We start from the raw sequence: 56,740 nt of genomic DNA on the forward strand, positions 1-56,740 counted from the left end.
ACGGCACCATCGACATGATCGCCACCGATCATGCCCCGCACACGCCGGAGGAGAAGACCCGCGCCGACATCTGGGCCGTCGACTGCGGCTTCCCGGGCGTCGAGACACAGATGCCGCTCATGCTGACCGAAGTGGCGGCAGGCCGCTATTCCATCTGCGATTATGTGCGCTGGAGCGCGGTCAATCCGGCCAAGGTGTGGGGTCTCTATCCCCGCAAGGGCGTGATCCAGCCCGGCGCCGATGCCGATTTCGCCTTCGTCGATCTCGACCACGCCTGGACGCTGCGCGACGCCGATCTCCAGTCGCGCTCGAAGATCTCTCCCTGGGACGGCAGGCCCGTGGTCGGGCTGCCACGCCACACCATGGTGCGCGGCCGCTTCGTGATGAAGGACCGCGCGCTGGTGGCGGACACCAAGGGCTACGGCCGCTCCGTCCATGTCATCCAGCAGATGCCCGAGCCGCGCCCCCTCCACACGGACGAGACACTGGCCGCCGTCATCGCCGCCCGTCCGGAGGCGGCGGCATGAACGAGGATGCGCCCACCTTCGTCCAGCTTGAGGACGTGCGGCTCACGTATGGCCGCGGCGAGCGCATGGTGGAGGCCCTCGGCACCACCAATCTCAAGATCGGGCAGGGCGATTTCGTCGCCCTCGTCGGCCCCTCCGGGTGCGGCAAGTCCACCATCCTCAAGCTGGTGACGGGGCTCATTCCGGCCTCCGTCGGCTATGTCTTCGTCGCCGGCCGCGAGGTGGGCGCCGAGCCGGTGCGTGTGGGCATGGCCTTCCAGAACCCGACGCTGCTGCCCTGGCTCACCATCCGGCAGAACGTCATGCTGCCGCTGAAGATCGTGCCGCCCTTCCGCCAGCAGTACCGGGCCAAGAAGAAGACCGAGTTCCGCGACCGGGCCGAGGCGTTGCTGGCACAGGTGGGGCTCTCGGGCTTCGGCGACAAGTTCCCCTGGCAGCTCTCCGGCGGCATGCTCCAGCGCGCCTCCCTGTGCCGCGCGCTGATCCATGATCCGCAGTTGCTGATGCTGGACGAGCCCTTCGGCGCCCTCGACCAGTTCACCCGCGAGGAACTGTGGGCGATCCTTCAGGATCTCTGGCTGACCCGCCGGCCCACGGTGCTGCTGGTCACGCATGATCTGAAGGAGGCGGGCTATCTCGCCAACCGCGTCTGCGTCATGCGGGCCCGTCCCGGCCGCATCGTCGAGGACTGCCATGTGGACTTCGCCCGCCCGCGCACCATCGAGATGACCTACGAGCCCGGCTTCGTCTCGCTGACCCAGCGCCTGCGTGGCCTGATCGTTTCCGCCCGCAGCCCTGCCGCCGTGGAGGCCTCCGCATGAGCTACGCCTTGCGCCGCCGGCTCTCCTCGGCCGCCGTCATCATCGGCTTCTTCGTCCTGTGGGAAGCCGCCTGCGTGATCTTCCACATCAAGGAGATCGTGCTGCCGCGTCCCTCGCAGGTGCTGGCCACGCTCTGGCTTCAGGCCCCGGCCATCTGGCCGCACACGGTGCAGACCCTTTACACGACGCTGGTCGGCTTTGCGCTTGGCATTGTCAGCGGCGTGCTTCTCGGTGTCGTCATCGGCTCCTCGCGCCTTGCCTATGACACGGGTTATCCGCTGCTCATCGGCTTCTCCTCCATCCCGAAGGTGGCGGTGGTGCCGATCTTCGTCCTGTGGTTCGGGGCTGGCACGGTGCCGGCGGTGCTCACGGCCATGATCATGAGCCTCTTCCCCATCGTGGTGAACGTGGCCACCGGCCTTGCCACCACAGAGCCGGAGCTGGAGGACGTGATGAAGGCGCTGCGCGCCACCAAGCTCGACATCCTGTTCAATGTCGGCCTGCCGCGCGCCATGCCCTATTTCTTCGCCTCGCTGAAGGTGTCCGTCACGCTCGCCTTCGTCGGCACGGTGATCGCCGAGACGGTGGCCTCCAATCGCGGCATCGGCAATCTGATGATGATCGCCTCTTCCTCCTTCGACGTGCCCCTCGTCTTCGCCGGGCTGCTCGTGCTCGCGCTGCTCGGTGTCGGGCTCTACGCCATCTTCTCCCTCATCGAGGGCCGGGTGATCGGCTGGGCGCGGCGCAAGGACGACTACGCCATGGGCTGAAGCCCAACCGACGCGATGCCCAACTTGCGGGAGTGACCGATGAAACGATTGCTTGTGGCCATCCTTGGCGCGCTCCTGCTCACGGCGGGAGCGGCCCGCGCCGAGCCGGTGAAGATCCGCTTCACGCTGGACTGGAAGCTCCAGGGCCTCCACGCCTGGTATTACTGGGCCCAGGAGAAGGGATACTTCAAGGCCGAGAATCTGGACGTCACCATCGATCAGGGCGAAGGTTCGGCCGCGACCGTCACCCGTATCATGTCCGGCGTTTATGATGCCGGTTTCGGCGACATCAATGCCGTGATCCAGAACGCCGCCGTGCGCCCGGCAGAGACGCCGGTCATGGTCTACATGATCTACAGCAAGGCGCCCTTCGCCCTCCTCACCAAAGCGGACAGCCCGGTGAAGAGCGTGAAGGATCTCGCCGGCACCAAGCTCGGCACGCCTGCGGGCGGCGCCGCCTTCAAGCTGCTGCCCCTTCTGGCGAAGGCCAACGGGCTTGAGTACGGCAGCATCGCCATCACGCAGGTGGCGCCCAATCTTCAGGAGCAGATGCTGCTTCAGGGCCAGGTGAATTCCATCGCGGTCTTCTCCGCCACCAGCTACATGAACCTCGTCGCCCTGAAGCTCGATCCGGACAAGGACTTCCGCTGGATCTTCTATTCGGATGCCGGCATCGATCTTTATTCCAACGGCATCATGGTGTCCCGGAAGCTGGCGAACGACAGCCCGGAGGCGGTGAAGGGGCTGCTGCGCGCCATCAACCGCTCCATCAGGGAGACGGTTGAGAACCCGGATGCCGCTATCGCACTGCTGGCGGCCAAGGAGCCGCTCATCAACAAGGACATCGAGAAACGCCGGCTGATCTATGTGTACAAGTCGCTCATCGACACGCCCGAAGCCCGCCAGCTCGGCCTTGGCGACATCAGCGACGCGCGGTTGGACACAGCCATCAATCTGATCTCCGAAGCCTTCGAACTGCCGAAGAAGCCCGCGCCGGCCCAGGTCTTCGACCGCGCCTTCCTGCCGCCCAAGGCTGACCGCGTGCCGCCGCAGGTGGGCCCGTGAGCGAGCCCCGCACGCTCTCCTGTGCCCATCTGCTGGCCGACCCGCGGGGGGCGGCCGCTGGGCCGACGCGCCTGACGCTTCGGGACGGACGCATCGAGGCCCTCTTGGCAGCGCAGGGGCCGGTGGACGATCTCTTCGTCATGCCGACGCCTGTCAACGCCCACGATCACGGCCGGCCGGTGCGGACGAGTTCCATCGGTGCCGGCGGCAAGCCGCTGGAAGCGTGGATTCCGTATCTGGCCCTCTTCCCGTCCGTTGATCCCTATCTAGCCGCGGCGCTCTCCCTTTCGCACAGCGCGCTGGGCGGCGCGGGCGTGGTGATGATGCACTACACCCGCGCGCAGGGCTTCACCGATCTTCCGGGCGAGGTGCGTGAGGTGGCGCGCGCGGCCCGCGACGTGGGCGTGCGGGTCGGCTTCGCTGTCGCGATGAAGGATCGCAACCCGCTCGTCTATGGACCGAGTGCCTCCGTCCTTGGCGGCATTGCTGAGCCGGCGCGCAGCCGGCTCGAACGACAGTTCCTGCGTCCGTCGCTCGAGCCGAAGGCTTTCATCGAACTGGCCGATGCGGTGGCGGAAGCGGCGGGCGGGCCGGACTTCGATGTCCAGTATGGGCCGAACGGCCCCCAATGGTGCTCGGATGCGCTGCTGGAAGCGGTGGCCGAGGCGTCGGCCCGCACCGGACGCCGGGTGCATATGCACCTGCTTGAAAGCCGCTACCAGCGCACCTGGGCGGATGAGGCCCATCCCGGCGGCATCGTCCGGCATCTCGACGCCCTCGGCCTCCTGTCCGAGCGCCTGACGCTTGCCCATTGCGTCTGGGCACGACCTGACGAACTCGCTCTGCTGGCCGAGCGGGGCGTCACCATCGTCAGCAACCCGTCCTCCAATCTCCATCTGCGCTCGGGCATCGGTCCGGTGGCCCAGATGAGGGTGCGGGGTTGCCGGGTGGCCTTCGGCGTCGATGGCCGGGCCATGGATGAGGACGACGACATGCTGCGGGAAATCCGCCTCGCACATCTCCTGCACCTCGGCACCGGCTTCAAGGCGGCGGTGACACAGAACGCCATTCTGGAGATGGCGCTGGTGAACGGCCGCCGCTCCGTCCTCAACGGCGCGGACGGCGGTCGCCTCGCGCCAGGTGAACCGGCGGACCTGCTGGTGCTGGACTGGGCCCGGCTGGAGGATGACCGGCTGCGGGACGATCTCGATGCCGTCGAACTGGTCGTGACCCGCGCGACTGCCCGCCACATCCGGGAACTGATCGTGGGTGGCCGTACCATCGTGCGCGACGGTGTCATCACCGGCATCGATATGCGGGCGGTGCGGGCCGAGCTTCTTGCCCAGATGCGTGCCGGCATGGCCGGCATGGCGGACCTCGCCGCGGCCCTGCCATCGCTGGAGGCCGCCATGGCCGCTCATTTCGAACCCGGGTGCTGCTGACATGCCCATCGCCAAGGTCCACCGCATTGCCGCCGCGAGCCCTGACGACGTGTCGGGTCTTGCCGCTGCCATCGCCACGGGGGCCATCGCGCCTGCAGGCATCCTCGCCATCTTCGGAAAGACCGAGGGCAATGGCTGCGTGAACGATTTCTCCCGCGGCTTTGCCGTCCAATCGCTCCAGATGCTGCTGCGCGGTCACATGGGAGCTGCGGCAGACGAAGTGTGCCTCGTCATGTCCGGCGGCACCGAAGGCGGCATGTCCCCCCATTTCCTCGTGTTCGAACGGGCGGAGGGAAACGCTCCCGAAGCGGCCCCGGCGCTTGCCATCGGCCGCGCGCACACGCCGGATCTGCCCTTCGAGGCGCTGGGGCGCATGGGGCAGGTGCGGATGGTGGCACAGGCCGTACGGCGGGCCATGGCGGCGGCGGGCATCACCGATCCGGAGGACGTGCATTTCGTGCAGGTGAAATGCCCGCTTCTCACTGCCATGCGCGTGAAGGAGGCTGAGGCGCGCGGCGCCACCACGGCCACGTCGGACACGCTCAAATCCATGGGCCTCTCACGCGGGGCGAGCGCGCTCGGCATTGCGCTGGCGCTGGGGGAGGTGGCGGAAGACGCGCTTTCCGACGCCGTCATCTGCGCCGACTACGGGCTATGGTCGGCGCGGGCGAGCTGTTCCAGCGGCATCGAGCTTCTGGGCCACGAGATCGTCGTGCTCGGCATGTCGGAGGGCTGGAGCGGCCCGCTCGCCATCGCCCATGGCGTGATGGCGGACGCCATCGATGTGACGCCGGTGAAAGCGGCTCTGTCGGCTCTGGGCGCTGAAGGCGGTGAGGCCACCATCGTGCTCGCCAAGGCGGAGCCCAGCCGCAGTGGGCGCATCCGCGGCAAGCGCCACACCATGCTGGACGACAGCGACATCTCTCCCACGCGGCATGCCCGCGCGTTCGTGGCTGGTGCGCTGGCGGGCGTCGTCGGGCACACGGAGATCTATGTCTCCGGCGGCGGCGAGCATCAGGGGCCCGATGGCGGCGGACCGGTGGCCGTCATCGCCGCGCGGACGACGGGTTAGGGAAGCTCTCCTGAAGCACGCAAGGGTTGAGTTCTGCGTCGTCGAGCAGGTATCGAAAGGTGCTTGACAGGTGGGGCAAAGCTCCTCAATCTAAAAATCAAGCAATAGGCAGTGTTGCCTAATTTTGCGTCACATCGAAGCTCTTTTCCAACGCGCGCGTTGCATTCGCAGGCGCTTCGGTTGGTGGCGACGGCGCCCGCGGCTTTCCAGCCGACGGGCGTTTTTGTTTTTGTGGGGATCCGCATGGCGCACTACCGCATCGGCGTGATGTTCTCGGCCAACGGCCCCTATGGGGTCGTCGCCCGCACGCTGCTGAACGGTGCCCTGCTGGCCTTTGCCGAACTCGACGCCGCCGGCGGTCCGGTGACGCTGGAGCCGGTGATTGTGGACCCGCACGGCGACAATGCCGCCTACCGCCGGTTCAGTCTCGATCTCCTGGGCTCCGGCATCCGTAACGTCATCGGCTGCTACACGTCTTCAAGCCGGAAGGAAGTCATTCCCTGCTTCGAGAAGCATGACGGCCTGCTCTGGTATCCCTCCCATTACGAGGGCTTCGAGAGTTGCGACAACGTCATCTATACGGGAGCCTCGCCCAACCAGCATGTGCTGCCGCTCGCCGAATACCTTGCGGCCAATGTCGGCCTGCGCGGCTTCTGCATCGGCTCCAACTATATCTGGGCCTGGGAGAACAACCGCATCTTCCGCGAGGCGTTCGGTGCCATGGGCGGCACGGTGGTGGCGGAACGTTACTTCCCCGTGGGAGACACGGACTTCGAGCGGGTGGCCGAGACCATTGTTGAGCAGAAACCGGATTTCGTCTTCAACAACCTCATCGGCACCAGCGCCTATGCCTTCTTCCGCGCCTTCCACGCGGTCTGCGCGCGCCGGGGCATCGACCGGGCCCGCACGCTGCCCGTCGCCAGCTGCACGCTGGCCGAGCCGGAACTGGTGGAGATCGGGCGGGATGCGGCCGAGGGCAATCTGAGCTCCAGCGTCTATTTCGCCTCGCTGCAGACGCCCGCCAATCTCGCCTTCACTTCCGCCTATGCGCGCATGTTCCCGGATGCGCCCATCCCCTGTGCCGATGCGGAAGCCTCCTACATGGCGGTGAAATTGCTGGCGGGTGCCCTTGCGCGTGCGGGCACCGACGAGGCGCGCGCCGTGCGCGCGGCGGTCGCCGGCCAGCGGCTGGAGGCGCCGCAAGGGGAAGTGCGCATCGACCCCGACACGTTTCACGCCTGGCTTACGCCCCGCATCGCCCGTTCCGCCACCGATTTCCAGTTCCAGGTGCTTCTGGAGGCGCCCCATCCGGTGGCGCCCGATCCTTACCTTGTCCAGTCCTCGCCCCGGCTTTCCGTGCCGATGCGCCCCCCCAAGCTGAGAGTGGTGCAGTGATGTCTGCTCGACTGGTTCAGAACTTCAAAGGTGGCCGCGCATTCATCGTGACGGCGACCCCCGGCCTTGAGGGCGCGCTGGCGCCGACGCTCGCCCGCCTCGGGGTGGAGAGCCTCTATCCCCGCCTCGTCAACGGCCGGGCCGAGATCCCCTTCGAGACGCTCCGTCCCGAACGGGACATGCTGTTCGTGGATGGCGATCTCGAAGGCGCCGTGGGCCTTGAGCAGGAGGATGCGGAGGCGCTCCCGCCGGTGCCGGTGATCGGCCTCGTGGGCGTTGAGGCGCCAAGCCGCCTCAAGGCGCTGGTGCATGTCGGCGCCACCGCCTTCCTGCGCAAGCCCGTTCATGGCGGCGCGGTCTATGCGGCCCTCTTCATGGGCATCAACCAGTTCCAGCTGCGCAGCCAGATGTCCGCGCGCTTCGAGGCGTTGCAGGCCCGCCAGCGCGGCCGCCGCTTTGTCTTCCAGGCCACCCTTCAGGTGATGGCGCGCACCGGCCTCGACGAGGATCAGGCCTATGCCCAGCTCCGGCACGAGAGCATGCGCACCCGCCAGGCGCTGGAAGTGTATTGCGAGGACTTCGTGAAGCGGCATCCCAAGACCGCGACGGCCTCCCTCCGGTCCGAAGGCGCTCCGCCCCGGCCCGGCAAGCCAAAGGCAATGTAGGAGAACCGACCAGATGAAGAAGAGCGTTTTGCGGGGGCTGCGGGCCGCAGCCCTCTCGGGAACACTTGTGCTCGGTTCCGGGGCGGCCTTCGCGGCAGACCCGGTCAAGATCGGCGTGCTGGAGGACCAGTCGGGCGACTTCGCCGTCGCCACCATCGGCAAGGTCCATGCGATCCAGCTCGCGGCCGACGAGATCAACAAGGCAGGCGGCATCGCCGGGCGGCCTGTTGAGCTGGTGATCTACGACACCCAGTCGGACAACACCCGCTATCAGGAATTCATGCGCCGCGTGCTCCAGCGCGACAAGGTGGATGTGGTGTTCGCGGGCTTCTCTTCCGCCTCCCGCGAGGCCTATCGCCCCATCGTGGACCAGCTCAACGGCTTTGCCTTCTACAACAATCAGTATGAAGGCGGCGTCTGCGACGGCCACATGATCGTCACCGGCGCGGTGCCGGAGCAGCAGTTCTCCACCCTTATTCCCTGGATGATGGAGAAGTACGGCAAGAAGGTTTACACGCTGGCGGCGGACTACAACTTCGGCCAGATCTCGGCCGAATGGGTGCGCCAGATCGTCAAGCAGAATGGCGGCGAGATGGTGGGCGAGGACTTCATCCCCCTCGGCGTCTCCCAGTTCTCGCAGAACATCCAGAACATCCAGAAGGCGAAGCCCGATTTCGTGGTGACGCTGCTGGTGGGCACCGCGCAGGCCTCCTATTACGAGCAGGCTGCCGCCGCCAACGTGAACCTGCCCATGGCCTCCTCGGTGAACGTGGGGCAGGGCTATGAGCACAAGCGTTTCAAGCCGCCGTCGCTCAAGGACATGTATGTCACAACGAACTACATCGAGGAAATCGACAGCCCGAAGAGCAAGGAGTTCGTGGCCAAGTTCAAGGCGAAGTTCCCGAACGAGCCTTATGTGAACCAGGAGGCCGAGAATTCCTATCTCGCCGTCTATCTCTACAAGCAGATGGTGGAACGGGCGAAATCCACCAAGCGCGACGATATCCGCAAGGTGATCGCGCAGGGCGACGTGTGCATGGATGCCCCCGAGGGCAAGGTCTGCATCGACCCCAAGAGCCAGCACATGTCCCACACCATCTATCTCGCCAAGGTGGGCGCCGACCACTCCATCACGTTCCCGAAGGTGTGGGAGGACATCAAGCCCTACTGGCTGGGTGAAGCGGGCTGCGACCTGACCAAGAAGGACCCGATGGCGCAGTACACGCCCTCGAACCCGCCGCCGAAGAACTGATCGGCTCTCTCCCCGACCGATCGGTTCGCTTGCTGCCGCCCCGCCTCGCGCGGGGCGGTCCTCCGACCCGTTTCCCCTCCCGCTGCCGGTGCTGCCCGACAATGGATCTTGCAACCCTCCTTTTCTCGGCGCTCTACCAGTTCGGGGACGCCTTCGCCTTCCTGGTGCTGTCCGCCTGCGGGCTGGCCGTCATCTTCGGCATGATGGGCGTCATCAATCTCGCCCATGGCGAATTCATCATGTGCGGGGCTTATGTCTCGGTCAGCGCCGCGCGCGCCGGGCTGCCTCTGCCGCTGGCGGTGCTCGCCGGGGCGCTGGCCTCGGGCCTTGCGGGCATGGTGATCGAGCGGCTCGTCATCCGCCATCTTTATGAGCGCCCGCTCGATACCATCGTCGCCACCTGGGGCATCAGCCTCATCGCCACGCAGGGCACGCTCATTCTCCTGGGCTCGTCCCTTCAGGGCATCGGCACGCCGCTCGGCGGCTTCCAGGTGGGCGCCTATTCCTATTCGCTCTATCGCGTGGTGCTGTTCCTCTCCGCCCTCGCGGTGCTGGCGGCGCTCTATGCGCTGTTCAACTGGACCAAGTTCGGCGTCATCGCCCGCGCCACGATTCAGGTGCCGCATATGGCGGCCGCGCTGGGGGTGGACACGCGGCTCATCTACAGCCTCACCTTCGGCCTCGGCGCGGCGCTGGCGGGGCTTGCCGGCGGGCTCTATGCCCCGACCATGACGCTGGTCCCCACCATGGGCGCCACCTTCATCATGGAAGCCTTCGTCACCGTCGTGGTGGGCGGGGCGGACGTCTTCCTCGGCACCGCGCCGGCCGCCGCCATCCTCGCCATCGTGAAGGCCAGCATGACCTCCTGGCAGGGGCAGCTTTTCGGGCAGATCGGGCTCCTGGTCACGGTCATCGTCGTCATCCGCATCCTGCCGCGGGGGCTGTCCGGCTTCCTGCTGCGCGAGCGGGCGTGAGGAGGGCGCGATGGCATTCGGCATTCTCACCCGGCTCGAAGGCCCGCAGACGCTGGGGCGCGGCCCCGCCTTCTGGGGCGGCTTCCTCCTCGTGCTCGCCGCCGCCTGCGCCTATCCGCTGTTTGCGGATGGGTACACGGTGGGCAACACGGTCTATTTCTTCACCTGGGTCTTCATGGCCCTCGGTCTCAGCGTCATCTGGGGCTATTGCGGAGCGCTCAGTTTCGGTCAAACGGCCTTCTTCGGCATCGCCGGCTATGGCTATGGCATCCTCACGATCAATTTCGGCAGTGCGTATGGCTTCACGCTGATTGCGCTGGTGATTGCGGTTGCGCTCGCCTGCCTGTTCGCGGCGCTGCTCGGCTACTTCCTGTTCTACGGACGCATTGCCGGCGTGTTCCTCGGCATCGTCACCCTCTCCGTCACGCTGGTGCTGGAGCGCTTCATGGCCCAGACGGCGGGGCCGGAGTGGAGGATCGGCGCGGCCCGCCTCAACGGCTTCAACGGCATGAGCAACATGCCCCAACTCACCATCCCCTGGCCCGGCGGCGACATCGTGCTCTTTCCCGATGTGGAGCTTTATTACCTAGTGCTGGGCCTGATGGTGCTCGTCTATCTCGCTCTGCGCATCCTGCTCAATTCCAAGTTCGGCAACGTGATCGTCGCCATTCGCGAGAACCCCGAGCGGGCGGAGATGCTGGGCTATGACGTGCGGCGCTATCAACTCGTGGCCTTCGTCATCGGGGCTGCGCTCGCCGGGCTTTCGGGCGTGCTCTACACCACATGGGGTCAGTACATCACGCCCTCCAGCATGGGCATGACGGCGGCGGCCCTACCCATCGTGTGGGTGGCGGTGGGTGGCCGCTCCGACATCACCACCACGCTGGTCGGCACGCTGGCGGTACTCTCCGGTTTCCAGACGCTCACCATCTACGGTAGCCAGTATGCGCTGGTCGTGATGGGGCTCCTTCTGGTGGTCACGGTGCTGGCCGCTCCGCGCGGCCTCGTCATGGCATTGGCGGACGTTCTTGCCCGCCCGTTCCGCCGCAAGGGGGAGGGCGCGTGATGGCTTTGCTCGAAACCCGTTCCCTCAATAAGCATTTCGGCGGCCTCCACGTCACCAATTCCGTGGACCTGAGCCTTGAGGCAGGAGAGATCCACTGCCTCATCGGCCCCAACGGAGCGGGCAAGAGCACGCTGTTCCGTCTCATCCTTGGCGAGCATAGGCCGAGCAGCGGCACCATCGCCTTTGCAGGTGAGGACATCACGGGCCTGCATTCCTTCGAGCGCATCCGGCGCGGCATCTCGGTGAAATTCCAGGTGCCCGGCGTGTTCAAGGGCCTCAGCGCGCGCCAGAATCTGGAGATCGCCCTGCAACGGCGGCTCGCCGGCGCGGCGCTGGCGCGGGAGATCGCCCGCCTGCTCGATTTCCTCGGCCTCGGCGCGGCGGCGGATACGCCGGCCGGCAGCCTCAGCCACGGGCAGAAGCAGTGGCTGGAGATCGGCATGGCCATCGCGCTGGAGCCGCGCCTCCTGCTTCTGGACGAGCCAACCGCCGGCATGTCTCCAGAGGAAACCCACCTCACCGGCGAACTGGTGCGGCGGCTGAACGGGGAGGGCATGACTGTGCTCGCCGTGGAGCATGACATGGCTTTCGTGCGGCAGGTGGCGCACAAGGTCACCGTGCTCCACCTCGGCCGGGTCTTCGCCCAGGGCTCCATCGACGACATCGTGGCCGACGAGCGCGTCGCCGCCATCTATCTGGGGCAGGCCCATGCGTAAGGAAGTCATCCTCTCCACGCTGGGCCTGCGTGCGGGCTATGGCGGCAAGCCCGTGCTTCAGGGGTTGGACGTGGAGATCCGCGAAGGCGAGATCGTCGCCATCATCGGCCGCAACGGTGTCGGCAAGTCCACGCTCATGAAGAGCCTCATCGGCCTCGTGCCGGCCATGGAGGGCTCCATCCTCTACAAGGGTGCGGCCATCGAGGCGCTACCGCCGCATCGCCGCGCGCGGCTTGGCCTCGGCTATGTGCCGCAGGGCCGCGATGTCTTTCCGCGCCTCACAGTGGCGGAGAATATCGCGGTCGGGGCGGCCATTCGCGGCCGGGCGGAGCCGGAGGCGCTGGCGCCCATCCTTGAGGCCTTCCCCATCCTGAAGGAGCGCTGGGCGCAGCGGGCAGGCACCATGTCGGGCGGACAGCAGCAGCAGCTTGCCATCGCCCGCGTGCTCATTGCCCGGCCGAGCCTCATCCTGCTGGACGAGCCCTCCGAGGGCATCCAGCCCAACATCGTGCAGGACATTGCCCGCAACATGGTGGCGCTCAACGCCGCCATGGGCGTTACCGTGGTGCTGGTGGAGCAGAACATCGACATGATCCGCGCCATGGCCCAGCGCTGCTACGTGATGGACAAGGGCCGCATCGTCGCCGCCCTTGACCGCGCCGCCCTCGATGACGCGCAGGAGATGCGCCGCCATCTGGCGGTGTGACAGCCGGCCGCCCAGCGGCGTCCGGAACGGGTGCCTCCGCCGAACGACCTTCGGCGGCTTATAAATAAGCAAAAGATCAATAATTTAAACCAGGAGGCGGGTCCCACGGACACCGGCTTCCCCGGAAGAAGGATCAAGAGCATGTCGTGGCTGGAAACCTCCATCATGGCCAAGAAGGGCGTGGCGGGCGGCAAGGCGCTCTCGTCCCACGCCATCACCGAGGCGACGCAGGGCACCTACCATTATGTCTATGGCCCCTTCGCCAAGCCGGTGCTCACCGTGGAGCCGGGCGCGGTCGTCTCGGCCGAGACGCACGATGCCTTCGAGGGCAAGATCCAGCATGAGACGGACAGCCCCTCGCAGATCCTGAATTTCCCCTATCTCAACCCGCAGAACGGCCCCATCTACGTCGACGGGGCGCAGAAGGGCGATGCCCTCGCCGTCTATATAGAGAATATCGAGCCCCGTGGCCCGCAGCCGCGCGGCACCACGGTGGTGATGCCGGAATTCGGTGGCCTCGTTTCCACCGATCACACCGCCATGCTGCAGGCGCCGCTGCCGGAGGTGGTGAAGAAGCTACACATCACCAAGGAGGAGGGCACGCGCTGGAGCGACAAGATCACGCTGCCCTATGAGCCCTTCATCGGAACCATCGGCACCTCGCCGGAGATCGAGGCCATCTCCTCGCTTCAGCCGGACTATTACGGCGGCAACATGGATCTGCCGGATGTCGGCACGGGGGCTGTCGTCTACCTGCCGGTGAACACGGAAGGCGCGCTGCTCTATCTCGGCGACTGCCACGCGGCGCAGGGCGATGGGGAGCTGTGCGGCGTCGCCATCGAGCACCCCACCGTCACCACCGTGCGCATCGACCTCATCAAGGGGTGGACGCTCAAGTGGCCGCGTCTTGAGACGGCGGACTTCATCATGTCCATCGGCTCCGCCCGCCCGCTGGAGGATGCGGCGCGCATCGCCTATCGCGATCTGATCCGCTGGATGGCGGCGGACTACGGCTTCACCGAGATGGACGCCTACATGCTGCTGACGCAGGCCGGGCGCATGCGCCTCGGCAACATGGTGGATCCCAAATACACCATGGGCGCCTCCATCCGGAAAACCTTCCTCGTCTGATCCGGCGCCTGTCGCACGCCCAAAACACGGCCGACGGCGGGCGCGTCCCGCCGCTCATTCCAGTTGATCCCTGAGGCGGGCCATCATGTCCGAGACCATCACCGTCGCCACTGTCCAGTTCGAGCCGACCCTGTTCGAGAAGGAGCGCAACATCACGCGCCTTCTCGCCTTGTGCGAGCAGGCCGCGCGCGCGGGCGCAAAGCTCATCGTGACGCCCGAAATGGGTACCACCGGCTATTGCTGGTTCGACCGTGCCGAGGTGGCCGGGCAGGTGGAGAGCGTGCCCGGACCCACCACCGAGCGCTTCGCCGCCCTGACCCGCGAGCACGGCTGCTGGATCGTCATCGGAATGCCGGAGGTGGATGCGGACGACATCTATTTCAACAGCGCAGTCCTCATCGGCCCCGATGGCGTTGTGGGCACCCACCGCAAGAGCCACCCCTATATTTCCGAGCCGAAATGGTCCGCCGCCGGCGACCTCGGCCATCAGGTGTTCGAGACGCCCATCGGCCGCATCGGCCTTCTCATCTGCATGGATATCCATTTCGTGGAGACCGCCCGCCTCATGGCGGTGCAGGGCGCCGACGTCATCTGCCACATCTCCAACTGGCTGGCGGAGCGCACCCCCGCCCCCTACTGGATCAGCCGCGCCTTCGAGAACGGCTGCTACGTCATCGAGGCCAACCGGTGGGGGCTGGAGCGCACGGTGCAGTTCTCCGGCGGCAGCTGCGTCATCGAGCCGGACGGCAGCATCACGGCCGTGATCGATGGCGGTGATGGCTTCGCCCTCGCACAAATGGACCTGGGCAAGGCCCGCGCCCGGACCGTTTTGGGCGAGCCGGTCTTCACCCAGCGCCGGCCGGAACTCTATCGCGAGCTGCTCTCGGACACCTTCAGCTGGAACCCGCGCGATTTCTTCACGCTCTATGGCCACCGCCCGCTGCCGCCGGGGCGCGCGTCGCGGGTGGCCGTGGCGCAGTTCGCCCCTGGCGAGGGCATTGCGGACAATCTCTCCCGCATCTGCGCCTTCGCGGCGCAGGCGCGCACGGAGGAGGGGGCCGATCTCGTTGTCTTCCCGGAACTGGCGCTGAGCGGGCTGTCGGATCCGGCCGTCCGGTCGCTCTCAACCGACGACCCCGCTTTCATACGCCTGCTGAACCTCTCGGCCCGGCTCGGTCTCCATATGGTGGTCGGCTTCGCGGAGCGGGCGGCCGATGGTCTCTACAACAGCGCGGCACTCCTCGGGCCGGAGGGGCTTGTTGCCATCCATCGCAAGCTGCATCTGAATGCCGCCGATCGCCCGTGGGCGACGCCGGGCGCGGACTGGACGGTGGCGGATACAAGCCTTGGCCGCATCGGCCTCCTTATCGGCCACGATGCCACCTTCTGCGAGAGCGGGCGTATCCTGGCCCTGAGGGGCTGTGATGTCATCGCCTGCCCGGCCGCCATCGCCGGGCGCTTCAGCTATGGGCACGGGGGCTCCCGCGTGGCCCAGAACTGGCCCATCCCGACGGGTGCCGATCCGCACCACTGGCATCATTTCCGGGTGCGCGCGGGCGAAAACAACGTCTTCCTCGCCTTTGCCAACGTCCATGCGCCCGAGGCGGGCTTCATGGGGCTCAGCGGCGTGTTCGGGCCGGATACCTTCGCCTTCCCTCGCTCGGAGGCGCTGTTGCCGGAAGGCGAGGGGCTGGCGGTGGCAACCATGGACACGGGCAATCTCGATACGCCCTATCCGACCAATGTGGTGCGCCGCAAAGACCTGGTGGCGATGCGCCTGCCCCATCACTATCGGGACCTCGTGCGCGGCGCCAACCGGCGCCACGCATCGGCCAGCTAGGGTGCAAGGATAATGCAGCGGCGAGAGGCTTCGGTCTCTCGTCTCGCTCTGGCGTGGGCGAAGGCGCGCATTCGCTCGAACCCATCACGCGCCAAAACACATCTGGCTGTGCCGAACCAAAAAAGCAAAAACGCCCCGGAGGGCGTTTGCTCGATATTCAATTTTCGAGAAACTGGAGCGGGCGAAGGGATTCGAACCCTCGACCCCAACCTTGGCAAGGTGCCCGAGAGCCATTCGCTGCAATATCCGCGGGTTTGCTAAAGTACGATAAGATACGATAAATACACGACTATTTTTGAAGATGGGCGCGCTAAATGCCGCGCTTCATGCGCTATTTTGCGCTTCTGAGAGCTTGGAATTTGATTAGAATCCGGCTAGCCTCGTAAAATCTAAGCAGATTTTCGGTAGGGCTTTGAACTCACTATGGAAAAGCTGACGAAGCGTTTTATCGACGCGCTGGAAGTTCCGAAACCTTCGAAGGTTGGGGTCAAGGTTCGGGAGAATTTTGCCTGGGATCGAGAGCTTCGAGGGTTTGGCGTCCAGGTCATGCCCTCGGGTCTGAAGAGCTTCGTGATCCAGTATCGCTCACCCGAAGGACGGCCTCGTCGCACCGTGATTGGACGCTACGGGCTGATGACGGTCGAGGAGGCGCGCCGGATCGCCCACGAGAAGCTTGTGGTCGTCTCCAAGGGTCTCGACCCGCTGGATAGCCCGGACAGCAAGGTGAAGGGCATCACGGTTGCCGAGATATGCGACTGGTATCTGGCCGAGGCCGAGGCCGGCCGCATACTCGGCCGCAGCCGTCGCCCCATCAAGGCATCGACCCTGGCCATGGATAAGAGCCGGATCGAGGTTCACATCAAGCCATTGCTCGGCCGACGACTGATTGCCACGCTGAAGCTCGGGGATATCGAAGGGGCGCAGGCAGATATTGCCGTCGGCAGAACATCCAAACCTCGCGCGGGCAGTCGAGGCGGAGCGACCACGGGCGGGGAAGGGGTGGCCGCGCGCACCATGTCGACGCTGCATGCCATCTTTGAACACGCCGTTCGCCTTGGAAAGATCGACGCCAATCCCGCGCGTGGCGTTCGTAGGCTTGCCGGAAAGGCGCGGGAACGCCGCCTCAGCCGCAGCGAAATCGCTCGTCTTGGGAGGGCCATACGTTTCGCTGCAGAGGCTGGAGAGCATCCGACGGGGTTGGCTGCCATCCGCTTCCTGCTCCTCACGGGTTTTCGGCGAATGGAGGGCCTTGGGGTGAAGCGGCTTTGGCTCAACACGGAGGAAGGCTCGGTCCGTTTTCCAGATACAAAAAGCGGAGCCCAGACACGGGTCATAGGCCGCGCAGCTATGGACCTTTTGCTGGGGCAGCCCAACATGACATCATCGTACTTCTTCCCGGCGGATTGGGGCGAGGGCCACTTTATCGGCGTCGTTCGGGTGCTCGATCGGCTGTGTGCCAGCGCGAAGCTGGACGACGTAACGCCCCACACCTTGAGGCACACATTTGCCAGCGTCGCGGCGGACCTGGGCTTTTCGGAACTGACCATTGCCGCGCTGCTAGGTCATGCAGCTCGGGGCGTAACGCAGCGCTATATCCATATAGACGAAGCGCTCAGGCTCGCAGCCGACAGGGTTGCCGACGAGATTGATGGTATCCTGGACCAATCCGAACGCGCCGGCATTCCATCACGTTCCGAGCATTGGGCTGAGCCCATCAGGCTCGATTGAAAATCATAACTCTAAGAGCCCGTTTTGAAATTCGTGATTCGGGGATTCCTGTTGGTCCGTGCTTATGATTCAAGCTCTGGATGTGGACAGCAGAGCAGCGGGACCGGATGGCCAGGATCGCTCGGAAGACGAAACGCTATCCGTCGGACCTGACGGATGAGGAATGGGAACGGATGGCGCCGTTGATGCCGGCTCCTGGACGCCGCGGGCGGCCCCGCGAGGTGGAGTTCCGGGAAGTCATCAATGCGGTGCGCTATCTGGTGCGTTCAGGGGGGCTGGCGGATGCTGCCGATCCATTTCGGTCACTGGCGCACTGTCTACGGCTGGTTCCGCGAACTGGCGCGCCGCTTCCTGTTCCAGACCATCCACGATGTCGAACTGATGCTCGACCGCGAGCGGGCGGGGCGTGAAACGAGCCCGACGGGGCGGTGATCGACAGCCAGACGATCAAGGCGCCCCAAGCCGAAGCCAGGGGCTACGACGCCGGCAAGAAGATCGTCGGGCGCAAGCGCCACATTTCGGTCGACCCCGACGGGCGGCTCCTGATGGTCCATCTGACGACCGCAGACATCTCTGACAGCGCCGGCTCACAGATGATCCTCGATGCGATCCGCAAGCGCTGGCCGTGGGTTAAACACCTCTTCGCTGACGCAGCTTATGACCGGCTCAAGCTCATGGACAAGGCCACCTATCTCGATTTCGTCGTCGAGATCATCCGCCGCCGCGATGGCGCCCAAGATTTCGAAGTCCTGCCGCGCCGATGGGTTGTCGAGCGTACCTTCGGCTGGATGACCCGATGGCGCCGCCTCGCGCGCGACTATGAGCGCCGCATCGACGTCTCAACTGCGATGATCCTCGTCGCCATGGGCAGAAATCCTGCCCGAAGAAATGCACATCCCTGAATTTCCAAACGGGCTTTGAGGCTTGATCGCAAACGACTGGAACATCAAGTCGACGTGTCCCGGTCAACAATGGACGCTGGCACGGTATGCCGTCCCGTGCTCACCGCAATCGGGATGCCGTCCTTGTGCGCCATGATATCAGCCAAAATGAGCATACGATCATTGTTAGAAAGACATTGTGCCGCCACTGGTGTGGGGTCGCAGGGGCACGGAAGTGAAGCAGGCACCCACACGATCGAATCCGAGATTGTTGGTGCACTGTCTGGAGCTCATTCTATCACTCCTGGAAGGCCGCCTCGCGGGACTTGCGGAGGAACGGTAGCACCATCGTGCCCAGAAGCAGGGCGGCTACACATAGCAGGCCGAGGCTGATGGGACGCTGCAGGAAGATCATGGGATCGCCTCGGGAAAGCAGCATGGCACGCCGCAGGTTCTCCTCCATCATCGGTCCGAGAACGAAGCCCAGGGCGAGGGGGGCAGGCTCGCAACCGAGGCGGATCAAGGCATAACCCACGAGACCGAGCAGGGCCGCCATGCCCACGTCGAATGCACTGTTCTGGACGGTGTAGACACCAATGGCACAGAACACGACGATCGCTGGAAAGAGCAGCCGGTAAGGCACGCTGAGGAGCTTGATCCACATCCCGATGAGGGGAAGGTTGATGATCACCAGCATCAGGTTACCCACCCACATGGATGCGATCATGCCCCAGAAGAGGTGAGGGCGCTCCGTCATCACCTGCGGCCCCGGCGCGATGCCCTGGATGGTCATCGCGCCGATCATCATGGCCATGACCACGTTGGAAGGAATGCCGAGCGTCAGCATGGGAATGAACGAGGTCTGGGCGCCGGCATTGTTCGCCGCTTCAGGGCCCGCCACGCCCTCCACCGCGCCTTTCCCGAACTGTTCCGGGTGCCGGGAGATCTTCTTCTCGAGCGTGTATGCCGCGAAGGAGCTCAGCAACGCGCCGCCGCCGGGAAGGATGCCTAGAAGCGATCCCAGTCCGGTGCCGCGCAACACGGCCGGCCAGGCGCGTTTGAAGTCATTCCTTGTCGGCCAGAGGCTGTTCACCTTGCTTGTCACCACCGTGCGCTCGTCATCCGACTGCGAGAGATTCTTGATGATTTCGCTGAGGCCGAACAGGCCCATGGCCAGTGCCACGAAATCGATCCCGTCGGAGAGATCGGGTAAGCCGAAGGCGAAGCGCTGGGTGCCGGTGTTCACGTCCGTGCCAACGAGCCCGAGAAGCAGGCCGAGGCACACCATCGCGAATGCCTTCAGGATCGAACCGTGTGCGAGCACCATCGCACCGATGAGGCCCAGCAGCATGAGGGAGAAGTAGTCGGCGGGCTGGAACGCGAGGCCGACCTGGGACAGGGCAGGCGCGAACAGGGCGATGGCCACAGTGGCAACCGTGCCGGCGAAGAACGAGCCGAGGGCCGCGATCGCCAACGCCGAGCCGGCGCGCCCCTGGCGGGCCATCTGATATCCGTCGATGCAGGTGACCGCCGATGAGCTTTCGCCCGGCAGGTTCACCAGAATGGCGGTCGTGGAGCCGCCATATTGAGCGCCGTAGTAGATACCGGCGAGCATGATGAGCGCCCCTTCGGGCGGCGCATAGAAGGTCAGCGGCAGCAGCATCGCCATGGTGGCAAGCGGCCCGAGTCCCGGCAGCACGCCGATCAGCGTTCCCACGAGACAACCGGCCAGCGCGAACAGCAGGTTCGTCGGCGCGAAGGCGACGGCGAAGCCCATCGCCAGATTGGAGAACAGTTCAATCATGGTGGGCAGGGCTCACAGTGAGGGCCAGAGCGGAATGATCAGGCGTAGTCCGAACACGAACAGGGCCGCCGAGGCGACCGATATGGCCAGCGCGAGTGCGAGCATCTCCAGGACACGGGGACGCTCCATCGCTGCGCAGGCGATGAGCACTACGATGAAGGTCGTGGCGATGAGGCCCAGCCATTGCAAAGCGAAGGCGAAGAAGGCCATTGCCCCCAGCACGAAGATGATGGGCCGAAGTTTGATCGAGCCAACCAGCTCGTCCTTACCGAGCACGCCCTTGAGACAGATGGCGGCACCAATGCCCGCAATCAGCATCGCGAGGATGCTGGGCGCATAGCCAGGACCCATGCGTAGCAGCGATCCGGCTGCCAAATCCTTGCCACCATACAGAAAGAATATGGCGATCGCTATTAGTAGCAATCCACACCAGAAATCTTGGCCACGTAAGAATCGTGTGCTCATGGGCCTCCCTTCCGAGCCGCTCTTATCCTGAAGCTCCTGGGCTCTTGCGGATCGCAGACTTTCCGTAAGGTTGCCTGGGGTCAAGAATAGACGCTGCGGCGGTGCCAAAGCACACAACCGTGCTTATTTCCGATGGGGAAGGGGCGCGCGGTTTGCAGAGGAGGCGCTAAGAGATGCTTGACAGATCTCCCGATCGACGTTCACGTATGTAAATGGCGTTCAAGAAAGTGGCTTAAGCCACTCGCTGTTAGGGGAGGTCAGTCCATGCTCGTTCGTGTTTCTGCGACGGGGTCCGACCAGACGCACGTCGTCAAATCGGCCGTCAGAACTCTCGAAATCCTTGAATTCTTCGACGAATACCAAAAGCCAGCCAACGTCGTGACGGTGTCCGAAGGACTCGGCTATCCGCAATCGAGCACGGCGGCTCTTCTTCGCAGTCTCGTCACCTTGGGGTATCTCCAATATGACGCCCGCGCGCGGACTTACATACCGACCGACCGGGTGTCTCTCTTGGGAAGCTGGATCAACCCTCCGCTGTTTGAGGACGGCGCCCTCCTGCGCATGATGAGAGCGATTCAGTCTCGCACAGGTCAACTAGTGTTGATAGGGGCGCGGAATGGTGATTTCGCCCAATATGTGCACGTCCTGAAGCGTCCAGAGGCGGTCGAGCACCACATTCAGACCGGCATGAAGCGGCCGATCGCGACGTCCGGGGTGGGGCAGGTTCTGCTCTCCTCTATGACGGACACGGAGGTGAAGCGTCTCGTGCATCGCATGAATGCCTACGCAACGGAGATCGGCGATAAGGTCGACGTGGCCGAGCTGCTGACGTGCCTCACGCGCGTCCGCCGGCGCGGATATGCGTTCTCCAGGAACAGGGTCGTGGAGAATTACGGCATGATCGCCATCAAGCTCCCGTCCGAACTGACGTCGCGCCTTCTGGTGATCGGCATCGGAGGTTGCGTGAACACGCTGGAGGCGCGGGAGACGGAACTGGTGTCCATCGCCCGCGAAGAGATGGCACACTATCTCGCCAAGCAGCGCGCCGACGACGAGAACGGGTTCAAGCTCCGCGTGGTGTCGGATCAGCCCCTGGCTCAGCGGGCCTGATCACGCAGGCAGTCATGGCTAGCTTCCGCTAAACTGCGGCGTGCGCTTCTCCGAGAAGGCGCGCGCCGCTTCCGCGTGGTCGGCGGTCTGCTGCAGCGTCAGGTATCCGTTGCGCTCCAGCGCCAGCGCCGGCGCCAGCGGAAGATCGGCCCCGTTCAGTACGACATCCTTGATCCTGCGGACCGCCAGGGGAGGAAGGTCCGCGATGCGAGCCGCCAGTTCGCTCGCCCGGTCCAGGGCGCAGCCAGCGGGAACGACCTCGCTGGCGAGACCCATCGAGAGCGCCTGTTCGGCCGTGAACCTTTCGCCGGTCAGCAGATAGCGCATCGCCAGTTGCTTGCCGACGATGCGCGTGAAGCGCTGCGTGCCGCCATTCCCAGGAAGAATGCCCAGGGCGACCTCCGGGAAGCCGAATTGCGCGGAGTCTCCCGCAATGATGATATCGGCGTGCAGCGCCAGTTCGGCACCGCCCCCCAGGGCCAGCCCTTCCACTGCGGCAATGATGGGGATGGTCAGGAACGGCATCAGGCGCCAGACGCGCTGGTTCTCGAGCGTTGCCTCATAGGAGGACGAGAAGCGCCCGAATTCCTTTATGTCGCCACCCACCGAAAACACGTCACGGTCGCCGGTGATGACCACCGCGCGGGTATCGCGATCACAGTCTGCCTCCTGAAGCGCGGCGGCAATGCGCTGCCGCAGGCCGAGGCTGAGCGCATTGCGGGCGCGGGGGCGGTTGATCCGAAGGATGCGGACCAAGCCCACCGTCTCAATCAGGAGTTCTTCCTCGCTCATAGCCTCTCCTCAGCACCCCTTGAAAGCGGGGCGGCGGCGCTCGACGAAACTGATGAGGCCTTCTTTGGCGTCCTCAGTCGCGCGCAGATGGGTCCTGATGGCGTTGAATTGGCCGGCCGCGGCGTCAGCTCCGTGGTCGAGTGCGTGACGGGCATTGGCCAGCGTCGCTTGCACCGCAAGGGGCGCACCGCATTCGGCGATGCTGGTGGCCAGCTCCCTGGCGCGGGCGAGTTCCGTTCCCGCCGCCGCGATCTCCTGAATGAAGTTGAGGCGCAGGGCCGTCTGCGCATCCCATTCATCTCCGGTCAGGAGATAGCGCATGGCGTTTCCCCAGCCGGCGCGCTGGACCATGCGGATGGTGGCGCCACCGGACGCCATGATGCCGCGCCGGACTTCCAGCTGCGAGAAGCGGCAGTCATCGGCGGCGATGACGATGTCGGCGGCAAGCATCAGTTCAACGCCGACCGTAAAGCAGATGCCCTTGACCGCCATAATGAGGGGTTTCGAGCGGAACGGCTGACGCAGATTCCAGATGTCGAGCAGGTGGTGCGGATAGACCTCCTCGCCGCGGTCCCACGCCTCGGCCACCTTCGCCAGGTCTAGGCCCGCAGTGAAGTGGGGACCGGCCGCGTGCATCAGCAGCGCCCGCACCGCCGGGTCGCGATCCGCATCGGTGATGCCGCGCGCGAGTTCCCGGATCATCTTCGGCGTGAAGCCGTTCAGCTTCGCCGGTCGGTCCACCAGGATTCCGGCGACCATGCCGCTGCGCATGCTGGTGACGCGTCCATCCGGGTGGGGAGCTGCATCGGCCGCGTTTGGCACGTCAGAACCCCCGGAAGACGATCTTGCCGGCGGATCGTCTGTCGCGCAGCCGCTCAACGCCGTCAGCGAAACGGGAGAACGGCAGCACGCTGTCCACCTCGGCCGTCATGCGACCGGTCGCGAGCAGATCGAACGCCTCCAGAATGCCTTGGCGCAACGCTGGGTCGCGCTCGCGGAACAGGCGATCCAGCGACGACCCGTAGACGACGAGGTCCTTGAGGAGGAGATAGTTCGCCGGAAAGTGCGGGATCTGGCCGGACGCGAACCCGACGATGACGAAGCGACCGCCGGCGTTCAGGCTGCGCAGCAGGCCGTCGACATTCGCTCCGCCCACCATGTCGACGACCACATCGATGCCTTCGATCCCCTCCTTCTTGAGGGCATCCCGGATGTTCGTCTTGTCGGTTCCAAGGAGATCGGAGCGCAAGACGACGTTCGCGCCGAGCGTCTTGACGAGGTGCGCCTTCTCCTCGGACGACACCACCGTGACGACATTGCCGCCGAGCTGGCGCGCATATTGAACCGCGGCCGTGCCCACGCCGCCGGCTGCGCCGGTTATCAGGATCCACTGGCCCGGCTGAAGCTGCCCCCGCAGCTTGATCGCGCCGACGATGGTAGCAAGCACGATGCCGCTGGCGGCGCCCGCCACATCGTCGACCGCATCCGGAAGCGGCTGGCACAGGTGGTCTCCGGCGACGGCATATTCCGCGAACGCGCCGAAGGCGGGCTGGGCTGCGACCCGTTGGCCAATGCGCAGCGAAGACACCTCCGCGCCGACGGCGACGATCTCGCCGGCGAGATCCCGTCCAGGCACGAACGGCAGCGGCGGCTTCACCTGGTACTTGCCCTCGATCATCAGCAGGTCGAGAAAGTTAAGGGCACTGGCTCCGACCCGGATGAGAACCTCATTCGGTCCCGGCATGGGCACGGGCAATTCGGCGACCTGGGTTGCCGACGTGCCTGAATAGTCGCTCACCCGCAGGCCGCGCATGGTCTGGACCGTCACGTCGATCACTCCTCGTCATTCTTGAACTGAGGCGGCCGCTTCTCCTTGAAGCTGGCCGTGCCCTCCTTGAAATCCGCGCCGGCGTTGCTGATGACCATGTCCCTGTTCGCCATCAGCACGGCTTCGTGCAGGGTCTGGAACGGCACCTCGTAGAGCTGTTCCTTGATGACCCGCATCGAGCGCGGCGAACAGGTTTGGGCGAGTTCGCGGGCGTAGGCGTAGGTGTGCGCCTTCAGGTCCGCGGCCGGCAGAACCTTGTTGACCAATCCAAGCGCGCCGGCCTCCTCGCCGCGCACCTTGCGCGCCGACAGGAGGAGGTCGAGGGCGTTGGCGTGACCGACGACGCGGGCGAGGATCCAGGCCATTCCGTATTCGGCGGAAAGGCCGCGCTTGGCGAATGCGGTGGTGAATACGGCGGAATCGGCCGCGAAGCGCACGTCGCAGGAGAGGGCGTAGATCAGCCCGAGACCGGCAGTGGCGCCGTTCAGCATGCCGATGACGGGCTTGCGGAGCTGCGGGAAGTAGGTGTGGCGCATCTGATAGTCGGCGCGGCGATTGAGATTGAAAATGCGCGGCAGTTTCGTCAGCAGGGACTTCGGCTCAACAGAGCCGAAGCCGCCGATGTCCCCGCCCGCGCAGAAGGCCCGACCGGCTCCGGTCAGGACGATGACGCGCACGTCGGGGTCCTGGTCGGCGGCGTGCATGGCGTCGTGGAGCTCGCTGACGATTTCGTCGTTCAGCGCGTTCATCTGGTCCGGCCGGTTCAAGGTCACGGTGGCGATGCGATCTTCCACCTCGTAGATGATGTCCTTGAACTGCATTGCGCTCACCCTTCCAGCTTCATTCTTTCCTGAATAGCGGATCGCTTCCGGATGGGCATTGGCCGGCACGACGAGACCACATATGTGGCAATCTCAGTCTCGCCTTTGGGAGTCCTTGAAGCGCACTTCTGCCTCGCTCAGACCTGTCTCCCAGGGAGGTGCGAGATGCTGAGCACGCGGATCACGAAGCTTTTTGGAATTCGCCATCCTGTCATCCAAGGAGGCATGCGGTACGTCGCCAGGGCCGAGCTGGCGGCGGCCGTCGCTGAAGGCGGGGGGCTGGGGTTCATTTCCGCGCACACGCAGCCAACGCCCGCGGCACTGCTGGAAGAGGTCGCCCGCGCCCGCGCCCTAACGCGCGGCCCGATCGGGATCAATCTCACGATCCTGCAGCACTTGAAGGGCGCGAAGCCGGAAGACTATGTCTCGGCCATCATCGAGAGCGGCGTGCGTTTCGTCGAGACCGCGGGCGCCAATCCGGCTCCCTATATCGAGCGCTTCAAGACGGCGGGTTTGACGGTGCTGCACAAATGCACCTCGGTCCGCTTCGCATTGAAGGCGCAGGCGCTGGGCGCCGATGCCGTCAGCATCACCACATTCGAGGCCGGTGGGCATCCCGGCGAGGATCAGGTGCCGGCCCTGGTGCTCATTCCCCGCGTCGCGGCGGAACTGCGCATCCCCTTCATCGCCTCCGGCGGGTTCGCCACCGGCGCCCAATTGGCTGCCGCGCTCGCCCTGGGCGCTGACGGCATCAGCATGGGCAGCCGCTTCCTTCTCACGAAGGAGTCGCCCATGCATCCGAGAGTTCAGCGACTGATGCTGCGGGCCAGTGAACGCGATACCAGGATCATTCTTCGCACCATTGGCGATTCCACGCGCGTGGTCGCCAACGTCCAGGTGGAGAAGATCCTGGCGATGGAAGCCGCCGGCACCTATTCGGCGGACGCGTTGCTGGAGGAGGGCGGCGGCCCCCGTTGGATCGCGGCGGCGGAAGCGGGGGACGAGACGGCCGGAGCCTTCGCCGCCGGTCTGTCGATCGCGCTGATCGACGATCTGCCCTCGGCCAGCGATGTGATCGGGCGGATCGTCAGTGATGCTCGTGATGTGATCCGGGGCCGATTGAGCGCGCTGGTCGGGTAAGTGCTGCGAGCGGTGGCCGTCATGCTGAGCCGCCGCATGACAAGAACCGAGCCAGGAGCGTGTTGGCGCTCCTGGCTCTTCATGCCGCTGGTGTTTGCGCAGGCGGCCGGGAGACCTCAGAGCTGAAGGGCTTTGGCCTCCACGAACTCTTCGACGCCGAACTCTCCCAGCTCCCGACCGTAGCCCGATTGCTTGAAGCCGCCGAAGGGCGCCAGCGGGTTGAATCGTCCGCCGTTGATCTCGATCTGCCCCGTGCGGATGCGTTTCGCCGCGGCAATTGCGTGCTCCCGCGAAGCCCCCCAGACGGAACCCGCGAGGCCGTAACGCGAGTTGTTCGCGATAGCGATAGCGTCATCGTCGTTCGATGCGGACAAGACGGCCAGCACCGGGCCGAACACTTCGTCCTGCGCCAGGCGAGAGTTCGGGTCGACAGCAGTGAAGACCGTCGGCTTGACGTAATAGCCAGCATCCAGGTTCGGCGGCGCATCGGAGCCGCCGCATGCGAGCGTCGCGCCATCGGCCGATGCTTGATTGATCATGGTGCGGATGCCGTCTCGCTGCTTCTCCGAGATCACCGGACCCATGCGGGTCGCAGGATCGAGCGGATCGCCAAGCACGAAGGCGCTGGCGGCATTCACGGCGATCTCGGCCGCCTCTTCCACCCGTGAGGCGGGCACGATGAGGCGGGTCAAGGCCGAGCAGGTCTGCCCCGAGTTCATGAAGCACGCCCCCACGGTCGCCTTCACGGCCTTCTCGAAGTCACAGCCCTCCAGGAGAACGGCCGCCGACTTGCCGCCCAGTTCCAGCGAGACGCGCTTGATCTGTGCCGCGGCATCGCGGGCGAGGGCGGCTCCGGTGTGGGTCGATCCGGTGAAGGAAAGCATGTCCACGTCTGGATGCGTGGCAAGATGTTGCCCGATCACGGCCCCCTTGCCCGTCACGACGTTGAACACCCCTGGCGGCAGGCCGGCGGCCTCCACGATCTCCGCCAGCAGCAAGGCGTTGATCGGGGCCAAGTCGGCGGGCTTCACCACCACGGTGCAGCCGGCCAGCAGGGCGGGGGCGACCTTGGCGGCGATCTGATGGAGCGGATAGTTCCAGGGCGTCACAGCGGCGACCACCCCGACCGCCTCAAGCAGGATGCGCGAGTTGCCGATCTCCCGTTCGAACGGGAAGGTGGAAGCCAAATCCGCGGTGCTGCGGAAGGTGATGAGCGGCAGGCCGACCTGAATCATGCGGGTCAGCTTGAGGGGCATGCCAATTTCGCGCGTCATGGCATCCGCCAGGGCGCCCTGGCGTTCGTCCACCAGTTGGGCGATGCGGGCGAGGAAGCTGCCACGCTGCTGGGGCGTTAGCTCCATCCAGCCGGGGAGGGCAGCCTTCGCGGCGCTTACGGCACGATCGACGTCGGCGATGGTGCCGGAGGTGATGGTAGCGATGGTCTGGCGGGTCGCTGGGTTCTCCACATGGGATGTGGCTCCCGCTCCGGTCCACGAACCGTTCACGAAATGCCCGCGATCGGACCATATCTGCTGGGTCATGAGGGTCTTGCCTTCTTGAGCGCGGGTCAGGCGGGGACGAGTTCGGCGAACATGCGCGCGTAGTCGGCCGGCTCTGGACGGACCGGATTGGTCAAGGTGCAGACGTCCGCCGATGCGTAGCTCACCATGTCCTCGATCGCCGCCGGAGTGACGCCCATGTCCGCGAGATTTGCCGGCATGCCCAATCGCGCATTCAGTTGCTCGATGGCGCCGGGCACGTCGGCGGGGTTGGCGATATGCATCACCCGCGCGAGCGCGCCCATCCGTTGCTGGCAATGGGGGGCGTTGTAGCGCAGCACGGTGGGTAGGATGACCGCGTTGAGGGTTCCGTGGTGAAGCTTCAGCCCCTCGATGCGCGCGGCGGCATGGCTCATGGAGTGGACAGCTCCGAGGCCCTTCGAAAAGGCGAGGGCGCCCTCCAGGGCGGCCATCATCATCTCGGAGCGGGCATCGATATCTGCGACGTCCTGAACGGCGCGCTCCAGGGCGCCGTTGGCGATGGCGCGCCCCAGCCCGTCCAGCCCGATCGCGTCGGCGATGGGATTGAACATGGGCGACAGATAGGCCTCGATGCAGTGCGTGACCGCGTCCATGCCCGTGGCGGCCGTCAGGCCCTTCGGCAAGCCCAGGGTGAGGGTGGGATCGCAAATGGCGGCCGCGGGGATGAGGCTCGGACTGGCGATTGTCGACTTGCGACCATCGTCGGTCAGGATGACGGTGCCGACGCTGACTTCCGTTCCCGTTCCGGCCGTGGTCGGAATGGCGATCAGCGGACCGACCTCCTTGATGAGGGCAAAGCCTTTCCGCGCGGACTCATATTGAGCCAACGGTCCGGGATGATTGACCAGAAGGTTCACGGCCTTGCCGAGATCGATTGGCGATCCGCCCCCGATGGCGACAATGCCGTCGCAGCCCTCGCTGCGATAGAGGGCCAGGGCATCGCGCACCGCCGCCTCGGTGGGATTGGCCGGCGTCTCCTCGAACACGATCCAGGCCATGTCCGCCGGCCAATGGGTGCGCACAGCGGCTGCGATGCCGGCCGCAACAATGCCCATGTCAGTACACACCAGCGGGCGCCGGACGCCGAGCCGCTTCAACTCGCTTCCGAGGCGCTTCACCGCGCCCTGCTCGAACCAAACACGATTGACGAACTGGATCAGGGGCATGTGGGGATGCTCATTGTGCCGGGTGGGACGGGCGGTTCGGTGTGCGGAACGGCGGTGGGCTTCAGCCGATGGCGCCGAGGGTCGTCCAGGTCTGGACGTCCCGGGCGATCTGCCATCCTTCCAGCGCCTCGGTGAGCGGCGTATCGGCGGCGGCCTTCGGCGCGAACGGCGCGCCCGCCGGTGTTCGGCTGAAGCGCGGCGCCGGTGCGGGCTGCGTGACGCCATCGATGTCCAAGAAGACCTCACGCGCCTTCATGTGCGGGTGCGAGGGGGCTTCCGCCATCGTCAGCACGGGCGCGAAGCACACGTCCGTGCCTTCCAGGATTGCGCACCACTCGTCCCGGGTCTTTTCGAGCATGCGACCGGCAAACAGGCGGCGCATTTCAGGCCAGCGGGCGCGATCGTTCTGCGCGGGGAAGTTGGCTTTGTCGAAGCCCAGCTTGTCGAGCAGCAGATCGAAGAACTTGTCCTCGATGGGCGCCACGCTGACATATTGCCCGTCCGCACAGATGTAGGAGTCGTAATAGGGAGCGCCGGAGTCGGAGAAATTCGTGCCGCGTTCCAGGGACATCAGACCCGCCGCGTACATGCCGAAGAAGTTCGTCATGAGGTGGGCGGCGCAATCAGAGATGCCGGCATCCACTACCTGCCCCTTGCCGGACTGGCGAGCCTCGATGATGGCGGCCAGCATTCCGAAAGCGAGATAGAGGGCGCCACCGCCAAGGTCACCGGCCAGCGTCAGGGGGGGCGTGGGTGGCGTGTCCTTGCGGCCGATGGCGGCCAGCGCTCCGGTCAACGCGATGTAGTTGAGATCATGTCCGGCCGCCTGGGACAGGGGGCCGCTTTGGCCCCAGCCGGTCATGCGGCCATAGACGAGCCGCCCGTTGCGGCCAAGGCAGGCCTCCGGGCCAAGGCCCAGGCGCTCGGTGACCCCCGGCCGGAAGCCTTCGATCAGCGCATCGGCCTCTTCCACCATCGACAGCACGAAATCCACACCGGCCTTGGCCTTGAGGTCGACGGCGATCTGTTTGCGACCGCGCAGGAGGAGATTGTATTTGAGCGGGCGTGCGATACCCAGCTTCGCCGGTGCCTTGCGCTCGATGCGCAAGACGGTGGCCCCAAGGTCGGCCAGCAGCATGGCGCACATGGGACCTGGCCCGATGCCCGCCAGCTCCACGACCTTGATCCCCTTCAGCGGTCCCATTCCTGTCTCCGTTTCATGTATCGCCACTGCCCTCGGACACGCCGGGGGCTCAATCCGCCGCAGGGCGGAAGCAGGGGACCGGCGCACCGTCCCCGGCGGTGGGGGTGAGCACCACCTCGACCTGCTGACCGACGGCCAGGGCGTCGAAGTCGCACCCGACGAGGTTGGTGAGCATCACCGGCCCCTCGGCCAGCCGCACATAGGCAACCGCGTAGGGCGGGTCGGCCCGCCGCATGACGCTGTAGCTGTAGATCTCGCCCCGGCCCGAGGCTTCCACCCACTCGGTTTCCCCGAGCGAGAAGGGACAGAGGGCTCGGGGATACCAATGGTACCTGCCGGTCGCGATGCAGCGCCGGATGAGGAACCGCCCCTCGCGGGCCGCCTCATAGAACGGCTTGCTCTCCAGATCGATGACGGGGCTGGGAATGACGCGCTCGGTCATGTTCACTGCCTTTCCAGGATGACGGTTGCCGCTCCGTGACGTCCCCCCAGGAGACCTCCGATGCCGGTGGCGACCACCAGATCGGCGTTGGCAACCTGAACCTTTGAATGGGCCTCGCCGCGCGCCTGGCGCACGGCTTCGATCACCTTGGTGATGCCGCCGCGATTGGCGGGATGGTTGTTGCACAGCCCGCCGCCATCGGTGTTGAAGGGCAGGCTGCCCATGCCCGAGATCAAGTTGCCATCGGCCACGAACCGACCGCCCTCGCCCTTGGCGCAGAAGCCCAGATCCTCGAGCTGCATGAGGACGGTAATGGTGAAGCTGTCGTAGATGGATGCGTACTTGATATCGGACGGCTTGACCCCGGCCTCGGCGAAGGCGGTGGGACCGGACACGGCGGCCGCGGACCAGGTCAGGTCGATCTCGCCCCCCCAGCTGCCCTTCAGGCTTTCGCCGCAGCCTTTCACAGCGATGAGCGGCCGCTTCAGCGATCTGGCTATTTCGGGCCTTGCGACGATCAGGGCACCGCCACCGTCGCTCACCACGCAGCAGTCCAGGCGCCTGAGCGGATCAGCGATCATCGGCGAGCTGAGGACCTCCTCGACGGTCACGACGTCCCGGAGCATCGCATTTGCGTTGTGCTGAGCGTGATGAGAAGCGGCCACCTTGACCCAGGCCAGCTGCTCGGACGTTGTTCCGAACTCGTGCATGTGGCGCATGGCCACCATGGCGTAGCTGTTCACCGTCTGAACGCCGATGTGCGCTTCCCATGCGGTGTCAGGGTTGCTCGCGACCGCCGGACGGGCGGGAACGCTCGTCTGGCCCTCGCTCCGGGGGCGCCCCGCGAGGGTGATGAGGGCGACGTTGCACTTGCCGGCGGCGATGGCCTGTGTGGCGTGCGCCACCTGGGCGATGTAGGAGCATCCGCCGGCATCGGTGCTGTCATAGTGCTTCAGGCGCAGCCCCAGATAATCCGCCATGGTCAGCGGACCCATGCCCGGAGCGTCTCCCGAGCAGAAATAGCCGTCCACGTCTGTCAGGGACAGGCCGGCATCGGCGAGGGCACCGGCGGCGACTTCGGCGTGAAGCTGGGCAACCGTTTTATCCGGTGCCTTTCTCGTCGGATGCTCAAAAGCGCCAACGATGAACGACGGACCCTTCATGCGCGACTCCCGTGGAAGGAGGCGAACGATAGGGCCGCACCTGGCGCCCCGACAGGGGAACCACGCTTGCGAGGCCATACCCACACATACGTGTTGAACGCGCCAAATCATCCACTTGCGCTTGGTTGTTCCGGCCTGTGCCGCCACTTTCGCCCCCAATCCCGCCCCCGAAACGCGCGGGGGCGGACGGCCCGATCTGCCGCCGGCCAAGGTCGCGGCGGTTGGGCGCGGAAAGCAGCCAAGGAGAGAAACATGCGAGGACTTGAAGGTCGGCGGGTCATTCTGACTGGCGGGGCCAGCGGGATCGGTCGTGCCACCGCGCTTCGGTTGATGGAGGAGGGGTGCATCGTCGGGATCTTCGATCTCGATCTCGCCGGCGCGGTCGAGACCATCAATCAAGGGATCAATGCCAAGGGGCAGGGCTTCGCGTTCTCATGCGACATCTCGGACCACAAGGCTGTGACAGCAGCCGTGGATGCCTTCGAGACCGATGTCGGGCCGGTCGAACTGCTTGCGAACGTGGCCGGATGGGACCGGCCGATCGCTTTCACCGAGACGGATCTACAGTTCTGGGACAAGGTCATCTCGATCAATCTCTACGGCCCCCTCAATCTGCACCACGTGGTGCTTCCCCGCATGGCCCAGCGTGGGTTCGGCCGGGTCGTGAACGTCTCCTCGGACGCGGGCCGGGTCGGATCTTCGGGAGAGGCGGTCTATTCGGCCTGCAAGGGCGGCATCATCGCCTTCACCAAGACCGTCGCCCGCGAGATGGCCAGAAAGGGGATCATCCTCAACGTCATCGCTCCCGGCCCCACCGACACGCCGCTCTTCGATGAGTTCGCCAAAAGTTCCCCCAGCGGCGGCAAGATCGCGGAAGGCCTCGCGCGGGCGATTCCACTCGGGCGGCTTGGCCTTCCGGCCGACTATCCCGGCACGATTGCCTTCCTGCTGTCCGACGACGCGGCGTTCATCACCGGCCAGACCATCAGCGTCTCCGGTGGCCTGACCATGCACGGCTGAGGAGGGATCATGTCCAACGAAACAGGCATGCTCGCCGGCAAGGTGGCGATCGTTACCGGCGGCGGACGGGGGATTGGCCGCGCCATCGCGCTGGGCCTCGCGGATGAGGGCGCGGCCGTGGTTGTCAATGACATCGGCGCCACCCTGGCGGGGGCTGCGACCGATGAAGACCCGGCGCGAGACGTCGCGCAGGAGATCATCGCGCGCGGCGGCCGGGCCACCAAAAGCACGCTCTCCATCGTCGATCCCGCCAATGCCGAGGGCATCGTGGCGAAGGCGATCGAGGCGTTCGGCCGTGTCGATGTGGTCGTCAACAACGCAGGGATCCTGCGCGACGCCATGTTCCACAAGATGTCGACACAGGATTGGCGGGACGTGATCGAAGTTCACCTCATGGGGAGCTTCAATCTCAGCCGCGCCGCGGCCTCTCACTTCCGGGGGCAGAACAGCGGCGCGTTCGTCCATATGACGTCCACTTCCGGCCTCATCGGCAACTTTGGCCAAGCGAACTACATGGCCGGCAAGATGGGCATCGTCGGCCTGTCGCGCAGCATCGCTCTCGACATGCAGCGCTACAATGTCCGGTCCAACTGCATCGCACCGTTCGCCTGGAGCCGGATGATCAGTTCGCTGCAGACCGGCACCGAGGAAGAGCGTCGGCGCGTGGAGCGCATTAAGCAGATGACGCCGGAAAAGATCGCCCCTCTCGCCGTGTGGCTCGCCTCGGATCGGGCTGCCGGCGTGTCGGGGCAGATTTTCGGGGTGCGGAATAATGAGCTCTATCTGTTCAGCCAGCCGCGTCCCGTCGCCTCCGTCCATCTGGGTGACGGCTGGACGCCGGAACTGGTCGATACCATCGGCAAGGGTGCATTCGCGGGCCGCCTGACGCCGCTCGAGCGTTCCAGCGACGTCTTCACCTGGGATCCGATCTGATGGCCATCGATTACGACAAGCTCATCAGCCTGCGTATTCCGGAGGTAGAGCAGGCCTATACGGCCCGCGACACCATCCTCTACGCACTCGGCCTTGGTCTCAGCATCGATCCCGTCGACAAGGACCAGCTGAATTTCACCTACGAGAAGCACCTCGTGGCCCTTCCGAGCATGGCCGTCGTGCTCGGCAACCCCGGCTCATGGCTGCGGACGCTGGATACGGGCGTCGATTATCTGCGTGTGGTCCATGGCGAGCAGGGGTTGGTTCTGCATCGCCCCCTGCCGCCCGAGGGCACTGTGGTCGGCGCCTCGCGCGTGGTCGATGTGATCGACAAGGGCGAGGGCAAAGGGGCTCTGATCCTGTGGGAGCGGGCGTTGCGCGACAAGGCCACGGGCGAGCCTCTGGCCCACATTACGCAAACCACGTTCTGCCGGGGCGACGGGGGATTTGGCGGGCCGCAGCGTCCGACACCCAAGCCGCACCAGGTGCCTGACCGCGCGCCTGACGTGGTGTGCCGGCTGCCGACGCAGGCCAATGTCGCCCTCATCTATCGGTTGAGCGGAGACTATAATCCGCTCCACAGCGATCCGGAGGTCGCGGCCAAGGCGGGCTTTCCGAAGCCGATCCTCCACGGGCTGGCGACCTATGGCGTATCCGGGCACGCGATCCTGCGGAGCATGTGCGGCTACGATGCCACGAAGCTCCGCTCCCTCTCGGCGCGCTTCACGGCGCCGGTGTATCCGGGCGAGACATTCGAGGTGCGGATGTGGCGTGACGGCGACGTCGTCAGTTTTGAGACGCGGTCCGTGGAGCGCGACATCCTTGCGATCGGAAGCGGCCGAGCCGTTATTGGTTAGCAGGCCGTGAGGCGGCGTCCCGGTTGCGGGATCGTCGCCTCAGGCAGCGCAGGGCCACGCCCCCTCTGCGACGCGATCCACACCGCCGCCGCAGATCAATCTGGGCACCTTAACCCCGCCGTTTTTCGGCGTGCACGAGCGAGGATGCTCGCGCCCGCCGTGAACGGTCACCGCCGGGTTTGGAACAACCAGCGGCCATCGGCATCGGACATCCGATCCATCCGGCCGCATTCTTCTAAGCGCCTAAGATGAGCCAAAGCTTCGCTTAGGCCGAAGCCGATCTGGGCGATGGGAAGCGGCCGGAACAGGACCTCCAGCGTCTGCGTGACGGTCCTTGGTTCGCGGCAGAAGACCTCAAGCTTTTCCAGGCGCTCGGCGTGATGCTCTCTCAGCTCGCCAATCCGTTTGCGCAGACCGTAGAACGGCTCGCCGTGAGAGGGCAGGACCAAGGTTTCATCCGGCAGTCTGGAGAAGGGCGTAAGCGCGCGCAGGAAGGACCCCAAGGGATCATCTGAAGGATCTGAGGGGTGGCTGCCGATATGCGGGGAGATCCGCTGCAGGATATGGTCCGCGGCGATGAGGATTCTTCGCGCATAGTTGTACAGGCACACCATCTCCGGCGCATGGCCTTCGCCTATCATCACGGTCCAGTTGCTGTCGATCAGCTCGAACCTGTCGCCCTGCTGTATGCGCCGGTAGTGGCGGGGGAGGGGCGACACCCATTTGTGAAAGAGCATTCCGCGCTGCGGGATCAGCTCCAGAAACGCTGCGGGAGCGCCACACCGCCGCGCATGTTCGACAAGTTGCGGCACGACCTCCGATGGCTCCTCGTTCTGAAGGAGGCGCGCCTGCATCCATTCGATGCGGCTCATGTGGATTTCGGCCCCGGTGCGGTCATGGAGCCACCCGATCAGACCGACGTGGTCGGGATGGAAATGGGTGACCAGCAGTCGGGTCACCGGTCGGCCGCCCAGCAAGGGATGGGCGAGGACCTCCGTGTAGATGGCCCGGGTGGGCTCATCGTTGACGCCGGAGTCGATGAGGGTCCAGCCGTCCGGACCCGACATCAACCAAGCGTTCACGGCATGGGGAGGAAAGGGCAGGGGGACCTTTACGCGCAGGAGACCGGGGATCACCTCGCTGAGAGGTGTGGAGTCAGCTTCGGCTGATGTCGCGCTCATACTTCTCTCTCTGCCACGGCCGCGTCGAGGTGTTGCCTTGGCCAATATATGACGTTATCGCGCTGTTCTGTTCCGTCTTTGCCGAGGGCGCTGTGCGCAATGCGCTTACACGCCCCGGCGCCGCGCGCCAGAGCTTGCACTGAGGAAGACCAGCCGACCCGCTAAAGCTTGCCGGCGGCGGCGAGTTGTGCGGCGGCTGTCTCCCTGAGCTTGAACTTCTGCAGCTTGCCCGTCGCGGTTCGCACCAGCGGCTCGAAGATGACGTGCCGCGGGCACTTGTATGCGGCGAGCCGCTCGCGGCAGAAACGGATCACCGACGCCTCGTCGATGTCGGAGGGGGAACCTGGTTTCAACTCGACGACCGCGCAGGGCGTTTCTCCCCACTTGCGATCCGGAACGGCAACGACGGCGGCGCTGGCAATCCATGGATGCGTATAGAGCGCTTCCTCGACCTCTATGGAGGAGATGTTCTCGCCGCCGGAAATGATGACGTCCTTCGAGCGATCCTTGACCTCGATATATCCGTCCTCGTGGACCACGGCGAGATCGCCGGTGTGATACCAGCCCCCGGCAAGGGCCTCTTCCGTGGCCTTGGGATTCTTGAGGTAACCCTTCATGGTCACGCTTCCGCGCATGAGAACCTCGCCGATGGTGTGGCCGTCTCGGGCCACGGGCTCCAGCGTGGCCGGGTCGGCAACGATCATGTCATCCAACAGGATGGCCCGCACCCCCTGCCGTCCGGTGTGCTTCAGGCGATCCTCTGTGCTCAGTTCCTCCCAGGCTTCCTGATTTTCGCACAGGACGGTGACCCCGTGCATTTCGGTCATTCCGTATACGTGGACGACCGCGAAGCCGATGTCCTCAAGCCGCCGGAACACCGCTGCTGGAGGAGATGAGCCCCCGGACATCACCCGGATGGGAACGGCGGGACGCTCCCAGTCCGCAGGCGCGCCGTCGGCCAGGAAGCCCAGGACAATGGGCGCGCCGCACAGGAGGGTCACGCCATGCTGCCGGATGGCGGCATACATCCCGTCTGCGGTGATACTGCGCATGCAGATCTGCGTCCCACCCACCGCCGCCAGCGCCCAGGGGAAACACCAGCCGTTGCAATGAAAGAGAGGGAGCGTCCAGAGGTAGACCGCCCTGTCGCTGGTCATCTTGGCATTGATGATCTGGGACAGCGCGTTCAGATACGCACCCCGGTGGTGATATACGACCCCCTTCGGGTCGCCGGTCGTGCCGGAGGTGTAGTTGAGGGCGATCGCATCCCACTCGTCCTCGGGCCAACGGCAAGGGGCGGCGGGGTCGCCTCCCGCCAGGAAGGTCTCGTACTCAACCTCGCCGATCAAGTCGTTCGCGGCTCCGGCTGGGTCGTCGATATCGATGACCTGTGGTGGAGTCGCCATTCCCTCCAGGGCCGCTTTCGCGATGGGGGCCAATCCCCGGTCGACAAAGACGATGCGTGTCTGCGCATGGGTCAGGATGAAGCGCACCGATGGGGCATCAAGCCGGCTGTTGATGGCATTGATGACCGCTCCGGCCATGGGGATGCCGAACTGCGCTTCCACCATGGCTGGTATGTTCAGGGCAAATATGGAAACCGTATCGCCGCGCTGGATGCCCGCCTGCATGAGCGCAGAGGCCAGGCGGCGGCAGCGGGAGGCAAACTCCCCCCAGCTGTAGCGTCGCTCACCGTAGCGAATGGCGTCCCGCTTCGGATAGACCAAGGCCGCGCGCTCAAGGAAGCTCAAGGGTGTCAGAGCGCGAAAGTTCGCGTCGCAGCGTTCGAGGCTGTCATAGGCGTGGTGCATTCTGCCCTCCTCAGATCTCGACCGCGAGATGGGTTGCCTGGTCGATGGCGCGGAGCGCGTCCAGTTCGGCCGCGACGTCCGCGCCTCCGATCAGCCGCGCCGAGAGACCGAGGCGCTGGAGGTCGATGAACAGATCCCGTTCCGGCTCCTGCCCCGTGCAGACGATGACGTGGTCGACTTCCAGGAGTTGCTCGACACCATCGACGCTGTAGCGCAGCCCGTGATCATTCACCTCGCGATACTCGGCGCCAGCGATCATCGAAACGTTCGCCCGCTTCAGGCGAGTCTTCAGGATCCAGCCGGTCGACTTTCCGAGCTTCCGCCCCAGCGCCTCGGGCTTGCGCTGCAGCATGAAGACCTCGCGCGGCGGCTCGGAGGGGGCATGGGGCACTGCGAGCCCGCCGGCGCTGGACAGGGTCGCATCGGCCCCCCACTGCTCCAGGAATGCGTGAGCATCGAGGGCGTCCCGTTCGTCACCGACCAGATAGTCGGCGACATCGAAGCCAATGCCACCGGCGCCGATGATCGCCACACGCCGGCCGACGGGCACCACCGACTTGAGGACATCCACATAGGACAGGACCTTGGGATGGTTGAGACCGGCAAGGTCCGGCATTCGGGGGCGAACACCGGTCGCAATGACGATCTCGTCGAAGTTGCGTCGCGCCAGCTCCTCGGCCTCGACCCGCTTTCCAAGCCGGACGTCGACGCCAAGCGCCGCAATCCGGCTGCGGAAGTAGCGCAGCATTTCGTTGAACTCGTGTTTTCCGGGAACGACACGAGCCATGTTGAGCTGACCTCCCAGCTCATTCTCCGCTTCGAACAGCACCACCAAATGGCCGCGCTCGGCGGCGTTGATGGCGAATGCCATCCCTGCGGGGCCGCCGCCCACGACGGCGATGTGCCTAGCGGTGAGAGCCGGCGCATCCGCGAACTCGATCTCCCGACCGGCGCGTGGGTTCACGAGGCACGTGGCCGTGCGTTCGGTGAATATCCGATCCAGACAGGCCTGGTTGCAGGCGATGCAGGTGTTGATCTCGTCCGTCCGGCCCTCTCGGACCTTCCGCGCGAAGTCCGGGTCTGCCAGCAGCGGACGGGCCATGGAAATGAGGTCCGCCACGCCACGGGACAGGAAATCCTCGGCCACATCGGGCGTGTTGATCCGATTGGAGGCAATGACGGGAATGGAGACGGCACTCTTGACGTTCTCCACCGCATAGTCCCAAACGCCCCGCGGCACGCTTGCGGCGATGGTGGGGACGGCGGACTCGTGCCAGCCGATGCCGGTGTTGATGATGTCTGCGCCGGCAATCTCGACCCGCCGCGCCAATTCCCTGACTTCACTGCCGGACATGCCACCGTCGACCAGATCCACCGCAGAGATCCGGTAGATCACCAGGAAGCGCTCACCGGCGGCCTGCCGCACGGCCTTGATGATCTCGAGTGGGAACCGCACGCGGTTGTCGAAGCTGCCGCCGAATGCATCGGTGCGGTCGTTCGTGAACGGGGCGGTGAACTGGTTGATGAGGTAGCCTTCGGACCCCATGATTTCGACGCCGTCGTAGCCGGCTTCCTTGGCCAGGGCCGCAGTTCGCGCGAAGTCGGCGATGGTCTGCCACGTCTCATCGGTGGTGAGGGCGCGCGGCGCGATCGGATTGATGCGCGCGCGCATGGCCGAGGGGCCGACGCATTGGTCATGTTTGGCGTAGCGTCCGGAGTGCACGATCTGGAGCACGATCCGGCTGCCGCCGACATGCACAGCGTCAACGACGGCACGATGTTCATCCATCGCGGAGCGATCGTAGAAGGCGGGCGCGCCGGGCTCGAAGATGCCCGCCGGGTTCGGGGCAAAGCCGCCGGTCAGGATGAGACCGATCTCCCCTTTGGCGCGCACGCCGTAGAAGGCGGCTAGGCGCTCACTGGCGCGATCGAGGGTTTCGAGGCGTGTATGCATGGCGCCCATGACCATGCGGTTGCGCAGCGTGAAGCCCCGAACGCTCAAAGGCTCCAGTAGGTGGCGATACCGATCCATCTTTCCCCGCCCGAATGGTTTTGTCGTTATCTGGACCCGCTCTCCGGGGAGTTCAATTTCGGCATCATGGGAGATTAGGCAATCTGTCTCGCTTCTAAGGAGAGAATTCGCATGTATATGCTATCAGCAGTGGGCGCCTAGCTGACCGAATACATCAAAAACAGTGGGTTGCGCTCTGCAGTCAAAAAAAGACCCCGGAGTGCGGGATTCACCTCCGGGGCCATGTGGGCGAGTGGGACAGGACGTTCCGAGCGCTATTCCTCAAGGATCGGAGACGGACTCGATGGCAAGGCGATGCGGGGCTTGCGGCGGCGCATGGCTAAGTAGATCTGACCGCCGATCAGAAGCACGCTCAGCGTCAGGAATGCCAGGCTGATGGGTTGCGTGAGGAAGACGGTCGCATCTCCCCGCGAGAGCAAGAAGGCGCGCCGCAGATTTTCCTCAAATCGCTGGCCGAGGACAAAGCCGAGCAGGATCGGCGCGGGGTGGAAGCCGTGCCGCAGGAGCACATGGCCGAACATGCCGATGGCCAGCGTCGTGCCCACCGCGAACATGTCATTGCGAATGCTGTAGACGCCGATGCAGACGAAGAAGAGGGCGCTTGGGTAGAGGTACCGATAGGGAATGGCAAGCAGCTTCACCCAAATGCCGATCATCGGCATGTTGAGCACCATCAGCAGAATGTTCCCGATCCAGAAGCTGGCGATCAAGCCCCAGAAGATGTCTGGATGTTCTGTGATCAGCTGAGGTCCGGGGGTGATCCCCTGAATGATCAGCGCGCCGAGCAGCAACGCCATCACCGCATCGCCCGGAATGCCGAGGCTCATGGTGGGGATGAAATCCCCCTGCACGGCGGCATGGGTGGAAGCTTCGGGCGCGGCGACGCCTTGGATCGCGCCATGTCCGAATTGCTCGGGCTTTTTCGCGATCTTCTTCTCGACCGCATAGGCGATGAAGGACGCGATCGTGGGGCCGGTGCCAGGGATGAGTGAGCACAGGCTGCCGACCAAAGTGCCGCGCATGGCCGGGAAAAAGGCGGTGCCGAGTTCGGACCGGCTGGGCCACATGTCGCGCAGCCGGATCTTCGTCGCCGAGGTGGAGATGGGGGCAACCGCGTTGACGCTCTTCAGGAACTCGGCGATTCCGAAAAGTCCGAGCGCCAGCGCCACGATTTCCAGTCCGTCATCCAGTTGGTGCATGCCGAAGGTGAGGCGCTGCTGGCCGGTGGTGATGTCGGTGCCGACGGTGCCAAGGATCAGACCGAGGCAGGTCATCGAGACGCCCTTCAGCTTCGAACCGCGAGCCAGAGTCGACCCGGCGAGGAGGCCGAGCAGCATTAGCGACGAGATTTCCGGCGGGCCGAAATTCATCGCGATCTGGACGAGGTAGGGGGCGAAGAACACCATCAGCACGATGCCGAAGGAGGCCCCGAGGAAGGAGGACAGCATCGTGACGCCGAGAGCGGTCCCGCCCTTGCCCTGCAAGGTGAGCGGGTATCCGTCGAGGCAGGTGACCGCGTGCGGCGGATGGCAGGGCAGGTTCAGCAGGATGGAGCAGATCGCCCCTCCATATTGCGCGCCGTAATAGATGCCGGCGAGCATGAGGATCGCGGCGACCGGCGGCATGGCGAAAGTCAGCGGCAGAAGCATCGAAATGGCGGTCATCACCCCGAGGCCGGGCAGGACGCCGACGATGTTGCCGATGAGCACGCCAAGGAGGCATGCGCCGAAATTGTTCAGTTGAAGAGCGATTCCAAAACCGTGAATGAGGCCTGAGACGGCATCCATGTTCGTGATCCCTAAGAGCCGAAGTACGGCAGGCCGACTTGCAGCCCCCAAACGAACATCACGGCGCCGAGAATACTGACGACGAGGGCAAGAGCGGCGGAGCGCAGCACCGTCATGGTGCGGTCTCCCATGCCGGATACGAACACGCAGAGGAACGTGCCCGGGACCAGCCCGAGAATGGGCGTGATAAGGATGAAGAGCAGGACGCCAGACACGATCGCGCCCCAGCCGCGCCAATCTATGGGGGCACGCGTATCGGCCCCATGAAGGACGGTTTCCGCCTGATCATCGGGCAGACCGGCCGTCAGGTAGATGGCGCAACCCAGGAGCACGAGCACAATGCCCAGAACTGTCGGGAAAAAGCCCGCGCCGATCCGGGCCAGACTACCAAGGCCGTATTTGTAGCTGACGAAGGATGTGATGGCTCCGAGCACGGCGACGATCATGCCCGCTCGTCGATCTCTTGAAGTCGTGTCCGAGGCTGCAGTCGCATGCGCCCAGGTGGGGCCAGGTTGGTGGGACAAATGATCCTCCCCTTAGGTCAATATTCGTCGAACGTTATGGGTCGTTCGATCGAGCCTGACCGTGAGAATAGACGGGGGACTATTCGTGCATATCCTTACGCAAGGTCATGCGTTCCATCCAACATGCACGTGTTTTTCCGCGTTCGCGGCGCTGGTGCGCCGACTGCTGTTCGCATGACGGCCTTTGACCTCAGCGAAAAAAGAAGTCCCAGGACATCCTTGCGGATGCCTGGGGCAGGTGGCCCGGGAGGGGCGGGAAGGCTGGAGATTGCGAACGTCAGGCTTGAATGCCGATGTTCATGAAATTGCCCCGGCCGCTGGCGACGAGCTTGCCTGCGCGGGATTCGACCCGCGCCTCGGCGCAGGTGACCGTCTTTCCGAGGCGAACGATGCTCCCCGTGGCGCGCAGGAGACCGATCTCCGCGGGGGCGTGATAGTCGACCCGGAGGTCAATGGTGGTGTGCAGACTGCCGCTGGCCGCAATCACCGCATAGATCGCGGCCGCGTCCACCAGCGCGGCCAGGACCCCGCCATGGATGATCTGCCGCTCCGGGGTTGAGACGAATTCCTGGCGCGCCTGAAGTTCGAATTCCACACGGCTCGCCGAGGCGGCAACGGCGCGCAGCCGCAGCCAGGAATTATAGGGCGTTCGATCGATCCGCGCCTGGATGCTCTCCAGCGTGACCAGGGAGGGGGCCTCGGCCGCCATCACTTCACGCCCATCCGGGCGAGGACATGGTCATCGAGCGTGCGCTCGTAAGGCTCGGCGGTCGAGAGGTCGAAAATCTCCTGCCTGCGCGCGGCGAATGCCTCGATGGACACGGTCTGGCCGTCTCGCACCGGAAAGACGACGCCGGGGCTCTTCACCAGCTTGACCCGGGAGAAATATCCCCCGCCTGCGGCGATGATCTCGCCGGTAACGTCACAATCCTCGCTGGAGAGCCACGCCACTGCGGGAGAGACCTGCTCGGGCTTGAGAATTTCCTGCATCTCGGGGGCGTTCAGGGTGTCCGTCATGCGCGTGTGGGCGACGGGCGAGATCGCGTTAACCCTCACATTCGCCTTCGCACCCTCGATCTTCAGATTGTTCATGAAGCCAAGCATCGCGGTCTTCGCGGCGCTATAGTTCGTCTGGCCGAAGTTGCCCACCAGCCCTGATCCGGAGGTCGTGAGCACGATGCGCCCGTATCCCTGGCCGATCAGATGCGACCAGGCAGCCTTGGTGACGTAGACCGATCCGAGAAGGTGAACCTTCAGAATCAGCTCGAAGTCATCCAGGGACATTTTCGCGAACGACCGATCACGAATGATGCCGGCGTTGTTGATCACGATGTCGATACGCCCAAAATGATCCAAGGCGGTTTGGACCATGGACGCTGCGCCGTCCCTGTCGGACACGCTCGCGTGGTTCGCAACGGCATCGCCTCCCGCGGCCTTGATCTCGGCCACCACCTGGTCAGCCGCACTTGAGGAGACACCTTGGCCCGTCAGACTTCCACCGAGATCGTTGACGACGACCTTGGCCCCGCGTGAAGCCAGCAGCAGGGCATGTGATCTCCCCAGCCCGGCGCCGGCTCCCGTCACCAGTGCGACCCGGCCGTCAAATCTGATCATGTCGGACATCCTCAGGGTGTTTCATCGCACCGCCGGTGCGTCTCGCGTTCGAAGGCATGAGCAATGCGGCAAGGCCTTCGAGGGTGTCCACCGGTGGTGCCGTTTTAGCGCATATGTGCTCTCTGCTGCCCAGCCTTCGGTTGCACCGCCGGGGGGGCTTCCCGCGTGTTAGCAGTGCCTCAGAAGGCAGCATGCGGGAGCGCGCACATGGACCTGGTCGAGACCATCGAGGATGGCGTCGCAACACTCCGCCTCAATCGCCCAGAAGCGGCCAATGCCATGTCCGTGGAGATGTTCGACGGCTTCCTCGAGGCGCTTCCCCGCCTCGGGCGCGACCCGGCTGTCAGGGCAATCGTGATCACGGGAACCGGCCGGTCATTTTGCGCAGGCGGAGACGTTAAGGCGCTGAAGGGCAGGGCGGGACAGATGCCGTTCGAGCAGCGCTACGACGAGTTGCAGCGCAAGCAGGGCGCTGCCCTGGCCCTTCATGAGTCACCCAAGCTCACCATCGCCGCGATCAACGGTTCCGCGGCGGGCGCCGGGCTGGTCCTCGCATTGGCCTGCGATCTCAGGATCGCCACCGCGGGAGCGCGCCTGGCCCCCAGCTTCGCGGGCGTGGGCTTTGCCGGCGACTTCGGAGGCTCGTATTTCCTGTCGCGGCTGGTTGGCCCCGCCCGTGCTCTTGAATTCTATCTGCTCAACGAGAAGATCAGCGCCCAAGAGGCGTTTGAACGTGGCTTCCTCACGCGCGTCACTCCCGACGAGACCTTCGCCGAAGAGGTGCGTGCTCTCGCGCTAAAGATGGCGTCGGGGCCCACGACTGCTTTTCGATACATGAAGCGCAACTTTCGCGTCGCGCAGCACGGCACCTTGGCCGAGGTGCTTGCGGCTGAGGCGCAGCATCAGGTTCGCCTTTCCGAAACAGCGGATCACGCGGAGGCAATCGCCGCCTTCCTCGGAAAGCGGCAGCCGGCATTCACCGGTCTTTAAGCAGCACGCGGCGCAGGGAGGCGGGTATGAGCTGGGAGCCGGAAATCGACGAATTGGAGCACCGGCAGGAGCTCGCCGCGCGGATGGGGGGAGAGGAGCGGGTCGCGCGCCAACACAAGGCCGGGCGGCTCACCGTCCGCGAGCGCATCGAGCTCCTTCTGGATCGCGGCAGCTTCCGGGAGATAGGAGGGATCTCGGGCAAGGGGACGTATGATCCCTCCGGCGTGCTGGAAGAGTTCACGCCGGCCAACTGCATCTTTGGTCGAGGGAGCCTGGGGCGCCGTCCGGTGGTCGTCTCGGGCGACGACTTTACCGTTCGCGGCGGATCCGCCGACGCCTCCATCTGGGACAAGTTCAAGATGGCGGAGATCATGGCGCGAGAATATCGCCTGCCGCTCATCCGACTGATCGAGGGATCCGGGGGCGGGGGCTCTGTTCGGTCCATCGAGAAGAAGGGCTTCGCCAATCTGCCGGGCGGTCTGGGCGGCCAGTCCGGCGGTCTGCATCTCTGCTGCGCCACCATGGCCGCCGTGCCGGTCGTCGCGTTGGGCCTGGGGCCGGTTGCAGGGCTGGGCGCCGCGAAGCTGTGCGTCAGCCACCTCTCCATCATGGTGAAGGATCAGTCGCAGGTCTTCGTCGCGGGACCGCCCGTGGTGGCCCGGCTGGGGGAGCAGCGCACGAAGCAGGAGTTGGGCGGCCATCACGTCCAATTGGCCGCCGGGACCGTCGACATGCTGGCGGAGAGCGAGGAGGAGGCGTTCGATCTTACCCGAATCTTTCTCTCGTATCTCCCGGATTCCGTGTGGGACGTGCCACCCCGCTCCAGTCGCCGCGAAAGCCCCCATCGGGATTGCGAACGGCTGCTGTCGATCATCCCCCGCGATCCGCGTCACGCCTACCTGATGCGTCGCGTCATCGAGGAGATCGTGGACCGTGACAGCTTCTTCGAGATGGGCGGCGCATTCGGGCGTTCGGTCATTACCGGCTTGGCCAGGCTGAACGGCTGGCCTGTCGCCCTGATGGCGGGTGATCCGCTGCACAACGGCGGGGCATGGACGTCCGCCGCCGCCCAAAAGATCATGCGGTTCGTCGATCTGGCCGAGGCCTTCCATCTGCCCGTCGTTCATCTGGTGGATTGCCCCGGCTTCGTCGTCGGCCTGGAGGCGGAGCGGGCCGGGACGATGCGTCATGCCGTCCGGGCACTGGCGGCGATCCATCAGAGCACCGTGCCATGGTGTTCCGTCATCGTGCGCAACGTGTTCGGGGTGGGCGGAGGCGCGCACCAGCCGCAGACCCACCATGTCACACGATATGCATGGCCATCGGCCAGGTGGGGGTCTCTTCCCCTGGAGGGAGGGATCGAAGCCGCCTATCGAGCGGAGCTGGATGCTGCGGAAGATCCCGAAGCGCGTCGGGCAGAGATCGAAGCCCAGCTGGAACGGCTGCGCTCGCCGTTTCCGGACGGCGGAGGCGTTCGGCGTCGAGGACATCATCGATCCGCGCGACACGCGCCTGCTGCTGTGCGAATTTGCCGAGATTGCGGCGCCGCTGCGCATGCCGGGTGAAGTGCGGTTTCCGATCCGTCCCTAGGTGGGGCTGCTGGAGCGGTTGTTCATCGCCGGAGAGGGCCTGGAGGTGGTCGTTGCGACACGGCCGGCCGCAGGCCACGGGGATGAGCAACCCGCACCAGAACGTGCGAACGTAGCCGCGTTGCCGAGCCGAGATGGTTCCGCAAAGCCTGGATGAGGGCGGACCCGTTGCCGAGATGGCGGCCCGACGCGCACGCCTCCGGCGTGGGCGTCCTCACGGCATCGCATGCGGCATGTGTAGATCTTACGTATCGAGAGCCCGCATCATCGCCACCAGCAGCGCGCCCCGCCGGGCCTCACGCTCCGCGAGGGGAGCGCGCGAGAAGCCCTGCTCCACCTGAGAGGCGATGCGGTCCTTAGTGGTCGCATCGAGGCGGGGGGCTCCCAGGTCGTCCCATCGGCGCTGAATTCCGGCGGAATAGCTGTCCAGGAAGCGGCTCATCCCGCCCTTGCCGCCGGACAGGTGGTAGCTCTCGAAGGGGCCTGCAATCGCCCATTTCCGACCCGGCCCTTCCACGAGGGCCTTGTCGATGTCCTCCACCGATGCGACCCCTTCCAGCAGCAGGTTGACGGCCTCACGCCACAGTGCGCTGGCCAGCCGGTTTCCGATGTGCCCGAAGATTTCGCGGTTGAGACGGACGGGTTTCTTTCCCCAGCCCTCATAGGTGCGGATCGCGGCATCGACAGCGGCGGGATCGGTCTGCGCGCCGCCGACTACCTCGACGAGGCGCATGAGATGCGTGGGCGTGAAGGGATGACCCAGCACGCAACGTTGCGGATGCGTGCAGTGCGCCTGCATGTCGGTGATCGAGAGCGAGGAGGTGCTGCTGGCGATGAGCACGTCTGCTGGCACCGCGGCGTCGATCTCCTGATAGAGCTTGGCCTTCAGGGCCGGGTTCTCTGGCGCATTCTCCTGCACGAAGTCGCAGCCTTCCAAGGCGGCATCCAGGGATGGGAGCACGATCAGCCGTGAGGGATCGGCATCCGCCGCCAACCCGATCTGCACCAGATCAGGCCACATCGTTTGCACGGCACTACGCAGTTCGTCGGCCGCCTCCGGCCGACGCATGTAGACCCGCACCTCGAGCCCCCGGGAGAGCAGGAACGCTGCCCAGCCGGCGCCGACGTAACCGCCTGCCACAAGTCCAACCCGCTTTATCGCGGGCCCGCTTCTATAGGCCGTCATGGTGACCGATCCGGATGAAGGAGGGCTTGGGGGCGATCATTCGCGTTTGATGTCGTTCAACTTCACCAGTTTGCGGTATCTGTCGACTTCGGCCGAGACGAAGGCCTGGGCTTCCTCGGAGGTCCCGCTCATCAGCGAAAGCCCCATCTTGGTGAAACGCTCTTTCACCTCGGGTAGCGCCAATGCGGTGTTCAAGGCGTTGTTCAGGGTCTCGATGATGGCAGGCGGTGTGCCCCGCGGCGCAATCAGCACGGTCCAGGAGTTGGCCGTGTAGTCTGGCGCGCCAAGTATGTCCGCCGCAGTCGGTACATCTGGGAACGCCGGGGTCCGATTGGGGCCACCCACCGCGAGAACACGGATCTTGCCTTCCCGGATGAATGGCTCGGCGGCATTGACCGTCAGCAGTGCGATGTCGAGCTGGCCGGTGAGGAGTGCCGGGACGATCGGCGATTCGCCCGTATAGGGAACGTGCAGCATCGTGGCCCCGCCTAAGCGGGCGAGTTCCTCATGCTGGACGTGGTTCGGGCTGGCGATCCCGACCGACCCATAGGCGACCTTGCCTGGGTTCGCCTTCGCATAGGCCAGGAGATCTTGAAGGGTTTTCTGAGGAAGGTTGGCGCGGGCACAGATGAGGAAGTCCGCCCGATAGACGCCCCCGATCACCGTGAAATCACGTGTGGGAATGTATGTCGGATTGGGATCGAGATAAGGCGTAATGGCCGTCGCGCCGACGCCTGCCATGCCAAGCGTGTAGCCGTCGGGTTTCGACTTGGCCACGTTGTCCATGCCGATCGTGCCGGACCCGCCCACCCGGTTCTCGACGATCACCTGTTGTTTCAGGATTTTGGTCATTTCACTGGCAACGACACGCGTCGCGACGTCCGTTGCGCCGCCGGGTGCGTAACCGACGACGATCTTCACGGGACGTTGGGGGTAATTTGTCTGAGCGTGACCCGTGGTGCAGATGAGCGCCGATGCAATGATGCCGAGCAGAACGTGTTTCATCTTGTTCCTTTCTTCGTTCGCTGTCCGTCACTGCGTCATTCGCGCTCGATGTCCGTGATCGCCTGGATTTTTTTGTATTTCTCAACCTCGCTCGCCACGAATTTGCGCGCGTCATCAACGCTCCCGCCAAGGATGATGAGACCCAGGTTGCCGAACCGGTCCTTCGTCAGCGGCTCGTGCAATACGTCATTGACCGCCATGTTGAGCTTTTGGAGCACGTCCGGCGGCGTCCCCTTGCGGGCGACCAAGGTGTTCCAGGTGTAAGCGGAATAGTCCGGCCAGCCCATGATCTCGCCGACGGTCTCCAGCTCTGGCATGGACTTGATGCGCTGCGGGCCGCCGGCGGCGAGCGCCCTTACCTTGCCGCTGGAGACGAACGCCTGGCCGCCTGCATAGGTGAGGTAGCCGATGTCGATCTCCCCGGAGAGCAGGGCGTTGACCATCTGCGAATCGCCGGTGTACGGCACGTGGAGCATCTTCGCGTCGGCCAGACGCGCCAGATACTCCAGGCCAAAGTGTACCGGTCCGGCCACGCCTGTTGAGCCATAGGTGACCTTGCCGGGATTTGCTTTCGCGTAGGCGATGACCTCCTTGAGCGTCTTCGGCCCGAAGTTCGGACGGGCAACGAGAACGAGATCGATCGCCGTCAGCACGGCAATGGTGTCGAGGTCCTTGGCCGGATTGTAGGGCAGGGTGGGATCGATCATGGGAATGATCGCGGTCGGGCCCACGCCGCTGAGACCGATGTTGTAGCCATCCGGTTTGGATTTGGCGATGAGATCGATGCCAGTGGTCCCTGCGGCGCCAGGCTTGTTCTCGACGATGAACTGCTGCTTAAGGCGCTTGGAGAGACCATCTGCCAGGACACGGGCGGTCACATCCGTCGATCCGCCTGGGCTGAACGGGACGATGATGCGCACGGGGCGCTCCGGATAGGTCTGCGCAAACGCTGGTGTGCTGCAAAAACACAGCGCGAGAAACACTCCAAGCAGCTTCCTCATGGCGTCATTCCCTTTGGCGGCCTCTGGTGGGCCATTGCGGGGGCGAAGTGGGCTACGCTTCGCTCTCGGGGGTCAACGCCAAGCGGTTTGATCGCACGGATATGCGCATTGCCATCGGACCGGCAGCCGAGCGAGCGACACATCCGTGTTCATCATCGCCGTCGGCGGGTTCCAGGTTGATTGGTCGGGCGCCAAGGCCTCTGTTGAGGACGTCACCAAGCAATGCAACCGCCCGAATAGGGCCTTTGAGGTCTAAGATGAGCCGTCTGCTGACCATCCTCATCGCACTCATGCTTCCGCTCTCGGCAGCCCGTGCGGACGACGTCTATCCCAGTCGTCCAATCAAACTCGTACTGCCCTTCGCGGCCGGCGGTGGCACCGATGTGGTTGCTCGCATCCTGGCGCAGCAACTGACAAAGCAGATGGGCGTGGCGGTGATCGTGGAGAACCGGGCCGGAGCGAACGGCAACATTGGCGCGGAAGTTGTGGCCCGCGCGGCGCCGGATGGCTACACGCTTCTCTACAATACGTCCTTCATCGTGACGAACCCCTGGCTCTATAAATCCCTGGGTTACAATGCGGAGAAGGACTTCGACCCCATTCTGCTGACCGCCCGCGTCCCCCTTCTGCTGGTGGTGAACCCTTCTATTCCGGTCAAGACGCTGGCGGAGTTCGTGGAGTATGCCAAGGCCCGTCCCGGGAAGCTCTCTTATGCCTCCTCGGGCATCGGCGGCTCGACGCATCTGGCGAACCTGCTCCTGCAGCGCGCTGCCGGTATTGAGGCCGTGCACGTCGCCTATCGCGGGGGCGGCCCGGCCTTGAACGACGTCATGGCCGGAGCCGTGCAATTCTATACGGACACGGCGAACACGGCGATCCCGCAGGTGAAGGCCGGCACTGTGCGCGGGCTGGCGGTCACGAGCAAAAAGCGCCTTCCTGAGCTGCCCGACGTGCCGACGATCGCGGAGACCTTGCAGCCCGACTTTGAGGTCTATTCGTGGCAGGGAGTCATGGCGCCCGCCAAGACGCCGGCGGCCATCATTGCCCGCCTCCAGAAGGAGTTCAGCGCAGCTCTCCAGGACCCGAGTGTGCGCGAACGGCTCGCGGCGCAGACCGCGGAGCCGATTGGCTCCACGACTGCCGAATACATCCAGTATCTCAAGGATGAGCGTGCTCTCTGGGGTAATATCATCCAGTCGGCCAACGTGCGGCTGGAGTGAGGTCGCCGCGCTGCGGGAAGCTGGGGCGCGATGAAACGCCCATGGCCCAAAACAACGATGGCGCACCGCAGGGCGGTGCGCGGCCCTCACACATGTCAGGGCCGGAGTTCCGAGCGGCCGTCGGGTCGCAGGTCGCGCATACGGGTGGAGTAGGACATTGAGCGAGACCGATAAGAAGGTTGGCGGAGGACCCCTGGCGGGCATCCGCGTGCTGGACCTCACATCAAACGTGCTGGGGCCGACGGCGACGCAAATTCTCGGCGACATGGGCGCCGACGTGATCAAGATCGAGGCTCCGGAGGGGGATTACACCCGCTACGTCGGCCCCTCGAGAAGCCATGGAATGGGAAGCTTCTTCCTCAACATCAATCGCAACAAGCGGTCCATGGTGTTGGATTTGAAGAAGCCGGAGTGCCGCGAGACCCTGCTTGAACTGGTGGAGACCGCCGACGTCTTCGTCCATTCGATGCGGCTCGGGGCGGCCCAGCGGCTGGGGATTGACTATGCCGCGATCTCGGCACGCAACCCGAGGATCGTCTACGCCTCCGCCGGCGGCTATCGACAGGACTCCTCGCGCGCCGAGTGGCCAGCATTTGACGATGTCATCCAGGGCGTCAGCGGCATCGCCGCTTTGAATGGCCATGCATCGGGCGAACCCCGGTATTTCCCGACGGTCATATGCGACAAGCTGTGCGGCTACGTCCTTGCGTCCTCGATCGGCATGGCTTTGTACGCCTGCGAGCGTCAGGGCATCGGGCAGGAAGTGCATGTCCCGATGATGGAGACCATGGTCGGGTTCAACATGCTTGAGCATCTCTGGGCGGGTGTGTTCGACGAACCGGAGAAGGGCCTTGGCTACAGCCGAATGCTGACGCCCCATCGCCGTCCGTACCGCACCCTGGACGGCTACGTCTGCCTGTTGGCCAACACCGATGAGCAGTGGCGGCGGATGTTCGGCGTCATCGACCGTCCCGACCTTGTGGGCGATCCGCGCTTCGCGGAGATCGCGCCGCGCTCGCGCAACATCGACGCTCTCTACGAGATCGTCACCGACGCCATGTCCCGGCGAACGACGGACGATTGGCGGAAGCGTTTGGATGCGGCCGACATTCCCAATGGGCCGGTCCTGACGCTGGATGAGATCTTCCACGATCCGTACCTGAAGGAAACGGATTTCTTCCATCGCACCACCCATCCGACGGAAGGGGCATTCGTGACCATGTCGGTGCCGACCCGTTTCTCGGAAACGCCGGCCGGTGTGTGCCGTCTGCCGCCGCGCCTGGGCGAACATACGGGTGAGATCGTCGAAGAACTCGAACGACACAAGGCCCGCGAAGGCGATGGGCGTCGTCGGGTCGCTGCAGCGACATCCAAGTGATGCCGGGAGAGCGGATATGACAGGCAGTCTCGATATCCTGGCGTATGCCGGAAATGAGGACGTGCGCCTTCTGGCCGAGGCCGCGGAAGGCTTCGCAAAGCGCCGCCTGAAGGTGGAAGCGATGCGTCGACCTGATCGCGGGGTCGATCGCGAACTCTGGGCGGAGTTCGCATCCATGGGCTGGTTCTCGATCGCAGTTCCGGAGGCGGACGGCGGCTTCGGCATGGGCCCGGACGCCTTGGCGGCGGTGATGCCGCCCCTTGGGGCCAGGTTGGTGCGGGAGCCGGTTGCGGCATCCGCGATCCCTGTCGCGCGCCTGCTGTCGCGGTCCCCGCGCGGAGCGCTGCGGGACAAATTGCTTGGCGCGCTCATGGCTGGAGAGCTGGTCCCCTGCGTGGTCTGGGGGGCGGAGGGCGAGGCGCTTTCGTTTGCCTCCGTCGCATCACGAGACGGGATCCGGATCACCGGCACCGCATCCTATCTCATTCCTGGTGAACCGGCCGACGGCTATCTGCTGCCGGTCTTGGGGGATGGGGAGTCTGCGCTCTTCTGGCTCGCCGCCGATCAGGTCGGCATCGCGTCCCGGCAAGAGACCCGGGCCGATGGCGGCTCGGTTCTTCATCTGGAGATCGATGCCGAGATTTCCCCCGCGGCGCTGCTGTCCGCGGGAGGCGACGTGGCCGGCATGCTGGAGGATGCCCGGGACTGGGCGCTTCTCGCGACCTCCGCCGAGCTGCTGGGGCTGGTGCGCGAGACGCTGGATCGCACGAAGGATTATTTGAAGACCCGCAAGCAGTTCGGGAAGACCATCGGCAGCTTCCAGGCCCTGCAGCACCGCATGGCCGACCTGTATTTGCAACAGGAACTGGCGGCATCGGTTCTGGACCACGTACTCGCTGAGATCGCGGCCCGGCCGGTGCCCTCTGTCCTGGCTCGGGGTGCAAGCCGGGCCAAGGCACGGGCGGCGACCGCGGCACAACGGGTCACGCGCGAGGCTATTCAGCTTCACGGTGGCATCGGCTTCACCGACGAGCACGAGATCGGTCTTTTCCTCAAGCGGGCGCTCGTGCTCACCGCGTGGCTGGGCAATGCCAATGTCCAGGCCCGACGCTTCGGAGAACAGGTGCGCAATGGCTGAGGGGACCCAGATGCAGCAGGATTGGAACGCCCTGTCCGACGACGAATTCCGCAAGCTCATTCGCGCGTTCTTCGTCACGCACTACCCGGAGGAGCTCCGATACTCGGCGCACCGCCTGGGGATGGACAAGGTCGGCGGCTGGTACAAGACATTGTCCGACCACGGCTGGATCGCGCCGGCATGGCCGAGGGCGTTCGGCGGCGCAGGCCTCGACCCACGGAAGTTGATCATATTCATCGAGGAGCAGGAGGCCCACGGGGTCTCACGCGTCCCCGACCACGGCATCATCATGGTGGGGCCGTTGTTGATCCAGCAGGGCACCCCGGAGCAGCAGCAGCGCTACCTCCCGAAGATCATCTCCGGCGAGGAGATCTGGTGCCAGGGCTATTCGGAGCCGAACGCTGGTTCGGACTTGGCCAGCCTGCGGACCGAGGCCGTTCTCGATGGCGACGTGTTCGTCATCAATGGCCAGAAGACCTGGTCTACGCTGGCTCAGGAAGCGACGCACATGTTCCTTCTTGCGCGCACGGACAAGAACGTGCGGAAGCAGGAGGGGATCAGCTTCATCCTGCTCAGCATGAGCACGCCTGGCATCACCGTCCGCCCCATGCGCACGCTCAGTGGCGCGGAGGAATTTTGCGAGGTCTTCTTCGATAACGTGCGCGTGCCGCGGAGCGGTCTCGTTGGCGAACTCAACAAAGGCTGGGGTGTTGCCAAGGATCTCCTCAGCTTTGAGCGCCTGTTCCTGGGAAGTCCAAAGCTCGCGCAAGGCGCCCTGGCGCGGCTCGGCACGTTGGCACAGCTCAATGGAAAGGCATACGACCCCGCCTTTCGCGCCGCCTATGACCAAGTGCAGCTCGACGTCGCTGATCTCAACTCGCTCTATCGGAGGTTCACCGAGCAGGTGAGGAATGGCCAGAAGCTCGGTGCGGACATCTCGCTGCTGAAAATCTGGGGCACGGAGACCTTCCAGCGCATTACCGAACTGATCCTCGACTGCGCCGGTCCCGCGTCCATGGTGGATGGGCCAACCCTGATGGGCAACCAGGCAATCGACGTTCTGAGCCCGTTCTACAACGCACGTCCTTCGTCGATCTATGGTGGGACGAACGAGATCCAGCGGAACATTCTGGCATCGTCCGTCCTGGGCCTGCCCTCCGCCTGAATGCACTCGGGCAAGCTTCGCGGAGGCGCGGGCAGCCCTAGGATTGCCCGGCGGCTCCCTCCATGCCGGAGGGCGTTGAATAAGCGGGCACTCCAGTGGCCGAAGGCCAGGTGGTCTCCGACTGGCCGTCAACGGGATCAAAAGAGAACGGGGCCTACCCGAAGGTAGGCCCCGTTCAACTGCCTCTGCGTCTGTTCTTCGGCGTGAGGTACGTTCAGAGTGGGGACGTCTTCGGGAACTCCGGAGCGCGCTTTTCCTTGAACGAGGCAAGGCCGGCCGCCACATCGGGGCCGGTGAAGCCCAGGAACTCCAGCGCGAGCGAGGCGTCGAACGTCGGACCGGCCTGCCGCAGCCAATTGTTCAGCGAATACTTGGTCCAGCGAATGGCACTCTGCGCGCCTGTCGCCAGGCGCGTGGCGATCTCGATCGCCTTCTGGTCCAGCTCCTCGTCCTCGACGGCCAATGACACCAGGCCGATCCGTTCCGCCTCCTCGCCGGAGAGCGGATCACAGAGCAGCAGATAGTATTTCGCCTTGGCCATGCCGCAGAGCAGCGGCCACACAATGGCGGCGTGATCGCCGGCGGCGACGCCGAGCCGCGTATGGCCGTCGATGATCTTCGCCTTCTTCGAGGCGATGGAGATGTCGGCCAGCATCCCGCACACTAGGCCGGCACCCACCGCCGGGCCACGCATCGCGCTGACGATTGGCTTCGAACAGTTGATCACATTGTAGACGATGTCCTTCGCCTCCTTCCAGTTGCGGGCGCGAGTCTCGAAATCATTCATGATGCCGTCGATCATCTCGAAGTCGCCGCCGGCGGAGAACGCCTTACCGGCGCCGGTGATAATCACGGCGTTGACCTCCGGATCGGCGTCGATGTCCCGCCAAATCGTGCCGAGCTCGCCATGCATCCGCTGGTCGGCCGAGTTGAGGCTGGCCGGGTTGTTCATGGTGACGCGCAGGACGCGGTCAGCCGGGAAATCAATCTTGAGCCGCTGGTAGGCATCGTAACGGGAGGTCATCTGCTGATCCTTCGAACTGTTTCCGGAGAGGTGAGGGCGGGTCAACGCCCGAGCTTGCCAAGCTCGGCTTCGAGCTCGGGCAGGAGCGTGAAGAGATCACCCACAAGGCCGAAGTCGGCGACCTGGAAGATCGGCGCCTCTTCATCCTTGTTGATCGCGACGATGACTTTCGAGTCCTTCATGCCAGCGAGATGCTGGATGGCGCCCGAAATGCCGACGGCGATGTAGAGGTCCGGCGCCACCACCTTGCCGGTCTGGCCGACCTGGAGGTCGTTGGGGGCGTAGCCTGCATCCACGGCCGCGCGCGAGGCGCCCACCGCCGCGCCCAGCTTGTCCGCCACGGGGGAGACGTATGTGCTGAAATTCTCTGCCGACCCGAGGGCGCGGCCGCCGGAGATGATGATCTTGGCCGCGGCGAGCTCGGGCCTGTCCGACTTCGACAGCTCTTCGCTGGCCACCCGCGAGATGCCGGGATCGTTGGCTGGGCCGATAGCCTCGATCGGCGCATGCCCGCCCTCCGCTACCGGGGGGAAGGCCGCGATGCGGATCGTGAGGACCTTCTTGGCATCGCGCGAGCGTACGGTCTGGATTGCGTTGCCCGCATAAATCGGGCGCTCGAATGTGTCGGGGGACACCACCTTAATCACGTCGGAGACCTGCATGACGTCCAGCAGCGCGGCTACGCGGGGGAGCACGTTCTTGCCCGAGGCCGTGGCAGGGGCGACGATGGCGTCATAGTTCTCAGCTAGGCCGACGATGAGACCCGCGAGGGGCTCCGCCAACGGGCGAGCGAATGTGGCTCCTTCCGCCAGCAATACCTTCTCCACGCCCACGAGGCGCGCTGCGGCATCGGCGACCGGCCGTGCATTCTCGCCCGCCACCAGGATGTGGACGGGCGCGGTCAGGGCTTTGGCGGCGGACAGGGCCTTGGCGGTGGCCTCGTTGAGGGAAGCGTTGTTGTGTTCGGCAATCAGCAGGGTCGTCATCACAGCGCTCCAACGGATTTGAGCTTGGACAGCAGTTCCGGGACGGAGCCCACCTTCTCGCCCGCGCTGCGACCTGAGGGGTCCGCGGTTCTGACAAGCTCCAATCGCGGCGCCAGGTCGACGCCCATGGCGGAGCCATCCCGCTCCTCGAGCGGCTTCTTCTTGGCCTTCATGATATTGGGCAGAGAGGCGTAGCGCGGCTCGTTCAGGCGCAGATCGGTGGTGATGATCGCCGGAATATTGAGCGCAACGGTCTGCAGGCCGCCGTCGATTTCGCGCGTGACCTCGATGGTGTCCGCTGCGAGCGTAACCTTTGAGGCGAAGGTGCCCTGCGACCAGCCCAGCAGAGCTGCCAGCATCTGGCCTGTCTGGTTGCAGTCGTCGTCGATGGCCTGCTTGCCGAGGATGACCAGTTGCGGGTGCTCTTCCTCGACGATTGCTTTAAGCAGTTTCGCGACGGCGAGCGGTTCGGGGCTTTCGGCCACCTTGATTAGTATGGCGCGATCGGCGCCCATTGCGAGCCCGGTCCGAAGGGTCTCGACCGCCTGGGCGGGACCGATCGAAACCACCACCACCTCATCGGCCTTTCCGGCTTCCTTGAGCCGGATGGCCTCCTCGATGGCGATTTCGTCGAATGGGTTCATCGACATCTTGACGTTGGCCAGGTCGACGCCCGACCCGTCGCTCTTCACGCGAACCTTGACGTTGTAATCGACCACCCGCTTCACCGGGACGAGGATCTTCATACGGCACTCCAATTGCTACCTGTAGG

At 64.9% G+C, this 56,740-nt stretch carries 50 protein-coding genes and 2 pseudogenes (1 of these 52 running past the window's edge); 28 read left to right on the top strand and 24 right to left on the bottom strand.

Features of this window, described 5'->3' with window-relative positions; genetic code table 11:
• The 17 genes and pseudogenes from allB to DFO45_RS01625 form a co-directional block, all read left to right on the top strand.
• Positions 1-527: the 3' portion of an allantoinase AllB gene (gene allB / locus DFO45_RS01545; protein WP_133863482.1), read on the top strand. It extends 910 nt beyond the left edge of the window; the window shows 527 of its 1,437 coding nt (coding positions 911-1,437); the start codon falls outside the window, past its left edge; its stop codon occupies positions 525-527.
• Positions 524-1,348 (top strand): ABC transporter ATP-binding protein, encoded by an 825-nt coding sequence (locus DFO45_RS01550; protein ID WP_012172416.1) that lies wholly within the window; start codon positions 524-526, stop codon positions 1,346-1,348. Before allB ends, DFO45_RS01550 begins: the two co-directional genes overlap by 4 nt.
• Entirely contained in the window at positions 1,345-2,118 is a 774-nt protein-coding gene (locus DFO45_RS01555) for an ABC transporter permease (protein ID WP_133863483.1), read from the top strand. The genes DFO45_RS01550 and DFO45_RS01555 overlap by 4 nt, the downstream gene beginning before the upstream one ends.
• Positions 2,119-2,157: 39 nt before the next feature.
• On the top strand, positions 2,158-3,183 hold the full coding sequence (locus tag DFO45_RS01560) for an ABC transporter substrate-binding protein (RefSeq protein ID WP_133863484.1): 1,026 nt from the start codon (positions 2,158-2,160) through the stop codon (positions 3,181-3,183).
• Positions 3,180-4,625, top strand: coding sequence for an amidohydrolase family protein (locus tag DFO45_RS01565; RefSeq protein WP_208299722.1), 1,446 nt, complete (start codon positions 3,180-3,182; stop codon positions 4,623-4,625). The genes DFO45_RS01560 and DFO45_RS01565 overlap by 4 nt, the downstream gene beginning before the upstream one ends.
• 1 nt (position 4,626) lies before the next feature.
• Positions 4,627-5,697, top strand: coding sequence for a ring-opening amidohydrolase (locus DFO45_RS01570; protein WP_133863485.1), 1,071 nt, complete (start codon positions 4,627-4,629; stop codon positions 5,695-5,697).
• A 243-nt stretch (positions 5,698-5,940) separates the two neighbouring features.
• The gene (locus tag DFO45_RS01575) at positions 5,941-7,092 is read left to right on the top strand and encodes a transporter substrate-binding domain-containing protein (RefSeq protein ID WP_245517919.1); all 1,152 of its coding nucleotides are present in this window, start codon (positions 5,941-5,943) and stop codon (positions 7,090-7,092) included.
• Complete coding sequence (locus DFO45_RS01580) at positions 7,092-7,757, top strand: ANTAR domain-containing protein (protein ID WP_133863486.1); 666 nt, start codon at positions 7,092-7,094, stop codon at positions 7,755-7,757. Before DFO45_RS01575 ends, DFO45_RS01580 begins: the two co-directional genes overlap by 1 nt.
• A 13-nt stretch (positions 7,758-7,770) precedes the next feature.
• Positions 7,771-9,009 (top strand): urea ABC transporter substrate-binding protein, encoded by a 1,239-nt coding sequence (locus DFO45_RS01585; RefSeq protein WP_133863487.1) that lies wholly within the window; start codon positions 7,771-7,773, stop codon positions 9,007-9,009.
• A 101-nt stretch (positions 9,010-9,110) separates the two neighbouring features.
• Positions 9,111-9,983 (top strand): branched-chain amino acid ABC transporter permease, encoded by an 873-nt coding sequence (locus tag DFO45_RS01590; protein ID WP_012172408.1) that lies wholly within the window; start codon positions 9,111-9,113, stop codon positions 9,981-9,983.
• 10 nt (positions 9,984-9,993) lie between these two features.
• Complete coding sequence (locus DFO45_RS01595) at positions 9,994-11,049, top strand: ABC transporter permease (protein ID WP_133863488.1); 1,056 nt, start codon at positions 9,994-9,996, stop codon at positions 11,047-11,049.
• Positions 11,049-11,765 carry an ABC transporter ATP-binding protein gene (locus DFO45_RS01600; protein WP_133863489.1) on the top strand — a complete coding sequence of 239 codons (717 nt, stop codon included), beginning with the start codon at positions 11,049-11,051 and terminating at the stop codon, positions 11,763-11,765. Before DFO45_RS01595 ends, DFO45_RS01600 begins: the two co-directional genes overlap by 1 nt.
• Positions 11,758-12,471: an ABC transporter ATP-binding protein gene (locus DFO45_RS01605; protein WP_133863490.1), complete on the top strand. Its 714-nt coding sequence runs from the start codon at positions 11,758-11,760 to the stop codon at positions 12,469-12,471. The genes DFO45_RS01600 and DFO45_RS01605 overlap by 8 nt, the downstream gene beginning before the upstream one ends.
• Before the next feature lie 141 nt (positions 12,472-12,612).
• Positions 12,613-13,602, top strand: a complete 990-nt coding sequence (locus DFO45_RS01610) for an acetamidase/formamidase family protein (RefSeq protein WP_133863491.1) — start codon at positions 12,613-12,615, stop codon at positions 13,600-13,602.
• Between the two features lie 85 nt (positions 13,603-13,687).
• A complete protein-coding gene (locus DFO45_RS01615; RefSeq protein ID WP_133863492.1) occupies positions 13,688-15,442 on the top strand; it encodes a nitrilase-related carbon-nitrogen hydrolase in 1,755 nt (584 codons plus the stop codon).
• A gap of 423 nt (positions 15,443-15,865) precedes the next feature.
• Positions 15,866-17,170 (top strand): site-specific integrase, encoded by a 1,305-nt coding sequence (locus DFO45_RS01620; RefSeq protein WP_133863493.1) that lies wholly within the window; start codon positions 15,866-15,868, stop codon positions 17,168-17,170.
• Positions 17,171-17,250: 80 nt separating this feature from the next.
• Positions 17,251-18,072, top strand: a pseudogene (locus DFO45_RS01625) (IS5 family transposase).
• Between the two features lie 277 nt (positions 18,073-18,349).
• On the opposite strand, the gene DFO45_RS01630 reads toward DFO45_RS01625, so the two are convergent.
• Complete coding sequence (locus DFO45_RS01630) at positions 18,350-19,852, bottom strand: tripartite tricarboxylate transporter permease (protein WP_133863834.1); 1,503 nt, start codon at positions 19,850-19,852, stop codon at positions 18,350-18,352.
• Positions 19,853-19,867: 15 nt separating this feature from the next.
• A complete protein-coding gene (locus tag DFO45_RS01635) occupies positions 19,868-20,320 on the bottom strand; it encodes a tripartite tricarboxylate transporter TctB family protein (protein WP_133863494.1) in 453 nt (150 codons plus the stop codon).
• Between the two features lie 264 nt (positions 20,321-20,584).
• On the opposite strand from DFO45_RS01635, the gene DFO45_RS01640 reads away from it, so the two are divergent.
• Entirely contained in the window at positions 20,585-21,430 is an 846-nt protein-coding gene (locus tag DFO45_RS01640) for a helix-turn-helix domain-containing protein (RefSeq protein ID WP_166657025.1), read from the top strand.
• Between the two features lie 18 nt (positions 21,431-21,448).
• On the opposite strand, the gene DFO45_RS01645 is transcribed toward DFO45_RS01640, so the two are convergent.
• From DFO45_RS01645 to DFO45_RS01660, 4 genes are read right to left on the bottom strand one after another with little or no spacing between them, the layout of a single operon-like run.
• Positions 21,449-22,222, bottom strand: a complete 774-nt coding sequence (locus DFO45_RS01645) for an enoyl-CoA hydratase-related protein (protein ID WP_133863496.1) — start codon at positions 22,220-22,222, stop codon at positions 21,449-21,451.
• 9 nt (positions 22,223-22,231) lie between these two features.
• The gene (locus DFO45_RS01650; RefSeq protein WP_280960269.1) at positions 22,232-23,044 is read right to left on the bottom strand and encodes a crotonase/enoyl-CoA hydratase family protein; all 813 of its coding nucleotides are present in this window, start codon (positions 23,042-23,044) and stop codon (positions 22,232-22,234) included.
• 1 nt (position 23,045) lies between these two features.
• Positions 23,046-24,059 (bottom strand): NADPH:quinone oxidoreductase family protein, encoded by a 1,014-nt coding sequence (locus DFO45_RS01655; RefSeq protein WP_133863498.1) that lies wholly within the window; start codon positions 24,057-24,059, stop codon positions 23,046-23,048.
• A complete protein-coding gene (locus DFO45_RS01660; protein ID WP_133863499.1) occupies positions 24,056-24,871 on the bottom strand; it encodes an enoyl-CoA hydratase in 816 nt (271 codons plus the stop codon). The genes DFO45_RS01655 and DFO45_RS01660 overlap by 4 nt, the downstream gene beginning before the upstream one ends.
• A 165-nt stretch (positions 24,872-25,036) precedes the next feature.
• On the opposite strand from DFO45_RS01660, the gene DFO45_RS01665 reads away from it, so the two are divergent.
• On the top strand, positions 25,037-26,011 hold the full coding sequence (locus DFO45_RS01665) for a nitronate monooxygenase family protein (protein WP_245517920.1): 975 nt from the start codon (positions 25,037-25,039) through the stop codon (positions 26,009-26,011).
• Positions 26,012-26,127: 116 nt separating this feature from the next.
• Here the strand turns inward: DFO45_RS01665 and DFO45_RS01670 are convergent, their stop codons facing one another.
• The 5 genes from DFO45_RS01670 to DFO45_RS01690 form a co-directional block, all read right to left on the bottom strand.
• Entirely contained in the window at positions 26,128-27,552 is a 1,425-nt protein-coding gene (locus DFO45_RS01670) for an aldehyde dehydrogenase family protein (RefSeq protein ID WP_133863500.1), read from the bottom strand.
• Positions 27,553-27,578: 26 nt separating this feature from the next.
• On the bottom strand, positions 27,579-28,718 hold the full coding sequence (locus DFO45_RS01675) for an iron-containing alcohol dehydrogenase (RefSeq protein WP_133863501.1): 1,140 nt from the start codon (positions 28,716-28,718) through the stop codon (positions 27,579-27,581).
• A 61-nt stretch (positions 28,719-28,779) separates the two neighbouring features.
• Entirely contained in the window at positions 28,780-29,922 is a 1,143-nt protein-coding gene (locus tag DFO45_RS01680) for a CaiB/BaiF CoA-transferase family protein (RefSeq protein ID WP_133863502.1), read from the bottom strand.
• Between the two features lie 49 nt (positions 29,923-29,971).
• Entirely contained in the window at positions 29,972-30,364 is a 393-nt protein-coding gene (locus tag DFO45_RS01685) for an OB-fold domain-containing protein (protein ID WP_133863503.1), read from the bottom strand.
• A 2-nt stretch (positions 30,365-30,366) separates the two neighbouring features.
• Positions 30,367-31,527: a thiolase domain-containing protein gene (locus tag DFO45_RS01690; protein WP_133863504.1), complete on the bottom strand. Its 1,161-nt coding sequence runs from the start codon at positions 31,525-31,527 to the stop codon at positions 30,367-30,369.
• A gap of 252 nt (positions 31,528-31,779) precedes the next feature.
• Here DFO45_RS01690 and DFO45_RS01695 point away from each other — a divergent pair, with 252 nt between their 5' ends.
• The 3 genes from DFO45_RS01695 to DFO45_RS01705 are packed head-to-tail and all read left to right on the top strand — an operon-like array spanning position 31,780 to position 34,337.
• Entirely contained in the window at positions 31,780-32,547 is a 768-nt protein-coding gene (locus tag DFO45_RS01695) for an SDR family oxidoreductase (protein ID WP_133863505.1), read from the top strand.
• A gap of 9 nt (positions 32,548-32,556) precedes the next feature.
• Positions 32,557-33,480 (top strand): SDR family NAD(P)-dependent oxidoreductase, encoded by a 924-nt coding sequence (locus tag DFO45_RS01700; RefSeq protein WP_208299723.1) that lies wholly within the window; start codon positions 32,557-32,559, stop codon positions 33,478-33,480.
• On the top strand, positions 33,480-34,337 hold the full coding sequence (locus tag DFO45_RS01705; protein ID WP_133863506.1) for a MaoC/PaaZ C-terminal domain-containing protein: 858 nt from the start codon (positions 33,480-33,482) through the stop codon (positions 34,335-34,337). The genes DFO45_RS01700 and DFO45_RS01705 overlap by 1 nt, the downstream gene beginning before the upstream one ends.
• Positions 34,338-34,504: 167 nt before the next feature.
• Here DFO45_RS01705 and DFO45_RS01710 read toward each other — a convergent pair whose 3' ends face one another.
• From DFO45_RS01710 to DFO45_RS01740, 7 genes are all read right to left on the bottom strand, one after another.
• A complete protein-coding gene (locus tag DFO45_RS01710) occupies positions 34,505-35,518 on the bottom strand; it encodes an MBL fold metallo-hydrolase (RefSeq protein WP_133863507.1) in 1,014 nt (337 codons plus the stop codon).
• A 161-nt stretch (positions 35,519-35,679) separates the two neighbouring features.
• Entirely contained in the window at positions 35,680-37,329 is a 1,650-nt protein-coding gene (locus DFO45_RS01715; RefSeq protein ID WP_133863508.1) for an AMP-binding protein, read from the bottom strand.
• Positions 37,330-37,339: 10 nt separating this feature from the next.
• Positions 37,340-39,361 carry an NADPH-dependent 2,4-dienoyl-CoA reductase gene (locus DFO45_RS01720; protein WP_133863509.1) on the bottom strand — a complete coding sequence of 674 codons (2,022 nt, stop codon included), beginning with the start codon at positions 39,359-39,361 and terminating at the stop codon, positions 37,340-37,342.
• A gap of 254 nt (positions 39,362-39,615) precedes the next feature.
• Entirely contained in the window at positions 39,616-41,199 is a 1,584-nt protein-coding gene (locus DFO45_RS01725) for a tripartite tricarboxylate transporter permease (RefSeq protein ID WP_245517922.1), read from the bottom strand.
• Entirely contained in the window at positions 41,160-41,594 is a 435-nt protein-coding gene (locus tag DFO45_RS01730) for a tripartite tricarboxylate transporter TctB family protein (RefSeq protein ID WP_133863511.1), read from the bottom strand. Before DFO45_RS01730 ends, DFO45_RS01725 begins: the two co-directional genes overlap by 40 nt.
• A gap of 355 nt (positions 41,595-41,949) precedes the next feature.
• The gene (locus DFO45_RS01735) at positions 41,950-42,381 is read right to left on the bottom strand and encodes a PaaI family thioesterase (RefSeq protein WP_133863512.1); all 432 of its coding nucleotides are present in this window, start codon (positions 42,379-42,381) and stop codon (positions 41,950-41,952) included.
• A complete protein-coding gene (locus DFO45_RS01740) occupies positions 42,381-43,286 on the bottom strand; it encodes an SDR family oxidoreductase (RefSeq protein ID WP_208299724.1) in 906 nt (301 codons plus the stop codon). The genes DFO45_RS01735 and DFO45_RS01740 overlap by 1 nt, the downstream gene beginning before the upstream one ends.
• 207 nt (positions 43,287-43,493) lie before the next feature.
• On the opposite strand from DFO45_RS01740, the gene DFO45_RS01745 reads away from it, so the two are divergent.
• Both DFO45_RS01745 and DFO45_RS01750 read left to right on the top strand, forming a co-directional pair.
• The gene (locus tag DFO45_RS01745; RefSeq protein WP_133863514.1) at positions 43,494-44,276 is read left to right on the top strand and encodes an enoyl-CoA hydratase; all 783 of its coding nucleotides are present in this window, start codon (positions 43,494-43,496) and stop codon (positions 44,274-44,276) included.
• A gap of 26 nt (positions 44,277-44,302) precedes the next feature.
• A pseudogene (locus DFO45_RS01750) lies at positions 44,303-45,866 on the top strand (carboxyl transferase domain-containing protein).
• A 243-nt stretch (positions 45,867-46,109) separates the two neighbouring features.
• Here the strand turns inward: DFO45_RS01750 and DFO45_RS01755 are convergent.
• Genes DFO45_RS01755 through DFO45_RS01765 form a run of 3 tightly spaced genes read right to left on the bottom strand, consistent with a single transcriptional unit; the run spans position 46,110 to position 49,057 of the window.
• Positions 46,110-47,051: a 3-hydroxyacyl-CoA dehydrogenase NAD-binding domain-containing protein gene (locus tag DFO45_RS01755; RefSeq protein WP_133863515.1), complete on the bottom strand. Its 942-nt coding sequence runs from the start codon at positions 47,049-47,051 to the stop codon at positions 46,110-46,112.
• Between the two features lie 36 nt (positions 47,052-47,087).
• Entirely contained in the window at positions 47,088-48,056 is a 969-nt protein-coding gene (locus DFO45_RS01760) for a tripartite tricarboxylate transporter substrate binding protein (RefSeq protein ID WP_133863516.1), read from the bottom strand.
• Positions 48,057-48,091: 35 nt separating this feature from the next.
• On the bottom strand, positions 48,092-49,057 hold the full coding sequence (locus DFO45_RS01765) for a tripartite tricarboxylate transporter substrate binding protein (protein ID WP_133863517.1): 966 nt from the start codon (positions 49,055-49,057) through the stop codon (positions 48,092-48,094).
• 257 nt (positions 49,058-49,314) lie between these two features.
• Here DFO45_RS01765 and DFO45_RS01770 point away from each other — a divergent pair, with 257 nt between their 5' ends.
• The 4 genes from DFO45_RS01770 to DFO45_RS01785 all read left to right on the top strand — a co-directional run bounded on the left by DFO45_RS01770 (position 49,315) and on the right by DFO45_RS01785 (position 53,958).
• Positions 49,315-50,277, top strand: a complete 963-nt coding sequence (locus DFO45_RS01770) for a tripartite tricarboxylate transporter substrate binding protein (protein ID WP_133863518.1) — start codon at positions 49,315-49,317, stop codon at positions 50,275-50,277.
• Positions 50,278-50,434: 157 nt separating this feature from the next.
• Positions 50,435-51,655, top strand: coding sequence for a CoA transferase (locus tag DFO45_RS01775; protein WP_133863519.1), 1,221 nt, complete (start codon positions 50,435-50,437; stop codon positions 51,653-51,655).
• A 16-nt stretch (positions 51,656-51,671) separates the two neighbouring features.
• A complete protein-coding gene (locus DFO45_RS01780; protein WP_166657026.1) occupies positions 51,672-52,793 on the top strand; it encodes an acyl-CoA dehydrogenase family protein in 1,122 nt (373 codons plus the stop codon).
• A 10-nt stretch (positions 52,794-52,803) separates the two neighbouring features.
• Positions 52,804-53,958 carry an acyl-CoA dehydrogenase family protein gene (locus DFO45_RS01785; RefSeq protein WP_133863521.1) on the top strand — a complete coding sequence of 385 codons (1,155 nt, stop codon included), beginning with the start codon at positions 52,804-52,806 and terminating at the stop codon, positions 53,956-53,958.
• Positions 53,959-54,172: 214 nt separating this feature from the next.
• On the opposite strand, the gene DFO45_RS01790 is transcribed toward DFO45_RS01785, so the two are convergent.
• The 3 genes from DFO45_RS01790 to DFO45_RS01800 are packed head-to-tail and all read right to left on the bottom strand — an operon-like array spanning position 54,173 to position 56,714.
• Complete coding sequence (locus DFO45_RS01790) at positions 54,173-54,982, bottom strand: enoyl-CoA hydratase/isomerase family protein (protein WP_133863522.1); 810 nt, start codon at positions 54,980-54,982, stop codon at positions 54,173-54,175.
• Between the two features lie 41 nt (positions 54,983-55,023).
• The gene (locus DFO45_RS01795; RefSeq protein ID WP_133863523.1) at positions 55,024-55,968 is read right to left on the bottom strand and encodes an FAD-binding protein; all 945 of its coding nucleotides are present in this window, start codon (positions 55,966-55,968) and stop codon (positions 55,024-55,026) included.
• Complete coding sequence (locus DFO45_RS01800; protein WP_133863524.1) at positions 55,968-56,714, bottom strand: electron transfer flavoprotein subunit beta/FixA family protein; 747 nt, start codon at positions 56,712-56,714, stop codon at positions 55,968-55,970. Before DFO45_RS01800 ends, DFO45_RS01795 begins: the two co-directional genes overlap by 1 nt.
• Between the last annotated feature and the right edge of the window lie 26 nt (positions 56,715-56,740).

This window comes from Azorhizobium sp. AG788 (genome assembly GCF_004364705.1).
In the GTDB taxonomy this organism is placed as follows: domain Bacteria; phylum Pseudomonadota; class Alphaproteobacteria; order Rhizobiales; family Xanthobacteraceae; genus Azorhizobium; species Azorhizobium caulinodans.

What these genes read in the sequence shown, in the direction of transcription:
- DFO45_RS01550 (WP_012172416.1), top strand. Translation starts at nt 524, where the DNA reads ATGAACGAGGATGCGCCCACCTTCGTCCAGCTTGAGGACGTGCGGCTC.
- DFO45_RS01555 (WP_133863483.1), top strand. Translation starts at nt 1,345, where the DNA reads ATGAGCTACGCCTTGCGCCGCCGGCTCTCCTCGGCCGCCGTCATCATC.
- DFO45_RS01560 (WP_133863484.1), top strand. Translation starts at nt 2,158, where the DNA reads ATGAAACGATTGCTTGTGGCCATCCTTGGCGCGCTCCTGCTCACGGCG.
- DFO45_RS01570 (WP_133863485.1), top strand. Translation starts at nt 4,627, where the DNA reads ATGCCCATCGCCAAGGTCCACCGCATTGCCGCCGCGAGCCCTGACGAC.
- DFO45_RS01575 (WP_245517919.1), top strand. Translation starts at nt 5,941, where the DNA reads ATGGCGCACTACCGCATCGGCGTGATGTTCTCGGCCAACGGCCCCTAT.
- DFO45_RS01580 (WP_133863486.1), top strand. Translation starts at nt 7,092, where the DNA reads ATGTCTGCTCGACTGGTTCAGAACTTCAAAGGTGGCCGCGCATTCATC.
- DFO45_RS01585 (WP_133863487.1), top strand. Translation starts at nt 7,771, where the DNA reads ATGAAGAAGAGCGTTTTGCGGGGGCTGCGGGCCGCAGCCCTCTCGGGA.
- DFO45_RS01590 (WP_012172408.1), top strand. Translation starts at nt 9,111, where the DNA reads ATGGATCTTGCAACCCTCCTTTTCTCGGCGCTCTACCAGTTCGGGGAC.
- DFO45_RS01595 (WP_133863488.1), top strand. Translation starts at nt 9,994, where the DNA reads ATGGCATTCGGCATTCTCACCCGGCTCGAAGGCCCGCAGACGCTGGGG.
- DFO45_RS01600 (WP_133863489.1), top strand. Translation starts at nt 11,049, where the DNA reads ATGGCTTTGCTCGAAACCCGTTCCCTCAATAAGCATTTCGGCGGCCTC.
- DFO45_RS01605 (WP_133863490.1), top strand. Translation starts at nt 11,758, where the DNA reads ATGCGTAAGGAAGTCATCCTCTCCACGCTGGGCCTGCGTGCGGGCTAT.
- DFO45_RS01610 (WP_133863491.1), top strand. Translation starts at nt 12,613, where the DNA reads ATGTCGTGGCTGGAAACCTCCATCATGGCCAAGAAGGGCGTGGCGGGC.
- DFO45_RS01615 (WP_133863492.1), top strand. Translation starts at nt 13,688, where the DNA reads ATGTCCGAGACCATCACCGTCGCCACTGTCCAGTTCGAGCCGACCCTG.
- DFO45_RS01620 (WP_133863493.1), top strand. Translation starts at nt 15,866, where the DNA reads ATGGAAAAGCTGACGAAGCGTTTTATCGACGCGCTGGAAGTTCCGAAA.
- DFO45_RS01635 (WP_133863494.1), bottom strand. Translation starts at nt 20,320, where the DNA reads ATGAGCACACGATTCTTACGTGGCCAAGATTTCTGGTGTGGATTGCTA.
- DFO45_RS01640 (WP_166657025.1), top strand. Translation starts at nt 20,585, where the DNA reads ATGCTCGTTCGTGTTTCTGCGACGGGGTCCGACCAGACGCACGTCGTC.
- DFO45_RS01645 (WP_133863496.1), bottom strand. Translation starts at nt 22,222, where the DNA reads ATGAGCGAGGAAGAACTCCTGATTGAGACGGTGGGCTTGGTCCGCATC.
- DFO45_RS01660 (WP_133863499.1), bottom strand. Translation starts at nt 24,871, where the DNA reads ATGCAGTTCAAGGACATCATCTACGAGGTGGAAGATCGCATCGCCACC.
- DFO45_RS01665 (WP_245517920.1), top strand. Translation starts at nt 25,037, where the DNA reads ATGCTGAGCACGCGGATCACGAAGCTTTTTGGAATTCGCCATCCTGTC.
- DFO45_RS01670 (WP_133863500.1), bottom strand. Translation starts at nt 27,552, where the DNA reads ATGACCCAGCAGATATGGTCCGATCGCGGGCATTTCGTGAACGGTTCG.
- DFO45_RS01675 (WP_133863501.1), bottom strand. Translation starts at nt 28,718, where the DNA reads ATGCCCCTGATCCAGTTCGTCAATCGTGTTTGGTTCGAGCAGGGCGCG.
- DFO45_RS01680 (WP_133863502.1), bottom strand. Translation starts at nt 29,922, where the DNA reads ATGGGACCGCTGAAGGGGATCAAGGTCGTGGAGCTGGCGGGCATCGGG.
- DFO45_RS01685 (WP_133863503.1), bottom strand. Translation starts at nt 30,364, where the DNA reads ATGACCGAGCGCGTCATTCCCAGCCCCGTCATCGATCTGGAGAGCAAG.
- DFO45_RS01690 (WP_133863504.1), bottom strand. Translation starts at nt 31,527, where the DNA reads ATGAAGGGTCCGTCGTTCATCGTTGGCGCTTTTGAGCATCCGACGAGA.
- DFO45_RS01695 (WP_133863505.1), top strand. Translation starts at nt 31,780, where the DNA reads ATGCGAGGACTTGAAGGTCGGCGGGTCATTCTGACTGGCGGGGCCAGC.
- DFO45_RS01700 (WP_208299723.1), top strand. Translation starts at nt 32,557, where the DNA reads ATGTCCAACGAAACAGGCATGCTCGCCGGCAAGGTGGCGATCGTTACC.
- DFO45_RS01705 (WP_133863506.1), top strand. Translation starts at nt 33,480, where the DNA reads ATGGCCATCGATTACGACAAGCTCATCAGCCTGCGTATTCCGGAGGTA.
- DFO45_RS01710 (WP_133863507.1), bottom strand. Translation starts at nt 35,518, where the DNA reads ATGAGCGCGACATCAGCCGAAGCTGACTCCACACCTCTCAGCGAGGTG.
- DFO45_RS01715 (WP_133863508.1), bottom strand. Translation starts at nt 37,329, where the DNA reads ATGCACCACGCCTATGACAGCCTCGAACGCTGCGACGCGAACTTTCGC.
- DFO45_RS01720 (WP_133863509.1), bottom strand. Translation starts at nt 39,361, where the DNA reads ATGGATCGGTATCGCCACCTACTGGAGCCTTTGAGCGTTCGGGGCTTC.
- DFO45_RS01730 (WP_133863511.1), bottom strand. Translation starts at nt 41,594, where the DNA reads ATGATCGTCGCCGTGCTCGGAGCCATCACATCCTTCGTCAGCTACAAA.
- DFO45_RS01735 (WP_133863512.1), bottom strand. Translation starts at nt 42,381, where the DNA reads ATGGCGGCCGAGGCCCCCTCCCTGGTCACGCTGGAGAGCATCCAGGCG.
- DFO45_RS01740 (WP_208299724.1), bottom strand. Translation starts at nt 43,286, where the DNA reads ATGATCAGATTTGACGGCCGGGTCGCACTGGTGACGGGAGCCGGCGCC.
- DFO45_RS01745 (WP_133863514.1), top strand. Translation starts at nt 43,494, where the DNA reads ATGGACCTGGTCGAGACCATCGAGGATGGCGTCGCAACACTCCGCCTC.
- DFO45_RS01755 (WP_133863515.1), bottom strand. Translation starts at nt 47,051, where the DNA reads ATGACGGCCTATAGAAGCGGGCCCGCGATAAAGCGGGTTGGACTTGTG.
- DFO45_RS01760 (WP_133863516.1), bottom strand. Translation starts at nt 48,056, where the DNA reads ATGAAACACGTTCTGCTCGGCATCATTGCATCGGCGCTCATCTGCACC.
- DFO45_RS01765 (WP_133863517.1), bottom strand. Translation starts at nt 49,057, where the DNA reads ATGAGGAAGCTGCTTGGAGTGTTTCTCGCGCTGTGTTTTTGCAGCACA.
- DFO45_RS01770 (WP_133863518.1), top strand. Translation starts at nt 49,315, where the DNA reads ATGAGCCGTCTGCTGACCATCCTCATCGCACTCATGCTTCCGCTCTCG.
- DFO45_RS01780 (WP_166657026.1), top strand. Translation starts at nt 51,672, where the DNA reads ATGACAGGCAGTCTCGATATCCTGGCGTATGCCGGAAATGAGGACGTG.
- DFO45_RS01785 (WP_133863521.1), top strand. Translation starts at nt 52,804, where the DNA reads ATGCAGCAGGATTGGAACGCCCTGTCCGACGACGAATTCCGCAAGCTC.
- DFO45_RS01790 (WP_133863522.1), bottom strand. Translation starts at nt 54,982, where the DNA reads ATGACCTCCCGTTACGATGCCTACCAGCGGCTCAAGATTGATTTCCCG.
- DFO45_RS01795 (WP_133863523.1), bottom strand. Translation starts at nt 55,968, where the DNA reads ATGACGACCCTGCTGATTGCCGAACACAACAACGCTTCCCTCAACGAG.
- DFO45_RS01800 (WP_133863524.1), bottom strand. Translation starts at nt 56,714, where the DNA reads ATGAAGATCCTCGTCCCGGTGAAGCGGGTGGTCGATTACAACGTCAAG.